This window comes from Acinetobacter haemolyticus, assembly GCF_900406815.1.
In the GTDB taxonomy this organism is placed as follows: Bacteria; Pseudomonadota; Gammaproteobacteria; order Pseudomonadales; family Moraxellaceae; genus Acinetobacter; species Acinetobacter haemolyticus_A.
Window position 1 is genome coordinate 114,595 of the sequence record NZ_OVCN01000009.1, and the last position, 41,696, is coordinate 156,290.

General features: G+C 38.3%; 41 protein-coding genes and 2 pseudogenes (1 of these 43 running past the window's edge). 32 read left to right on the forward strand and 11 right to left on the reverse strand.

Features of this window, described 5'->3' with window-relative positions; translation table 11 throughout:
- The 3 genes in view from DK207_RS08135 to DK207_RS08145 are tightly spaced (at most 20 nt apart) and all read left to right on the forward strand, a layout consistent with a single transcriptional unit that may run on beyond the window.
- Window positions 1-464, forward strand: the 3' end of a protein-coding gene (locus tag DK207_RS08135) for an insulinase family protein (protein ID WP_109440731.1). The gene continues 2,476 nt to the left of window position 1, outside the view; 464 of the gene's 2,940 nt are visible here — the last part of the coding sequence; its start codon lies off the left edge, out of view; the stop codon is at window positions 462-464.
- A 20-nt stretch (window positions 465-484) separates the two neighbouring features.
- The gene (locus tag DK207_RS08140; protein ID WP_109440732.1) at window positions 485-1,654 is read left to right on the forward strand and encodes a phospholipase A; all 1,170 of its coding nucleotides are present in this window, start codon (window positions 485-487) and stop codon (window positions 1,652-1,654) included.
- Window positions 1,655-2,164, forward strand: coding sequence for a cysteine peptidase family C39 domain-containing protein (locus DK207_RS08145; protein ID WP_109440733.1), 510 nt, complete (start codon window positions 1,655-1,657; stop codon window positions 2,162-2,164).
- A 13-nt stretch (window positions 2,165-2,177) separates the two neighbouring features.
- Here the strand turns inward: DK207_RS08145 and DK207_RS08150 are convergent, their stop codons facing one another.
- From DK207_RS08150 to ilvA, 3 genes are all read right to left on the reverse strand, one after another.
- Window positions 2,178-3,515 (reverse strand): TrkH family potassium uptake protein, encoded by a 1,338-nt coding sequence (locus DK207_RS08150; RefSeq protein ID WP_109440734.1) that lies wholly within the window; start codon window positions 3,513-3,515, stop codon window positions 2,178-2,180.
- 1 nt (window position 3,516) lies between these two features.
- Window positions 3,517-4,167, reverse strand: a complete 651-nt coding sequence (locus DK207_RS08155) for a potassium channel family protein (RefSeq protein WP_004639247.1) — start codon at window positions 4,165-4,167, stop codon at window positions 3,517-3,519.
- A gap of 151 nt (window positions 4,168-4,318) precedes the next feature.
- Window positions 4,319-5,863, reverse strand: coding sequence for a threonine ammonia-lyase, biosynthetic (ilvA, locus tag DK207_RS08160; RefSeq protein ID WP_171293648.1), 1,545 nt, complete (start codon window positions 5,861-5,863; stop codon window positions 4,319-4,321).
- 98 nt (window positions 5,864-5,961) lie between these two features.
- Here ilvA and rpiA point away from each other — a divergent pair, with 98 nt between their 5' ends.
- Complete coding sequence (gene rpiA, locus DK207_RS08165) at window positions 5,962-6,633, forward strand: ribose-5-phosphate isomerase RpiA (RefSeq protein ID WP_004639245.1); 672 nt, start codon at window positions 5,962-5,964, stop codon at window positions 6,631-6,633.
- Window positions 6,633-7,325 (forward strand): SprT family zinc-dependent metalloprotease, encoded by a 693-nt coding sequence (locus DK207_RS08170; RefSeq protein WP_109440736.1) that lies wholly within the window; start codon window positions 6,633-6,635, stop codon window positions 7,323-7,325. Before rpiA ends, DK207_RS08170 begins: the two co-directional genes overlap by 1 nt.
- Window positions 7,326-7,340: 15 nt before the next feature.
- On the opposite strand, the gene DK207_RS08175 is transcribed toward DK207_RS08170, so the two are convergent.
- From DK207_RS08175 to DK207_RS08185, 3 genes are all read right to left on the reverse strand, one after another.
- The gene (locus DK207_RS08175; protein WP_171293653.1) at window positions 7,341-7,952 is read right to left on the reverse strand and encodes a CDP-alcohol phosphatidyltransferase family protein; all 612 of its coding nucleotides are present in this window, start codon (window positions 7,950-7,952) and stop codon (window positions 7,341-7,343) included.
- A gap of 124 nt (window positions 7,953-8,076) precedes the next feature.
- A complete protein-coding gene (gene phoA, locus DK207_RS08180) occupies window positions 8,077-9,567 on the reverse strand; it encodes an alkaline phosphatase (RefSeq protein ID WP_109440738.1) in 1,491 nt (496 codons plus the stop codon).
- Window positions 9,568-9,749: 182 nt separating this feature from the next.
- Window positions 9,750-11,279: a hypothetical protein gene (locus tag DK207_RS08185; RefSeq protein WP_109440739.1), complete on the reverse strand. Its 1,530-nt coding sequence runs from the start codon at window positions 11,277-11,279 to the stop codon at window positions 9,750-9,752.
- Window positions 11,280-11,574: 295 nt separating this feature from the next.
- Between DK207_RS08185 and argC the strand changes: the two genes are divergently transcribed.
- The 7 genes and pseudogenes from argC (at window position 11,575) to DK207_RS08220 (ending at window position 18,597) form a co-directional block, all read left to right on the forward strand.
- The gene (argC, locus tag DK207_RS08190) at window positions 11,575-12,624 is read left to right on the forward strand and encodes an N-acetyl-gamma-glutamyl-phosphate reductase (protein ID WP_109440740.1); all 1,050 of its coding nucleotides are present in this window, start codon (window positions 11,575-11,577) and stop codon (window positions 12,622-12,624) included.
- Window positions 12,625-12,705: 81 nt separating this feature from the next.
- Window positions 12,706-13,455, forward strand: coding sequence for a DUF6776 family protein (locus DK207_RS08195; RefSeq protein ID WP_109440741.1), 750 nt, complete (start codon window positions 12,706-12,708; stop codon window positions 13,453-13,455).
- Between the two features lie 22 nt (window positions 13,456-13,477).
- Window positions 13,478-13,891 (forward strand): ATP-dependent Clp protease adapter ClpS, encoded by a 414-nt coding sequence (gene clpS / locus DK207_RS08200; protein ID WP_005080553.1) that lies wholly within the window; start codon window positions 13,478-13,480, stop codon window positions 13,889-13,891.
- Window positions 13,892-14,310: 419 nt separating this feature from the next.
- Window positions 14,311-14,415: pseudogene (locus tag DK207_RS08205) on the forward strand (ATP-dependent Clp protease adapter ClpS); the annotation flags it as partial.
- Window positions 14,416-14,514: 99 nt separating this feature from the next.
- Window positions 14,515-16,800 (forward strand): ATP-dependent Clp protease ATP-binding subunit ClpA, encoded by a 2,286-nt coding sequence (clpA, locus tag DK207_RS08210; RefSeq protein WP_004639236.1) that lies wholly within the window; start codon window positions 14,515-14,517, stop codon window positions 16,798-16,800.
- Window positions 16,800-17,162 (forward strand): YnfA family protein, encoded by a 363-nt coding sequence (locus tag DK207_RS08215; protein WP_109440742.1) that lies wholly within the window; start codon window positions 16,800-16,802, stop codon window positions 17,160-17,162. Before clpA ends, DK207_RS08215 begins: the two co-directional genes overlap by 1 nt.
- A gap of 391 nt (window positions 17,163-17,553) precedes the next feature.
- Window positions 17,554-18,597 carry a 3-deoxy-7-phosphoheptulonate synthase gene (locus tag DK207_RS08220; RefSeq protein WP_109440743.1) on the forward strand — a complete coding sequence of 348 codons (1,044 nt, stop codon included), beginning with the start codon at window positions 17,554-17,556 and terminating at the stop codon, window positions 18,595-18,597.
- Window positions 18,598-18,655: 58 nt separating this feature from the next.
- Here DK207_RS08220 and DK207_RS08225 read toward each other — a convergent pair whose 3' ends face one another.
- On the reverse strand, window positions 18,656-19,576 hold the full coding sequence (locus DK207_RS08225; protein ID WP_109440744.1) for an alpha/beta fold hydrolase: 921 nt from the start codon (window positions 19,574-19,576) through the stop codon (window positions 18,656-18,658).
- Complete coding sequence (locus DK207_RS08230) at window positions 19,576-20,136, reverse strand: PadR family transcriptional regulator (protein WP_109440745.1); 561 nt, start codon at window positions 20,134-20,136, stop codon at window positions 19,576-19,578. Before DK207_RS08230 ends, DK207_RS08225 begins: the two co-directional genes overlap by 1 nt.
- 123 nt (window positions 20,137-20,259) lie before the next feature.
- Between DK207_RS08230 and DK207_RS08235 the strand changes: the two genes are divergently transcribed.
- The 4 genes from DK207_RS08235 to DK207_RS08250 all read left to right on the forward strand — a co-directional run bounded on the left by DK207_RS08235 (window position 20,260) and on the right by DK207_RS08250 (window position 24,631).
- Window positions 20,260-22,284, forward strand: coding sequence for an NADPH-dependent 2,4-dienoyl-CoA reductase (locus tag DK207_RS08235; RefSeq protein WP_213066235.1), 2,025 nt, complete (start codon window positions 20,260-20,262; stop codon window positions 22,282-22,284).
- Window positions 22,285-22,359: 75 nt separating this feature from the next.
- Window positions 22,360-22,767, forward strand: coding sequence for a nuclear transport factor 2 family protein (locus DK207_RS08240; RefSeq protein ID WP_109440747.1), 408 nt, complete (start codon window positions 22,360-22,362; stop codon window positions 22,765-22,767).
- A gap of 37 nt (window positions 22,768-22,804) precedes the next feature.
- Window positions 22,805-23,521 (forward strand): SGNH/GDSL hydrolase family protein, encoded by a 717-nt coding sequence (locus DK207_RS08245; RefSeq protein ID WP_109440748.1) that lies wholly within the window; start codon window positions 22,805-22,807, stop codon window positions 23,519-23,521.
- Window positions 23,522-23,542: 21 nt separating this feature from the next.
- A complete protein-coding gene (locus DK207_RS08250; protein ID WP_109440749.1) occupies window positions 23,543-24,631 on the forward strand; it encodes a YheT family hydrolase in 1,089 nt (362 codons plus the stop codon).
- 71 nt (window positions 24,632-24,702) lie between these two features.
- Here DK207_RS08250 and DK207_RS08255 read toward each other — a convergent pair whose 3' ends face one another.
- A complete protein-coding gene (locus DK207_RS08255) occupies window positions 24,703-25,167 on the reverse strand; it encodes an internalin (protein ID WP_109440750.1) in 465 nt (154 codons plus the stop codon).
- Between the two features lie 368 nt (window positions 25,168-25,535).
- On the opposite strand from DK207_RS08255, the gene DK207_RS08260 reads away from it, so the two are divergent.
- From DK207_RS08260 to DK207_RS08285, 6 genes are all read left to right on the forward strand, one after another.
- Window positions 25,536-27,173, forward strand: a complete 1,638-nt coding sequence (locus tag DK207_RS08260) for a CTP synthase (protein WP_109440751.1) — start codon at window positions 25,536-25,538, stop codon at window positions 27,171-27,173.
- Window positions 27,174-27,203: 30 nt separating this feature from the next.
- On the forward strand, window positions 27,204-28,061 hold the full coding sequence (kdsA, locus tag DK207_RS08265) for a 3-deoxy-8-phosphooctulonate synthase (protein ID WP_004639225.1): 858 nt from the start codon (window positions 27,204-27,206) through the stop codon (window positions 28,059-28,061).
- Window positions 28,062-28,151: 90 nt separating this feature from the next.
- Window positions 28,152-29,441 carry a phosphopyruvate hydratase gene (gene eno, locus DK207_RS08270; protein WP_109440752.1) on the forward strand — a complete coding sequence of 430 codons (1,290 nt, stop codon included), beginning with the start codon at window positions 28,152-28,154 and terminating at the stop codon, window positions 29,439-29,441.
- 129 nt (window positions 29,442-29,570) lie between these two features.
- Entirely contained in the window at window positions 29,571-29,936 is a 366-nt protein-coding gene (gene ftsB, locus DK207_RS08275; RefSeq protein WP_004639223.1) for a cell division protein FtsB, read from the forward strand.
- Window positions 29,926-30,624: a 2-C-methyl-D-erythritol 4-phosphate cytidylyltransferase gene (gene ispD / locus DK207_RS08280; RefSeq protein WP_109440753.1), complete on the forward strand. Its 699-nt coding sequence runs from the start codon at window positions 29,926-29,928 to the stop codon at window positions 30,622-30,624. The genes ftsB and ispD overlap by 11 nt, the downstream gene beginning before the upstream one ends.
- Window positions 30,625-30,757: 133 nt before the next feature.
- Window positions 30,758-31,234 (forward strand): DUF6438 domain-containing protein, encoded by a 477-nt coding sequence (locus tag DK207_RS08285; RefSeq protein WP_109440754.1) that lies wholly within the window; start codon window positions 30,758-30,760, stop codon window positions 31,232-31,234.
- A 52-nt stretch (window positions 31,235-31,286) separates the two neighbouring features.
- On the opposite strand, the gene DK207_RS08290 is transcribed toward DK207_RS08285, so the two are convergent.
- Both DK207_RS08290 and DK207_RS08295 read right to left on the reverse strand, forming a co-directional pair.
- Window positions 31,287-32,051 carry an RES family NAD+ phosphorylase gene (locus tag DK207_RS08290; RefSeq protein ID WP_109440755.1) on the reverse strand — a complete coding sequence of 255 codons (765 nt, stop codon included), beginning with the start codon at window positions 32,049-32,051 and terminating at the stop codon, window positions 31,287-31,289.
- Entirely contained in the window at window positions 32,048-32,419 is a 372-nt protein-coding gene (locus tag DK207_RS08295) for an MbcA/ParS/Xre antitoxin family protein (protein ID WP_109440756.1), read from the reverse strand. Before DK207_RS08295 ends, DK207_RS08290 begins: the two co-directional genes overlap by 4 nt.
- Before the next feature lie 219 nt (window positions 32,420-32,638).
- On the opposite strand from DK207_RS08295, the gene DK207_RS08300 reads away from it, so the two are divergent.
- The 10 genes and pseudogenes from DK207_RS08300 (at window position 32,639) to DK207_RS08345 (ending at window position 41,392) form a co-directional block, all read left to right on the forward strand.
- The gene (locus DK207_RS08300; protein WP_109440757.1) at window positions 32,639-33,052 is read left to right on the forward strand and encodes a YeeE/YedE family protein; all 414 of its coding nucleotides are present in this window, start codon (window positions 32,639-32,641) and stop codon (window positions 33,050-33,052) included.
- Window position 33,053: 1 nt separating this feature from the next.
- A complete protein-coding gene (locus DK207_RS08305; protein WP_109440758.1) occupies window positions 33,054-33,464 on the forward strand; it encodes a DUF6691 family protein in 411 nt (136 codons plus the stop codon).
- A gap of 16 nt (window positions 33,465-33,480) precedes the next feature.
- Window positions 33,481-34,353 carry an MBL fold metallo-hydrolase gene (locus DK207_RS08310; protein ID WP_109440759.1) on the forward strand — a complete coding sequence of 291 codons (873 nt, stop codon included), beginning with the start codon at window positions 33,481-33,483 and terminating at the stop codon, window positions 34,351-34,353.
- 159 nt (window positions 34,354-34,512) lie between these two features.
- On the forward strand, window positions 34,513-35,211 hold the full coding sequence (locus DK207_RS08315; protein ID WP_109440760.1) for a histidine phosphatase family protein: 699 nt from the start codon (window positions 34,513-34,515) through the stop codon (window positions 35,209-35,211).
- A gap of 140 nt (window positions 35,212-35,351) precedes the next feature.
- Window positions 35,352-35,612, forward strand: coding sequence for a hypothetical protein (locus DK207_RS08320; RefSeq protein ID WP_109440761.1), 261 nt, complete (start codon window positions 35,352-35,354; stop codon window positions 35,610-35,612).
- Between the two features lie 127 nt (window positions 35,613-35,739).
- Window positions 35,740-35,856: pseudogene (locus DK207_RS08325) on the forward strand (uracil-DNA glycosylase family protein); the annotation flags it as partial.
- A 750-nt stretch (window positions 35,857-36,606) separates the two neighbouring features.
- Window positions 36,607-37,137, forward strand: coding sequence for a spore coat U domain-containing protein (locus DK207_RS08330; RefSeq protein WP_109440763.1), 531 nt, complete (start codon window positions 36,607-36,609; stop codon window positions 37,135-37,137).
- A 71-nt stretch (window positions 37,138-37,208) separates the two neighbouring features.
- Window positions 37,209-37,913: a molecular chaperone gene (locus DK207_RS08335; RefSeq protein ID WP_109440764.1), complete on the forward strand. Its 705-nt coding sequence runs from the start codon at window positions 37,209-37,211 to the stop codon at window positions 37,911-37,913.
- Between the two features lie 9 nt (window positions 37,914-37,922).
- A complete protein-coding gene (locus DK207_RS08340; RefSeq protein ID WP_109440765.1) occupies window positions 37,923-40,382 on the forward strand; it encodes a fimbria/pilus outer membrane usher protein in 2,460 nt (819 codons plus the stop codon).
- The gene (locus DK207_RS08345) at window positions 40,373-41,392 is read left to right on the forward strand and encodes a spore coat U domain-containing protein (protein ID WP_109440766.1); all 1,020 of its coding nucleotides are present in this window, start codon (window positions 40,373-40,375) and stop codon (window positions 41,390-41,392) included. The genes DK207_RS08340 and DK207_RS08345 overlap by 10 nt, the downstream gene beginning before the upstream one ends.
- The last annotated feature ends 304 nt before the right edge of the window (window positions 41,393-41,696 follow it).

Here is a 41,696-nt window from a genome sequence, read left to right on the forward strand (position 1 = left end):
TACGGAACGGTTTCTTGCATAGCGCGATTCGTGAAAAAGGTGGCGCATATGGTGGTGGAGCAAGCTATGATGGAAATGCGTGTTCATTCCGTTTTTATAGCTATAGAGATCCTCGCTTAGAAGAAACTTTTAAAGATTTTGAAGCAAGTATTCAATGGTTATTAAACAGCGAACAGTACCCGTATCAACTAGAGGAAGCGATTTTAGGTCTTGTTGCAAGCATGGATAAGCCAGGTTCGCCAGCTGGTGAGGCGATTACTGCTTGTTATGCTTATTTGCATGCACGCACACCAAAATTCCGAAAATTACTACGTGAACGCTTGTTAAATGTAACCTTGGCTGATTTGCAACGTGTTGCGAAACAATATTTACTCGAACAGAAACCAGTTAAAGCTGTTGTTGCTGCATTTGCAAAGCGTGAGGCTTTACAACAACTTGGTTTTAATATTCAACAGGTTAATTAAAATAAAAGTTGGAGACATCTATGACGTTCAAATCATTTGAACGTAGTCATCTTGGGCTGAGTGTTATTACGATACTCAGTTCACTCACTACGTCATTGGCAAATGCACAAGCGACAGCACCTGCAAGCCCAGCCACTGCTGAAGCCTGTGTCGCTTTAGCATCCAATGCAGACCGTTTAGCATGTTATGACCGTCTTTTTAAAGCACCCACCATTATCGAGTCAGTGGAGCAACCAGCACCAGAACCTGTTTTGGCTGCATCTGCGCCTGTGGTAGAGCGTAAAGAAAGTCCGCAAGCAGAGTCACTAAAAGACAAAGTTGTACAGAAAGTCAGTGATTTTCACATATTAGGACCAGCCCCAAAGTTTGATCCAAACGTGTCGTTATTAGACCGCCGCTGGGAGCTTTCAGAAGAAAGTAAATTAGGTGCTTGGAATATCCGTGCCTATCAACCAGTCTATTTGTTACCTGTATTTTGGACCAGTAATAAAAATGAATTTCCAAGCAGTCCAAATCCTGTAAATACGGTAGATGAGAAGCAAAATCTAACGTCATCTGAAGCCAAGTTTCAGCTTTCATTAAAGACCAAAGCTTGGGAAAATATCTTTGGGAATAATGGTGATCTATGGTTGGGCTATACGCAATCTTCACGCTGGCAAGTTTATAATTCAGAAGAATCACGACCATTTCGTGAGACCAATTATGAACCTGAAGCAAGTTTGATGTTTAGAACCAATTATGAAATTTTAGGTTTGAATGCGCGTTTGCTTGGTGTCACGTTGAACCACCAATCAAATGGTCGTTCAGATCCGTTATCTCGTAGTTGGAACCGTGTGATTTTTAATCTTGGTTTTGAAAAAGATAATTTCGCACTTATGCTGCGTCCTTGGTATCGGGTAGAAGAAGATGCCAAAGATGATAATAACCCTGATATTAAGGATTATATTGGTCGTGGCGATTTAACCGCATTTTACCGTAAGGGTGATAATGAATTTTCTTTAATGTTACGACATTCATTAAAAGGCGGAGATCGCTCGAATGGCGCGGTTCAGTTTGATTGGGGATTTCCTATTACAGGCAAGTTGCGTGGACACTTCCAATTGTTTGATGGTTATGGTGAAAGTTTGATTGACTATAATCACAAAGCAACTTATGTCGGTTTGGGTGTGTCGCTGATGAATTGGTATTAAATGGGCTTAAATATTCCTAAACCTTTGCTGGAGCTAGAGGCAAATTGTGGTGTATTTGCAGTTTGGTTGATTGTAAAACAATATGATACCCATATTGATATTGCTGATCTAATTCGTTTGTGTCGCCATGATCAGCAAGAAGGTACATTTACCATTGCTTTAGCTGTAGCATTAAAAAAAATAGGTTTTAAGGTCTCATTTTATACCGACCCTGATCCAAATATTGATGATAATGAAAGACAAAGTTACCTTGATGCTGAGCGTTTAAACATTCCAGTTCAAGCTGCTTTGTCTTACTTCGATATTCAGCAAGCCTTTGATCATGGGAAATTTGTCATCGTATTCTATGATACTTTTCAAGGCGTTGGAAATCAGTCCTTAATTTATTCTATTGATGAACAACAAATTAGTTTCTGTGATCATTTTGATGTAATGACCAAAAACGAATTTGAACAACAACGCCAAGCTGATGGTATTTGTAGGCAAGTCGTTGTTGTTGAACACGCTTAAATGACAATCCTCATCACCCAATCTGAATATTTGCAGTAGGGTGTTTTAAACGACTCTTTTTTGGAGTAGCGATTAAATAAGCTAGTGTGAGTGGTCCTAGCCGACCCGTAAACATCAATAGGCACAGGACAAGTAGGCTGCCATCATGTAATTCTCCAGTCGCACCTCTCGACAGTCCTACGGTACAGGCGGCTGATAACACTTCGAACATCAAGTCCAGTACATCAAGTTCAGGTTCTAATATCAATATAATAAAGCCACCAAGAAATATGAGCATTCCAGTTATGGCCGCAACAGCGAGGGCTTTATAGGTCGTTTCTTGCGAAATGGCGTGATTAAAAATGCGGATTTCGTCATTACGTCGCAGAAATGCAACCACACACAACACCAAAATGACAAAGGTTCCAACTTTGATTCCGCCTGCAGTACTCAGAGAGCCACCGCCAATAAACATGAGTAACATAGTGAGAAGTGTTGTACTGTTATTCATTGAACCTGTGTCAATTGTATTGAAACCCGAGGAACGAGGTACCGTGGCTTGAAACCATGAATTGACGGCTTGTTCACCAAGACTCATTGACCCTAATGTCATCGGATTACGTGATTCTAAGAGCCAAATCATGATGAAGGCAAATATATTGATAATAACGATGGTACTAAGAACAAGTTTGGTGTTTGGACTAAGTTTTCTCCATTTTTTATTCTGTTTAATATCCATTAAAACTAAAAAACCGATTCCACCTAAGATGTACAAAAGACTAATGGTGAGACAAATAAAGTAATTGCCATAAAAATTGCTCAGTCCATTGTCAAATAGAGAAAATCCAGCATTGTTAAAAGCGGAGATACTATAAAAAACAGAATAGTAGAGTCCTTTGGGTATCCCATAAAGAGGAATAAAGCTGGTTGATAATATGATAGCGCCAATCAACTCAAAGAAAATGGTATAAGCCACAACACCTTTAGCAATAAAAGTGACTTTCGATAAGCTTGTTTGTCCCAAGCTTTCTTGTGCCATCATCTGTTGCTTTAAGCCCACTTTTGGAGACAAACTGAGTGCTGCTAATATCGCAAAGGTCATAAAACCCAATCCACCCGACTGGATCATCAGCAGAATAATAAATTGTCCAAAATGTGTATATGACTCTCCAATATTAACCACAGACAAGCCTGTAATCGTCACGGCAGAGGTCGCAGTGAAAATGGCATCCATCCAAGAAATTTGTCCAGTATGCGAAATGGGAAGCTTAAGTAACAAAGTTCCAATTACGATAAAGCTAAGAAATCCGATGGCAAGAAGAGACGGGGGACTTAGATTAAAAATCTTTTGTGTCTGTGTTTTCGTTGTCATTTTATTGGAAACACTCAGAGAGTTTTTTAAGATTTACAAGTAATCCTTCTAAGATAAGTACATCTCCTTTATTTAATGTAAAGGTGGTGTCCGTTTCATAGAAGATATCTTTATTGCGTTTAACCAATAGAAGTTTGACGTGAGGTGCTAGCTGCATCAAGCCGGATAAATTAATACCATGTAATTTTTCTTTGATTGGAACTTTAATAATAAAGTGATCATCATCCAATGCCATATATCGACTTACCATTGGATAGTTGAGTGCCTGTGCAACGCGAACACCCATATCTTCTTCAGGATGAATAATTTTATTAATATTGAGATGAGATAAAATAGTATGGTGTGCTTTGGTTTTTGCTTTGACCCAAATTTTATCTATTCCTAGATTTTTTAAACTGAGCACGCATAAAATGCTGGCTTCGATGTCTTCACCGATTGCAACAACAACAGCATCACAGTTTTGTACATTCAACTCATCTAGTACATGTTCATCAGTAGCATCTGCGATAACCGCATGAGTAATTTTGTCTGCAAGGTTTTCGACATTACGTTTTTGGGTGTCTATGCCGATAACATCATGATTTAGCTTAGTAAGCTCAAGTGCAACAGTTGCACCAAAACTGCCTAAACCAATGACTGCAAATTGTGCCATAACGGTCCTTAACTAAATGATTAGAATGTCTTTTTATCTATTTTAAAATGGATAAAAATTCTCTTTGTAATGATTTTGTGTTGCTCGAAAACATTTGTCTAGTACACATAAAAAGAAAACCGACAACTGTCGGTTTTCTTGACTGTGATTTTTACTTTAAGAAACGCTTATATCCAATATTGTCGCTAATTTCAGCATATGGATAAGTGATTTGTTCAAGCGTCTCAATAAGCCCATCCGGATTTTGCTTCGCATCAGTGGCTTGTAAACCAACCAGTACTCGACCTTCGGCAGCGCCGTGATTACGGTAGTGGAATAACGTAATGTTATGCGTTGGGCCTAATCGCTCAAGGAAGGTTAATAGTGCACCTGGTCGTTCAGGAAATTCCACACGGAATAAACGTTCGTTTTCAATATTGGCATGACCGCCAATTAGGTATCGAATATGTAGTTTAGCAACTTCATCATCTGAAAGATCATCTACTTCATATTGCTGCTTTAACATCTCATGAATTTCGTGACGCTCAGTTTCACCGCCTTTTAGGCTAATACCAACAAACACCTGTGCTTGATTACTATTACTTGCACGATAATTAAATTCAGTAATATTGCGACCCTGTAATGAACGGCAGAAATTAAGGAATGCACCTTTTTGTTCAGGGATGGTGACAGCATAGATTGCTTCTTTACGTTCACCTAATTCAGTACGTTCAGCAATATAACGGAGGCGATCAAAGTTCATGTTTGCACCACAAACAATTGAGACCATGTTCTTATCGCTGATTTGATGTTCGGCAACGTATTTTTTTATACCTGCCAAAGCCATTGCACCAGAAGGTTCAACGATACTACGATTTTCATCATAGGTATCTTTGATTGCAGCACAGATTTCATCGGTATTTACCGTAACAATTGTTGGATCAACAATTGGACCTGAATTGTCTGATTTACGCAGTTGTACCATTTCAAAAGGAAGTTCACCAATTTGTGCAACTGCTGTGCCATCTGCAAATAATCCAACATGCGGTAAAATCACACGTTCATTGGCCGCGAGTGCGGCTTTTAAACAAGCAGACTCTTCATACTCAACACCGATCACTTTGACGTGTGGTGCAACTTCACCTAGATAGGCAGCTACACCTGCAATTAAACCGCCACCGCCGACAGCAACAAAAACATATTCGACATCACGCCACTGACGTAAGATTTCATTGGCAATGGTGCCTTGGCCAGCAATGACGAGTTCATCATCATAAGGCGGAATAAAAACTAGGCCTTCTGCTTCAGCACGTTGTTTGGCATATTTATTCGCGATATCAAAGCTGTCGCCGTGCAACACCACTTGACCACCAAGATTTTTAACAGCTTGAACTTTAATGTCAGGTGTGGTACTTGGCATGACAATGATGGCATGGATACCTAATTTTTTTCCAGATAAAGCAACACCTTGAGCATGATTTCCTGCTGAAGCACAGATTACTCCACGCTCAAGTTGGTCTTTTGGAAGCTGGCTAATACGGTTATAAGCACCGCGAAGTTTGAAGGAGAAAACAGGCTGTAAATCTTCACGTTTAAATCGAATATTATTATTAATTTTTTGACTAATTCGTGGAGCTGCTTCTAGCGGTGTTTCAATCGCAACATCATAAACCGTTGCTTGTAAAATTTGTCGTACCACACGAGACAGCATGTTCATCTTCCCTATAACAGTTTAAAATAGGGGATCATTGTAGCAAACCCCTGTGCATTTGCGCTGTTTTCTTACAGCAAATGTCAAAATAGTTGAGTGAAGTCATGAGTCTATATGCAACCCAAGATGAAAAAAAACAAGCTGCGGCTAAAGCAGCTTTAAAACATTTGCCTAAAGGCGGCATTTTGGGCGTAGGAACTGGAAGTACGGTTAACTTTTTAATTGATTTGTTACCTGAATTGCAATTAGAAGCAGCAGTTGCGAGTTCAAATGCAACAGCAGAACGCCTTAAAGAATTGGGTATCGAAGTTGTTGATATGAATTCTGTAGGCGGCCTAGATGCTTATGTAGATGGAGCTGATGAGATAGATCGTCATATGCATATGATCAAAGGTGGTGGCGCTGCGTTGACACGTGAGAAAATTGTTGCTTCTATTGCCAAAAAATTTGTTTGTATAGTTGATGATTCGAAATGGGTTGAGCAATTAGGACGTGATTTTCCGTTACCTGTTGAAGTGATCCCGATGGCACGTTCAGCTGTCGCACGTAAAATTGTCGCTTTAGGCGGTGATCCTGTATATCGTGAAGGTGTTGTGACTGATAATGGAAATGTGATTTTGGATGTTTATAATTTAAATATCCTCAATCCAATTGAGTTAGAGAAAACATTAAATAACATCCCAGGTGTTGTAACCAATGGTATTTTCGCACTCAATGCAGCAACGATCGCAATTGTTGCAACCAATAATGGAATTGAAGAGCGTGTAGCGCAGTAATGGTATCTGTTTCTGGAGAAACGCCATTACCAGAAGTCAAAGTAGTTCGACATGCAAGGGCGAGAAATTTGCGTTTGCGTGTCGAGCTAACTGGCATTCGTTTGACGGTACCGCTGTTTTGTACTAAACGTCAGATTCAACAATTTTTAAATCAATCCGAATCATGGCTTTTGGCTACATGGGCAAAGCAACAACAGCAACTGCTTCAAACATCCACTTTTCCTGAGCAATTGGTATTATTCGCCCACACTCAACCATTCTCCATTGTGAAACAAAAACAACGCCACATCTTTATATTTAATTGGGAATTACAGACGTTATTTATCCGAGAGATAGAGTCTGAAAAAGCACTACAAGCAGCGGTATTGGCTTATGCAAAACAATTTTTACCTGAATATTTAAATCAAATCAGCCGAGAAATCGACTTGCCTTACCAAGCGTGTACAGTCCGAAAACCAAAGACAAGGTGGGGAAGTTGTACCTCTAAACATGACATCATGTTAAATGCAGCTTTGGTTTTGATGCCTGAGTCGATTGTTCGCTCTGTTTGTGTGCATGAATTGGCACATACCAAACATTTTGATCATAGTGAAGCTTTTTGGGCTGAAGTTGCGAAACATGATAGAAATTACATCGAACATCGTAAACAGTTGAAGCAGGTTCAATTACCGAGTTGGTACTATCAAAAATAATAGCGTCTGATTTATTTAACCATTAAAAAAACGATTGCGTTGAATTTCTAATCCTCGTCTTAAACGAAGAGCTTGTTTGAGACTAGGTACATCATTCTGCCACTGCTTGAGTGTGAGAATGATTGCGATAATTTCAATGCGTGTCAGGATCCCTAGCCAAATAACTGCGTTAAATAAAAGTTGTGATTGTCCTGTAAGTGTGATTTGGACCAGCAACGCAAATAAAAATAAAGTCCATATTTTTGCCCCTATCGTATGAGTTGCAATTTCTTTCTTAAATTTAAAGTAGCTGATGATATAAGTGAATGCTTCAAAGATAATTAAAATAATGATTGGAAAAATATGTTGTTTAAAGAATTCTGGTTGCTGTAAGTAAATTGCACTGATCGCACAGATAAAGAAAATTTGGTCAATATTTGAGTCTAATCTACGTAGATTCTGATCCGAGACGCCCAAATGTCGAGCGATGATGCCATCAAAAATGTCACTGAGAAGTCCTAATGTCAGGAAGATTACAGTGTAAATGGGATAAAATTTGATTTGCATTAGGGTAATAATAACAATGAGTATGCCAAGGATGAGTCTTAAATAAATAAGAAGTTTAGGAGTTTTCTTTGCGATTGGCATCAAATTTAAGCTTGAATCATCATGTTGGAAAGAGTATAGCATTCACATTAGTGGTTATGTGCATGGCTCAATTTCCATAGATAAAAACGACCACAAATATTGTGGTCGCCTTAATTAGTACTGTTTATCTTGAGGCGTTTTGTTGAATACCTAACGCATCACGGATAATAAAGAATAAATCGGTTTGATCTAGTAAGCCAGATACGTTCGCAGCACGTGGTCCATAAGCCGCAATACGGACTTGTGCACCAGTATGATGTTGACTTGAACCCTCTGGAGCGGTGCCATAGTTGATTGCCATTGCAACCCCATCTTTGGTTTTCAGAGCTGCAGTTTGTCCTGGGCTATCTCCATTTATTGGTATAATTTGGCTTGTATGTGCATGATCACCCGTTACAACAATCAATGTCTCGCCGTGTTCTTTTGCAAATTTAAGAGCAACTTGAATGGCTTCATCAAGCTGTACAGTTTCACCAATTTGTCCACACGGATCGGCTGCATGATTTCGTTTATCAATAGAACCGCTTTCAACCTGTAAAAAGAAGCCTTTTTCATTGTTGCTTAATAGCTCGATCGCTTTTTCTGTCATTTGTGCCAAGCGTGGTGTTTGAATAGAAAAGGCGCTATTATCTTGGCAGCTTTCAGCACCTTTTTTATGTCCATTTAATTGTGTCACTGGACCACTCCAGATAACAGGAAGGTTACCATCGGCGAATAAGCCGAGTAAAGGCTGGTTTTGATTGGCACTATCAACTGCTTTTAACGAGTTTAGGTCTTCAACAATACGATAATTTTCTAATTTTGCGCGTTCAAGTAAGGTCTTATCTTTGAAAGGACCTGCTTTTGCAACTTCATAGAATGTTTTCTTGCCGCCACCTAAAGTAACGTCAGCACGGGTTGTTAAAAGCTGTTCTGTGATCGAACCTAATCCACCATTTTCCAATGCGCTTTCAGGACAGCGTTTAGTGGTTTCATTTGGTCCATAACACTTACGTGCGCTGATATGCGAGACTAAAGCCGCAGGGGTTGCATCTTGCAGTTCTGTGGTGGTTACATTACCTGTTGCAAATCCAGCTTTTTTTGCTAGTTCTAGTAGTGTTGCATGATGGTTTCCGCGAATATCTAGGCCTAAGGCATTGTTATAAGTTTTAATTCCAGAAGCCCATGCAGTTGCTGATGCTGCGGAGTCGGTCACGTAATCAACTTCGCCATCTTTATTTAATGAGTAAGTCGTATAGCTTCCAGTGAAAGGTAAGACGTCTAAGCCTTTAAAATAACCAGCCGCGCCTTCTGCATAGTTTCGTGCTGCGGTGATTTCAGAATCGCTCGTACCATCACCAATAAATAGAATTACATGCTTGACGGTTTTGTCACTCAGAGACTCTCTCATTGCCTGAGTACGTTCTTTTTTTAAGCGAGTTGCTCCGCCAAATTCACTAACATGACCATTTGCACCAACTTCAAGAAGTTCACCATCGAATTGAGGTGTTGTTACGGGTGGCTTAGGTTTTTCTAAAGGTTGATTTGATGATGAGTAATTATTGTCATCTCCGCCACATGCGGTAAATAACAGGGAGGTGATTAATATAGGTAAAAGTAATGGTTTTAGTTTCAATGTTTTTTCTCTAAAAATTAGTTGATAAGTAAACTAATTAATAGATATGAAATTTTGGTTAACATTTGATGACGGTTTAATGACAATAAAAATTAATATTTCTAACAATGAGTGAAAATTTGATTTCTTAATCTAAATCAGGCAATCAAAAATGATGTTTCAATTGCCTGATTTAATTATGATTAGTTGAAATTACATTGTAACTGTGTACTTTGTAATTGGTCTGGTGCTTTTCGACTATCCAAACCTGCACTGGCACTTAATACTTGATTTTCTTTAAGGTGTAATTGCACAAATTCATATTGAAGTTCGCCTTGCTTAGGCTCAGGGGAGCTGCTATTTAGTAGATACTCGTGATCAGCTTTATTCACTCTTAATAAATTATCTGTGCTGTCACCATCTAACTTGGATCGAAACTTTTGATTATCTTTTATAAGTTCAATCCAGCCATCGGCTCGAACATTAAGCTGACAATTTTGGGTACTGTCTTGGTAATGACCAATGAGATATTCAATCGTTGGCAAAGAGTGATTAATCAGATTGATGCCGATTAAACCTTGTTTACAAGGGTAGATTGAGCCATTACATGTTGCACTGGTATCTGCAAAACCGACAGCACGACGATAATCACCAGCACCATTCAAGCGAACACTTGATGGTGTGGATGGATCAGCAATTGGCATGACACCAGCATAAGTGCGTTGTTGTAAGTTGCTGTAGTTTTTGGGATTAGTGCTGCTTTGGTTAAAAGAATCAGCAAGCTCAAGCACTGCCTGCTTTAATGAAGCTGCATATTGCTCACGCGCATTTTTTTGAGTGGTTCCAATACCAATAATTGTGTTTTTGGCGGGATCAATGTTGTCAGGTGTGGTTGCGACCAGTGAAGTTAAAGGTGCTGGATCACCACGAAGCGTTTTTCCATCCAGGTAACCATCTCTTAAATCAATAGCCAGATTATGAGCAAATTCGACAAAGCTATTGTCCGGGTATGTGTTGGCCCACTGACGTAAATAACCAAAACTCAGATAGGTATTTGCGTATAAAGCAGTTTTTAAATGAGCATCTTGAGGTGAAAATACGTGAAAAAGAGTAGTTGCTTCTACATTTGGGATATCAAGATTTTTAAAGGCACTCAATAGTGCGGCATCTACATCACCTGTCGCAAGATCAAGTTGATTTGCTGTGATGAGCATAGGATATTGGTTTTCATCAGTAGGTAATTGTCCTGAACGTACCAACGCTCTTTGATATATCGCTTCAGAACTTGGATTGATGAAAATTGCTTGAGTTAGATTGCTTACATCAACCTTTACCAAAGCTCGCCAAGTAAAGTTCATGCTTTCGTATTTACTCGTGAGAAAGTTATATACAATAGAACTAGGAGTTGTAGAGATCTCAACACGATATAAGCGGTTTCTGTCTAAAATATAAGGTAGAGTCACTTTTAAATTTGTAGTGGTAATGACACTTTGCTCAAGCACTAATTTGTTATCAGAATTATCAAACACCTTTAGCACGACATTACGCATCTCAATCGGCACTTTAATGTTGAAATCTTTAGGCTTAGGAACAATAACCTCTTCTGGTTGAGATTCTTTATTCGCTTTACTTTCACCGCTACCACAACCAACTAAAGTGGTGCCGAGTAAAATGACACTCAAGCCTAAACAAATATGATGATGTAATCTTTGTTCTAACATCAAAGAAGGCATTCCAGCTCTCCAAAAAAAATTTGCATCCATGAAAATTATTATTTCTACGCGGTTTTATTCTATGCGAATCTGTCCTTGATTCAATAGTATTTCTTGACCAATGGTAAAATCTATTCGAATAAAATAAAAAAGCTTTTAATTCTTATATATGATTTTGGGGTGATATGCGAATAGATTGCTGTTAATTCTATAATTGATCATTAATTTCTTATAAGTTAGTGGCTTGTAGATTGTGTAAAACAAGGCAAACTGCCATACTATTTGCTTACCTCAATTAAAGCTAAAGGTGTGACACGTGATTTCTGTTGGTATTGTTGGTGGGACTGGATACACAGGGGTTGAGCTATTACGTCTATTATTAAGACATTCACAAGTTCAAGTCAGTATTCTTACTTCACGTACAGAAGCCGGAAAGCGTGTTGCAGATATGTTCCCAAGTTTACGTGGACATACTGATTTAGAGTTTTCAGATCTTGATTTAGATCAGTTAAAAAAATGTGATGTGATTTTCTTTGCTACACCGCATGGTGTCGCTATGCAACATGCTGAAGAGCTAATTGCAGCAGGTACTAAAGTAATTGATCTCGCGGCTGATTTTCGTTTGCAAAATCTTGAGCAGTTCGAGAAATGGTATGGTATGCAACATACTTGCCCAGAGGTTCTTCAGTCTTCAGCGTATGGTTTAACTGAACTCAATCGTGAGAAAATTAAACAAGCTGAAGTGATCGGTAATCCTGGGTGTTATCCAACAACTGTACAACTTGGACTCGCACCACTGATAAAAGATCAGTGGGGTTTGATTAACACACAAAGTATTATTGTCGATGCTAAATCAGGTGTGTCAGGTGCAGGACGTAAAGCTAGTCTTGGTATGATTTATACTGAAAATGCTGATAATTTCAAAGCTTATGGTGTTGCAGGACATCGTCATCATCCAGAAATTGTTGAGGCATTGGAAAATATATCGGGACAAAAAAGTCAGTTTGATCAACTGGTGTTTGTGCCTCATTTAGTACCTATGATTCGTGGCATGTTAAGCACGATTTATGTTGATTTAACTGAGCAAGGCCAGCAAAAAGATCTACAAGCGTTGTATGAAGATTTTTATAAGGACGAAAGATTTGTTGATGTTATGCCAGCAAATAGTTCTCCAGAGACTCGTAGCGTCCGTGGCGCAAATGAGCTTAGAATTGCATTATACCGTCCTCAACCAAGTAAACTCATTATCTTGGTTGCACAAGATAATCTAGTGAAAGGTGCTGCTGGTCAAGCTGTTCAAAATATGAACTTAATGTTTGGCTTTGATGAAGCAACTGGTTTAGAAGGCATTGGTTTATTACCATAAAAAACGCTTTTTTACTTCACACACATTTAAATTTGGATTTAAATGTGTGCTTTGATGTAGATCATAACGATAGAGATGAAGATGGAAAACGTTGAACCGACGAATTCACCAGACAGTTCCGTTGAGAAAAACAAATTCTTAAAATCAAATTTACCTTTGTTAATTGCTGCTGCAATTTTAATTGGTGGTAGTTTCATGGTTGGCTATACTGTTGGCCATCGTCAAGGATTAACCGTTGTTGGTTATGATGCAGATGCTGAGCAGCTCGTTGAAGTTGTCCAAAAGCAAAAGACGGCCTTGGACTCGATGAATAGAAGTTTGAATACAGCTATTCAAGAGCGAGATATGGCTGTAAGTAATGCTGATGACTTGTTTAAAGCGATCAATCAAGCCAATGCGGAGAAAACCCAGTTTCAAGGGATGAATGCGATTTATCGTGAAATATTGAAACAACGAGGTGGTGTCAGCTTAACGATACAGAATCTTGCTATTAAATCGTTACCTGAAAATACTTTTGAATATCAAATTGATTTGGTGCAAGTGAGCCCAAATAAACGCCGTGCTAGTGGTACTGTTGAATTACGTTTGATCAGAAATACTGAAATTCTAGATGTACCTTTAGAAGATAAAAGTTTTAACTTTGAAGACTTTGAACGTTTGACTGGACGCTGGACGATGCCAAAAGGATTTACACCTCAATTTATTGAAGTTCGTTTAAGTGGATCTGGAACACCAGTGATTAAACGGTTTAGCTGGCAACGTGGTCAACCTGTAGAATTAAATTCTGCTTTTGTATCAGAAATTCCTCAAGCTGAAGCAAATGCTCAGTAAATTTAAAGATTAAGTGTTCAATATGCGAAGATATAAACGTCAAATGAATTTAAGTGAAGTAAAAAACTCGTTTCAACAATCGGGTTATGTTGATTGGCACTTAAATCCTCGTTTAAGTGATTCGCACGAGGAGCATGAGGGTGAGGTGGTTGTACAAACTGCACCACCAGAATTAAAACGACCGCCGTTATATGCGGTTGTTCTAATGAATGATGACTACACACCAATGGACTTTGTGATAGAAGTCCTGCAAAGTTATTTCGGCATGGACTTTGATCAGGCAAGTCAGGTGATGCTGACGGTTCACTATGAAGGTAAGGGTACGGCAGGGATCTATCCTCGTGATATTGCCGAAACCAAGGCAAATCAGGTGAATAATTATGCACGATCACAAGGTCATCCATTACTGTGCCAAATCGAACCTGAGCAGCGTTAAGAAAAGCAACGCTTTTTAGCTGCGCAAGGCGAGCAACTGTGTTGCGAGTGAAAGGGTTAAGAAAAGCACCGCTCTTGCGGAATATATTCCTCATGCGCAAGGTGAGTAACTGTGTTGCGAGTGAAAGGGTTAAGAAAAGCACCGCTCTTGCGGAATATATTCCTCATGCGCAAGGCGAGCAACTGTGTTGTGAGTGAAAGGGTTAAGAACAACGCCTTTGCCTCATGCGCAGGACCTTGCGCCATGATATGGCTCATAAGTTATGAGTGATAGACTTAAAAGAAGCACAGCTTTTGTGGAGCTTGCTAACTGATAAGGATGGCGGAATGTCCAAGTGACGAGTTAAAAAGACAATTTGATAGAATCTATATTTTGATCGATTTGTCTTATTTTTGAACAATTAGATGGTTTATATTCTCTTTGTAATTGAAATTTTACAACAATACTTTGTTTTGAATCTTGACCAATATGCTCAACTAATGCTAACAGTAGATTATGAAGCGAAGAGATTCATAAACGTGTATTAGATAACGGTTATTGATACTCAAGTGGATCAGTCCATAATCGGCTTTTCAGTTTAAGATTCGTCTTTTTTTGATAGGCCCAAAATATAAGGGGGTTACATGCTCAGTCGTCAATTAGAAGTATCGCTACGTTTGGCTGTTAGCATGGCTCGTCAAAAGAGACATGAGTTTCTGACAGTAGAACATTTGTTGCTTGCATTACTTGATAACGATTCAGCCGTGAATGCTCTAAAAGCATGTGGTGCTGATATCGTTACGCTACGTAAAGAACTAGAGGAATATGTAGAGCAACATACCCCAAAGCTTGGTGACAATAGTGAACAAGCGCCTCATCCAACAGAGAGTTTTGATCGAATTTTACAACGTGCGATCTTCCATGTTCAATCGAGTGGTGGAGATCGAACAGTCGAAGGTGCAGATGTTCTCGTAGCAATGTATTCAGAAAGAGATTCTTTTGCTGTTTATTTGCTTAAACGTCATCAAATTAACCGTTTGACGCTAACTCAATACTTGTCTCATGGTACACGTAAAGATGAGATTCAGGTCGAAGAAGAAGTAGAAGATATTGAAGGTGAAAATGGTGCTTCAGCGAGTGCTGGGCCATTGGAGCAATATACGCTTAACTTAAATGTCGAAGCTCAAAAAGGTAAAACAGATCCTTTAATTGGACGCGAGAAAGAGATTGAGCGTGCGGCACAAATCCTATGTCGCCGCCGTAAGAATAATCCGCTTTTAGTCGGTGATCCTGGTGTTGGTAAAACATCGATAGCCGAAGGTCTAGCTTGGTTAATTGTCAATGGTAAGGCGCCGAAACCACTTGCAAATGCTGAAGTGTATAGTTTGGATATTGGTGCGTTAGTTGCTGGTACTAAATATCGTGGTGATTTTGAAAAGCGTTTAAAACAACTGTTGAATGCCTTGAAAAAAAATCCAAATGCCATTTTGTTCATTGATGAAATTCATATGATTATTGGTGCAGGCTCTAGTATGGGCAGTACCATGGATGCATCGAATTTAATTAAACCAGCTTTGGCGAATGGTAGTTTACGTTGTATTGGATCAACCACATTCCAAGAGTATCGTCAGGTATTCGAAAAAGATCATGCTTTATCACGTCGTTTTCAAAAGGTTGATGTAAATGAACCAAGCATTAATGAAACGATTGAAATTTTGCGCGGTTTAAAAGGAAAATTTGAAGACTTCCATCATGTTGAGTATGAAGATAAAGCGCTTGTTGCAGCGGTAGAGCTTTCTGCTAAATTCATTAATGATCGCTTTTTGCCAGATAAGGCAATTGATGTGATTGATGAAGCGGGCGCTCAACGTCGCTTAAAAGCAGAAGTGGATGGTTCAATGATTTCTGTTGAAAACATTGAAGATATTGTGTCAAAAATTGCACGTATTCCACCGAAAACTGTATCTAAAGATGATAAGACTGTACTTGAAAACTTAGAGCGTGATTTAAAGCGTGTTGTATTTGGTCAAGATGAAGCAATTACAGCACTAGCATCAGCGATTAAGCTATCCCGTGCAGGTTTAAAAGCGCCAGACAAACCGGTAGGCAGTTTTGTGTTTGCAGGTCCTACAGGTGTCGGTAAGACTGAAGTGACCAAACAGTTAGCTAAATTGTTAGGTGTCGAGTTTGTGCGTTTTGATATGTCTGAATACATGGAGCGTCATGCAGTTTCTCGTTTGATTGGTGCGCCTCCAGGTTATGTTGGTTATGATCAAGGTGGCTTGCTCACTGACGCGATCCATAAGAATCCACATTGTGTATTGTTACTTGATGAGATTGAAAAAGCACATCCTGATGTCTTCAACTTGTTATTACAAGTGATGGATCATGGTGCATTGACGGACAATAATGGACGTAAATCTGATTTTAGAAATGTGATTATTGTGCTTACAACCAATATCGGTGCAGAAAGTATTTCTCGTGCAAGTATTGGCTTTACTGAGCAAGATCATAGTGCTGACAATCAGGATGCAATGAAACGTGCATTCTCGCCTGAATTCCGTAATCGTTTGGATGGTGTGATTCAGTTCAAATCTCTTCCAACCACTGTTATCGAATCAGTTGTAGATAAATTCTTAACTGAGTTGCAAGCCCAGTTAGATGAAAAACAAGTCGTATTAGAGGTAGATCAAAGTGCACGTGACTGGTTGTCAACCAATGGTTATGACCGTCTCATGGGTGCTCGTCCTATGCAACGTTTGATTCAGGAACACTTGAAAAAACCGCTTGCTGAAATGATTCTGTTTGGTGAGCTAGCCGAGCATGGCGGCAACGTTGCGGTTTCTGTGAAAATGGAAGATGGCAAAGAGGTTGGCTTGAAGTTGGAAGTATTTGAAGATCATATCAACCCGAGTGCTGAACCTGCTTAATGTTTGAAGTCACTTACTCAATAACCCAAGTACTTAAGGTATTTGGGTTATTTTTCATTACAGCAATTGCTGAAATTTTAGGTTGCTATTTCCCTTATTTAATTTTGAATCAGGGCAAATCTCATTGGTTGTGGATACCTACAGCATTGAGTCTAGCTCTTTTTGTCTGGCTATTGACACTGCATCCAGTAGCATCTGGTCGTATTTATGCAGCCTATGGCGGTATTTATATATTTACAGCGTTAATGTGGTTGCGCTATGTCGATCAAGTCGTGCTGACCCGTTGGGATCTCTTGGGGGTAGTTGTGGTTTTATGTGGAGCATCACTTATTATCTTGCAACCAGATGGTCTTGTACGCTAGAAACTACAAAATATTTACTAAAAACACTTGTCAAATGGTGAAATAGTGCGTAATTTAGATTTAAGAGATATTTTTTGATATTTGAAATAAATATGTTAAAGCATACTTTGAACACAAACGCATACTTTTACTTTTGGCACTATTGATAGTTGCCTGATGCGTTTCGGGCAGCAAAAAGGGTTGCCCAACCAGTTAATACCTGATCGGCAACACCGATCAGGTTTTTTTATGCTTTAACAATCATTACCTTAGGAGAATCATCATGTATACATTTAACGTTTCATATTTTAGCAAGACTTCTTGGTTTTACTTTGCGAAGAAATCAACGTCGCTTAGATCACACTTGCTCAAATAAATATTCGGACTGTTTAGCAGTCCAAAGGAAATGAAAATGAATGCTTTAAATACTGCTTTGACACAACCACAAACGCATACAAAAGAATCAATGCTCAGCTTACCTACACAGCTCAAAGCGCAGTATCCCTTGTCCGCTACTTTAGCGCAGCAGATTTCAAAACATCGTCAAACGATTCAAAATATTTTATCAGGTCATGATCCTCGTTTAATGGTAATTACAGGGCCTTGTTCGATTCATGATCCTATTGCTGTATTAGAGTACGCTGATCGCTTACAACAACTACAAGAACAAGTGAAAGATCAGATATTTCTCGTGATGCGAGCATATATTGAGAAGCCTCGCACAACAGTAGGTTGGAAAGGTTTCTTATATGACCCAAATTTAGATGGATCATCAGATTTACAATTAGGTTTAGAAAAATCTCGTGAGCTTTATTTACAGCTCATTGAAAAAGGATTACCTATTGCAAGCGAAATATTAAGCCCTATGGCTACAGGTTACTTCGATGATTTATTGGCCTGGGGCGCAATTGGCGCACGTACTAGCGAATCACAAATCCACCGTGAAATTGCGAGTCATATGCCGTATAGCATTGGCTTCAAAAATGGTACGGATGGTTCGATTCAGATTGCTTTAGATGCAATTCAATCTGCTTTAAATGGTCATCAATTTTTAGGAATGACACAACAGGGATTACCTGCAATTCTTCATAGCAATGGTAATCCATTACCGCATTTAATTTTACGCGGTTCTAACCAAGGCACAAATTATGACTTAGCATCAATTCAAGCAATGCATTTTAAGCATAAGCATTTACCAGCATTGGTGATTGATTGTAGTCATGGAAATAGTGGTAAGGATCCATTACAACAACCGAATGTATTAAAGCAAATCATTGCAGAACGTGCTGAGTCCAAAGTTCGTGGTGTGATGATTGAAAGTCACTTGGTTGATGGGAATCAAAAGATTTCTTGCGATATGACATATGGACAATCGGTGACTGATGGTTGTTTAGGTTGGGATAAAACTGAACAAGCTTTATTAGATGTTGCAAAACAAATGAGATCAAAAAAGTGATGTTGAAATATTACTAGCCAATTCAAAGAGATTGGCTAGTAATTTTATTTATCATTCATTATGCCGCATGACTTGAATGTGCTGAAAGAAATAGACTTATCTCTTGAGTGAATTTTCTAGGCTCTGTAATCAAAGGGGTGTGACCTGAACGTTCAAAATATACCGTATTGGCATTCGTCAAGCTTTCAGCAATCAGAGTTTGTCCTGTTTCAGGATAAAGCGTTGAGCCGCGGCCTATAAAAAATGTAGTTGGGCAATTTAACTGAGCAATTGCTTCGCGATAATCTTCATCATGATTGAGATAATTTTCTACATACCATAGCAAGTAATCAAGTCGTTGAATTGGCAGTAAGTACTTTTGTAAGAAAGGACGATTCAGCGCCAGTTTGAAAATCTTCGGACTATAATTGTTACTGCCTTGCAGCTCGATAAATGCACTCCATAAACTCACAAGCTTATATCGGATATCATTCGGTAAATCTTCAAGCTTCTGCGCATGCTTGTATTCAAATAACAAGGTCTGAATATCGAGCAGGAGATTTTTAAATTGAGGATATTGTTTACCAAATAAGCCATATTGCCAAGAATCGTCGACAGAAATTTTTGGCGTTTGATCAATGTGCAAATAGGCTTTTAATTTTTGCGCCAAATCTCCATGCTTCATGCCATGCATGGCTGTTGTTGCACCCATTGAATAGCCCATCAAAATGAATTGATCTAATTTTAATAGTTTAATCAGCGTATCAATATCATTCCAATGACTTGAAATGGCATCTAAGTGAGGAATTGCACAATCCTTAGAGCCGCCAAAACCACGCCAATCAGGAATAATAAATTCATATTGTTTACGACTAGCAAATAAAAAAGGAAGCCATTGCCAACTTTGCATGCCGAGTCCCGATAAGACGAGTACAGGTTGGCCTTCGCCTACACGTCGAACAAATAATTTTTCTTGATCAGGCATGTTATAAAACGGCATTATTTTTCTCCAATTTGACTTTGTTCTTCAAACTTTTTCAGTTGAGGAATCATTTGTTCTAACCATTTTATCCATTCATTTTCTTTAATGATACCGAGTTCTAGGATCATTTTATGAATAAACAGAACACGATTAGTAGGTTCATTGTTTTTAAAATCTTTATCATGAATTGCTTGATAAAGGTTTAATTTTTCCTTATGTAATATTAAATGTCGTTCCAATTCTGGCAAAATTTTATTACCACCGAGTTGAGCTTCGGCTCTTAATCTGACCATAAGGTCATCACGAAGCTGGGCTGGTTCACTTTGCTCTTCTATCCACGAGGCAAGTTGTATCCGTCCAGACTGTTCGATTTGATAGGTTTTTTTTCGGCTATTTGCCGCTTGTTCTTCTATTGTAGATATCCATCCTTTTTTCAGCATACCATTGAGTTCTCTATAGATTTGCTGATGCGTCGCATTCCAAAAGAAGCCCATTGAGCGATCAAAACGACGAGCTAACTCGAAACCTGTACTTGGTTTTTCTAGTAGGCTCGTCAATAAAACGTGGGCGAGTGACATGTTGATCCAATATAAAAATGACTCATCAGAATTATGCAATATGTTGCATAAAAATCAAATCTTGTTTATAAATCTATGCAACAAGTTGCATTAGCTAGCAGATTGCTCGCCAGAGGAGAACACATGTCGGCTTATCCACATTTATTAGAGCCATTAGATTTAGGTTTTACCACTTTAAAAAACCGTGTGCTTATGGGGTCTATGCACATTGGTTTAGAAGAAGCACCGCAAGGTTACGAGCGCATGGCGGCTTTTTATGCAGAGCGTGCTAGAGGTGACGTTGGTTTAATCGTTACTGGAGGTGTTTCTCCTAATGATGATGGTGTTGTTTTTGCACATGGCACTAAATTGGATAGTATCGAAGAGGCAGAAAAGCATAAAGTTGTTACTCAAGCAGTGCATGATGCTGGTGGTAAGATTGCAATGCAGATTCTTCATACGGGTCGTTATTCGTATCAAGCAAATAATGTTGCACCATCAGCAATTCAAGCGCCTATCAATCCAGTTAAGCCAAAAGCGTTAAGTTCTGCTGAAGTCCAGCAGACTATCGATGATTTTGCTAATTGTGCAAAACTGGCCCAATATGCTGGGTACGATGGTGTTGAAATTATGGGCTCAGAAGGTTACTTGATCAATGAGTTCATTGCAGCACGTACCAATCATCGTGATGATGAATGGGGTGGTAGCTACGAAAATCGTATTCGTTTTCCAATTGAGATTGTGAAGCGTACGCGAGATTTGGTCGGGGAAAATTTTATTATCATTTATCGTCTTTCAATGTTGGATTTAGTTGAGGGCGGTTCAAGTCTAGAAGAAGTGATACAGCTTGCGAAAGCAATAGAACAAGCTGGTGCAACAATTATTAATACAGGCATAGGCTGGCATGAAGCTCGTATTCCAACGATCGCAACTAAAGTGCCACGCGCAGCATTTACATGGGTCACAGAAAAATTAAAAGGTTCTGTTTCTATTCCATTAATTACATCGAATCGGATTAATACGCCTGAAATGGCAGAATACGTATTGGCTTCTGGTCATGCAGATATGATTTCTATGGCACGTCCGATGTTGGCAGATGCAGAGTTTGTTCTTAAAGCGAGTCAGGGTCGTAGTGATGAGATTAATACTTGTATTGGGTGTAACCAAGCGTGTTTAGATCATATTTTTTCTATGACAGTGGCGACTTGTCTGGTTAATCCACGTGCATGCTATGAAACAGAGCTTATATTTAAAGAAGCGAATATTGAAAAAAATATCGCAGTAATTGGTGCGGGACCAGCTGGATTGAGTTTTGCAGTTTATGCTGCGAGTCGTGGTCATAAAGTAAAGGTTTTTGATTCAGGTGATCAAATTGGTGGACAATTTAATATTGCCAAAACCATTCCTGGGAAAGAAGAGTTTTATGAAACCTTGCGTTATTTTAAACGCCAAATCGAGTTGCAGCCAAATATCGAACTAGTCCTCAATCACACCGTGACCTATGAGGAATTGAGTCAAGCTGATTATGATGAGATCGTCGTGGCTACGGGTGTCACGCCTCGTCAACTACAGTTTGAAGGGATCAACCATCCAAAAGTCTTAAGTTATTTGCAAGTATTGAAAGAGCGTGTACCTGTGGGTAAGCGTGTAGCAATCATTGGCGCAGGGGGTATTGGATTTGATACGGCTGAATATTTAAGTCATGAAGGTGAAAGTGGAAGCTTAAATCCAGAAAAATTTTATGCAGAGTGGGGAATTGATACCTCATATGAAAATGTTGGTGGTTTAAAGCAACCCGAATTAGAGAAATCTGAACGTGAGATTTATCTATTGCAGCGTAAAACAGCTGCTGTTGGTTCAGGATTGGGTAAAACCACAGGTTGGATTCATAGAACAGGTCTAAAACATCGTGACGTCAAAATGGTAGCAGGGGCGAGCTATGACAAAGTGGATGATCAAGGTTTGCATATAACTGTGAATGATCATCAAATCGTACTTGAAGTCGATAATGTCGTGATTTGTGCTGGTCAGGAATCGTATACAGCGATGTACGATCAACTCAAAGCTGATGGTAAAAATGTGCATTTGATTGGTGGGGCAAAAGAAGCAGGTGAGTTGGATGCCAAACGTGCAATTCGCCAAGGTGCAGAACTTGCAGCAGTGCTATAAATAAAAAAACAAGGCATTTCTTCTTAGAAGAAATGCCTTTAATTTTTATAGATTAATTTAAAAAGGAATAAAAAAATGATCTTTGAAACTACAAAAAAATCGTTAGAAAACTGGCATCAAATGATTCAGGTAGGTGATTTATCTAACTTAAATGAGTTGTTGGCTGAAGATGTAGTATTTCGTTCGCCCGTCGCCTATAAACCTTATGAAGGCAAACATGTCGTTTATTTCATTTTAAGTAATGTCATACAAGTTTTTGAAAATTTTACTTATCACCGTGAATTTTATACGGAAGGTGGTGAGAGTGTTGTGTTGGAATTCAGTGCAAATGTGAATGGTAAGGCATTAAAAGGAATCGACATGATACGTTTTAATGCAGAAGGGAAAATCATTGATTTCGAAGTAATGATTCGCCCAATGAGTGGACTAACTGCTTTAGCTGAACAAATGGGCGCTCGATTTGCCCAGTATCAGCCGCATTAACTTATAAAATAGCCTAAGTAATATTGAGATTATTCTAATGTGGTTAAAATTCTCAACTATCGCCTTACTGCCTGTATTGGTTATTCAAGGCATGATTGTACGCAAACGTACCCCACTATTACCAGAACCGCTAGGTGATAGAGATGGGCTTGTTGGTGAAGGAAAACCACTTTCTTTACTTATATTGGGTGATTCAGCGGCGGCAGGTGTTGGCGTGGAGAGGCAGGAAGAAGCATTATCAGGTGCGATTATTTCTGAGCTCAAAAATGACTATACATTGAAATGGAAATTACATGCTAGAACAGGACATACAACCCAACAAGTAAGTGAGGCAATAGCTGAGATTAGTCAGGGGAATTATGATGTAATTGTAACGTCAATAGGTGTTAATGATATCACCAAATTGACCTCTATAGGAACTTGGATAAAACAACAAAAACAATTATTTACTCAAATACAAAACCGTTTTCAACCAAAATTGGTTATTGTATCAGGAGTACCACCGATGCAGCATTTTCCATCATTACCTCAACCATTAGCATGGTTATTTGGGAGATATGCCGAGCACATGAATAACACCTTACAACAATGGTTAGTTTCACAACAACAATATAGATTTATTTCATATGATATTGAGGTTTTTCAAGCATTAAATATATCCATGGCAGCGGATGGCTTTCATCCAAGTCGTGAAATTTATGCAATTTGGGGTAAACAGGTCGCAGATTTAGTGCGGCAATCGTTTAACCCCTAATATAGAGGGAGGAATGAAATTATGGGCATATCCACTCTAAATAAACTTAAAGTTCTAGGTTCAGAATTATTTGATTTTGCAGTAGGTGCAGAACTACCAAAAATGTATTATCACCCGCAAGGGAAAATTAAAGATGTTTTAGAAAAACTGCCTCAATTAAAACGAAAATATCGACCAACACCATGGTTAAGCAATACACATGTTCATCTTTTATATTTTGATATAATTAGAAAGAAAACAATCAAGCTTATATATGATCGAATTGATCAACTAACTATGCAAGATGGCGGTGTTACTGCCATTGCTTGGTATGGATTGGATCTGCCAAAAGATACCCCAACAGTTGTGATGATGCATACCATTACGGGTACGCCTGAGAGTATGCGTGAGTTGGTCAAAGATTTGCATGAATATACCGGTTGGCGAATCGCGTTATGTTTGCGTCGTGGTCATGCGGGTCTACCAATGCCTGTCCCACAGATTTCTTTATTTGGTTCAACCAGTGACCTTAAAGAACAATTGGATCATATTCAAAAGTTATTTCCAAAATCTGATTTGTATGCAGTCGGTTCATCTGCTGGAACAGGTTTGTTGGTACGTTATCTTGGTGAGCAGGCGGAAAATACGCCTTTTAAGGCAGCTTTTGCAATGTGCCCAGGCTATGACACCGAAATTGGATTTAAAAATGTGCATCCTTTTTATAGCAAAGTGATGACGAAAAAACTATTCAAGCATTTTATCGAGCCATATCAGAATATTTGGAGTCGAATTCCATCACTTGAGAAGGTATTAGCGACCACAAGTTTAGAAGAGTTTGAAAAAGCTTATTTTGAAATGGCTGGGTTTCAGGATTATCAAAGTTATTGTAAGGCGATTAACCCGATTTATGTGTTTCAAAATATCAAAATTCCATTGATGATTCTCAATGCTGAAGATGATCCAGTATGTTCAATTAAAAACTTGGAGCCTTATAAAGATAAAATAAAACAAATGGAAAATATTGTAGTAATCACAACGAAGAAAGGAAGTCACTGTGGTTTTTATGAAAGTCTAAGTGTTAAATCATGGGCTTCACGTTTGATGGCAGATTTCTTCAAAAACTATTCATAAATACTTAATCCAAAAAACATGCGCCGCAATAAAGCGGCGCATGATATTTGGTTTTAATGATAACCAATAGATTAATTGTTGAGTGCTGGTGTTGCAGCAGCAATTGCAGCAGCGACTGCATCTTCTTCAGATTGGCTAGAGCCGCTAGGTTTTGGTGCTTTTGGCTGTTCAGTTCTCGGTGTGCTTGGTTCAGTTTGAGTAGGTCTAGCTGATTCCGTACGTGAGGTTTCAGTTGGCGTACTATTACTTTGTGATTGAGCTGGACGAGTTTCACGACGAATTTCGGTCGTTGTGTTTTCAGTTTCTTCTCGCATCGTCTCAACTGAAGGTGCAGGAGTTTCCTCACGTTCCACACTTTCTAGCCTTTCAAACTGTTGAGTTGTTTCTACAGACTCAGGTTGTTGTTCAACGACTTGTGTTTCAGTTGATTGCTCAGACTGCTGCTCTTCATTTTTAGGTTCTTCTTTTTTCACACAAGCTGTCAATAAAAGACCAGTGGCGATTGCTGCACAAATTAAAAGTTTTTTATTTGCCATTGCTAAAACAACATATTAAATAAAGACGGGGCAATTATAACAGCAAAATTATCCGAAAATATCACTGGTGCCACTCAAGTTTGTTGATATTTTATAAATGTTTGCATTGAAAAGACCATTTGTAAGGGAGTTGGAACCCAATGGCAGCATAGTTTTTTAATTCATTAACTCCATTTGGAGATAACAAAAGCAATTTATCTATTAAATCTCCACAAATCCCATAAATTTTTATCGAAAATGCTGATAGAATAGTCAGTTGTTTATAGTTCTTTGAATTGATGCGGTTTGACTTTGCTTTATAGGGGCAGAGTACAGTAAAATTGCCCAACATTGTAGGCCGATTTCGGCTCGATTGTACGAGAAACTCAATGACCCATTTTATTTTTGTCACTGGTGGTGTGGTTTCATCACTAGGTAAAGGTATTTCTGCTGCTTCTGTTGCTGCACTTTTGGAAGCTCGTGGCTTGAAAGTCACTATGGTAAAAATGGATCCATATATCAATGTCGATCCAGGTACCATGAGCCCATTTCAGCATGGTGAAGTTTTTGTCACAGAGGATGGTGCTGAAACTGACTTAGATTTGGGATATTACGAACGTTTCCTACGTCGTGCAAAAATGACCAAGTTGAATAACTTTACAAGTGGTCGTGTTTATCAGGACGTTTTGAATAAAGAGCGTCGTGGTGATTATTTAGGTGGTACGGTTCAAGTTATTCCACACATCACAGACAATATTAAAGAACGTGTATTACGCGCGGGCGAAGGCTATGATGTTGCGATTGTAGAGATTGGCGGTACAGTTGGTGATATCGAATCCCTTCCTTTCATGGAATCAGTACGTCAGTTAATGGTTGAGCTTGGTCATAAGCGCACTATGCTTATGCACTTGACCTTATTGCCATATATCAAATCTGCTGCTGAGCTTAAAACTAAGCCAACTCAGCATTCTGTAAAAGAACTTCTTTCGATCGGTATTCAACCAGATATTCTTATCTGCCGTACTGAATACGATGTCGATGTTGATACTAAACGTAAAATTGCATTGTTTACGAATGTCGAAGCGCGTGCCGTGGTGGTATGTAAAGATGCGAAAACCATCTATCAAATTCCGCGTACTTTCTATGAGCAAAACGTTGACGATTTGATCTGTGAGCGTTTTGGTTTCAATGATCTTCCTGAAGCAAACCTTGAAGATTGGGATAATGTAGTAGAAGCATTACTAAACCCTGAATACACAGTCCGTGTTGCGATGGTTGGTAAGTATGTTGAGTTACCAGATGCATATAAATCTGTAAATGAAGCACTTTTACATGCAGGTATCCAGAACCGTGTCAAAGTCCAGATTGATTATGTGAATGCCGAAGATCTTGAACAACAAGATATTAGTGTTCTAAATGCTGCTGACGCGATTTTAGTTCCTGGTGGTTTTGGTGAACGTGGTACTGAAGGCAAAATGAAAGCGATTCAATATGCACGTGAGAACAATATTCCATTCTTGGGAATCTGTTTAGGAATGCAGTTGGCAGTCATCGAGTTTGCTCGTCATGTTGCTGCTATGCCAGAGGCTAGTTCAACAGAGTTTAATCGTTCAACCAAATATCCACTCATTGGTTTAATCACTGAATGGTTAGATGAGCGTGGCGAATTACAGCAACGTAGTCTGGAATCTGATTTAGGCGGTACGATGCGTCTAGGTGCTCAAAAATCTGAATTGGTTGAAGGCACAAAGACTCGCGAAGTATATGGTAAAGCTGAAATCACTGAACGTCATCGTCATCGTTATGAAATGAATAACCGTTTCATTGAGGCGATTGAAGAAGCAGGCATGAAGATTTCTGGTTATTCTTCAGCGCAACATTTGGTTGAAACTGTAGAAATTCCTGAACATCCTTGGTTTATTGCTGTACAATTCCATCCAGAATTTACAAGTTCACCACGTGATGGACACCCATTATTTGCTAGCTTTATCGATGCTGCAAAAAAACAGCACCAAAACAGTAAATAATGTAGGCTTAAATAAACTGGGAAAGTTTAAATGTCACAATTAAAAGCACAAGAAGTTGTACGTTTAGGCGATATACAAATGGCAAATCATTTGCCATTTGTATTATTTGGCGGAATGAACGTACTTGAGTCAAAAGATTTAGCATTTGAAATTGCTGAAACTTATATTGATATTTGCAAACGCCTAGATATTCCATATGTGTTCAAAGCCAGCTTTGATAAAGCTAATCGTTCTAGCCTAAACTCTTTCCGTGGTCCTGGTTTAGAAAAAGGGATTGAGTGGCTTGCAGACATTAAAAAGCAATTTAATGTTCCGATTATCACTGATGTTCATGAGCCATATCAGGCTGCGCCAGTGGCTGAAGTTGCAGATATCATTCAGCTTCCAGCATTTTTAAGTCGTCAGACTGATCTTGTTGAAGCGATGGCAAAAACTCAAGCCATTATCAATATCAAGAAAGCACAGTTCCTTGCACCTCATGAAATGCGTCATATTTTGCATAAGTGTTTAGAAGCTGGAAATGACAAACTGATTCTTTGTGAACGTGGTTCGGCATTCGGCTATAACAATTTAGTTGTAGATATGCTTGGCTTTGACATCATGAAAGAAATGAATGTTCCTGTATTTTTTGATGTGACACATGCATTGCAAACACCAGGCGGTCGAGCTGATTCTGCTGGTGGTCGTCGTGCGCAAATTACGACTTTAGCACGTGCAGGTATGGCGACAGGCTTAGCTGGTTTGTTTTTAGAAGCACATCCAGATCCTGAAAAAGCGAAATGTGATGGACCATGTGCTTTGCGTCTATCACAACTTGAGCCATTTTTGGCGCAATTAAAAGAATTGGATACTTTGGTTAAAGGATTCAAAAAGTTAGATACACATTAAGCCGATTTTCCCCTTTGAGTTCCTCTAGCAAGGGGAATCTCAACGTAAATCAAGGTTTAATTTAATATTCATTCAACAGAGGAATTGTTCATGAGCCAAATCGTTGATATTCGTGCACGCGAAATTTTGGACTCTCGTGGTAACCCAACCATCGAAGCAGACGTAATTTTAGAATCTGGGGTTGTTGGTCGTGCATGTGCACCATCTGGTGCTTCAACTGGTTCTCGTGAAGCTTTAGAACTTCGTGACGGTGATAAATCACGTTACTTAGGTAAAGGCGTGCGTACAGCAGTTAACAACGTTAACACATTGATTCGTGATGCTTTGTTGGGTAAATCAGTTTTTGAGCAAAAAGACATTGATAACACAATGATCGCGCTTGATGGTACTGAAAACAAAGAGAAATTAGGTGCGAATGCAACTTTGGCTGTGTCATTGGCTACTGCACGTGCCGCTGCTGAAGAAAAGAAACTTCCTCTTTTCCAATATATCGCAGATCTTCGTGGTCAAACTATTTTGACAATGCCTGTTCCAATGATGAACATCTTAAATGGTGGTGAGCATGCGGACAACACTGTTGATATTCAAGAGTTCATGATCGAGCCTGTGGGTTTTACTTCATTCTCTGAAGCGTTACGTGCTGGTGCTGAAGTATTCCATTCTTTAAAATCAGTTTTAAAGAAACAAGGTTTAAATACTGCAGTTGGTGATGAAGGTGGTTTTGCACCTAACTTACGTTCTAACGAAGAAGCGATTACCGTAATTCTTCAAGCAATTGAACAAACAGGCTACAAAGCTGGTTCAGACATGATGCTTGCATTGGACTGTGCATCTTCAGAATTCTACAAAAACGGTCAATACGTTTTAGAAGGCGAAGGCAATCGTGCATTTACAAGCAACCAGTTTGCGGATTATCTTGCAGGTCTTGTAAACCAGTATCCAATTATCTCAATTGAAGATGGTTTAGATGAATCTGACTGGGAAGGTTGGAGCTACTTAACATCAATCCTTGGTGATAAGATCCAATTGGTTGGTGATGATTTATTCGTTACAAACCCTAAGATTTTACAACGTGGTATTGATGAGAAAGTAGGTAACTCTATTTTGATCAAATACAACCAAATCGGTACGTTGACTGAAACTTTAGATGCAATCTATCTTGCAAAAGCAAATGGTTACTCGACAGTAATTTCTCACCGTTCTGGTGAAACTGAAGATTCAACAATTGCTGACTTGGCAGTGGGTACTGCAGCTGGTCAAATCAAGACGGGTTCACTTTGTCGTTCTGACCGTGTAGCAAAATATAACCAATTGCTTCGTATTGAAGAATTAACCAAAGCGGCTTACCGTGGTAAGGCTGAATTTAAAGGTCTAAACTAAGGTAACGTGTATCTATGTTGAATTCTCCTGATGAACTTTCTTTACAAAAGAGAGAAACTTCACGAATTAATAATCCGATAAAATTCGTGACAGATCTTCCTTTAAAAAGAAGGATGTAGGGAGTTTTCAATGTTAGATGTTTTTCAATCTACTTCAAGTAAGTTGATTTTATTACTGGCGGTTGTTTTGATCGCAAGTTTACAGTATCGCTTTTGGCTAGGTGAGGGAGGCTATGTCCCTCATCAAGCATTAACTCAACAGATCCAACAACAAGCAGAGATTAATACTGAGTTAAAAGAGCGCAATCGTATTCTAGCGGCTGAAGTTTTTGATTTAAAAAATGGAAGTGAAGCGATTGAAGAACATGCACGTTTAGATTTGGGTTTGATCAAACCTAACGAAACATTTGTGCAAATGAGTACGATTAGTACCCAATATAAACCAATATATATCGATCCAAATGCGAAAGTAGATACAGCAACCAATGAGAACTAAGCTATGGGCGGTTGTACCAGCAGCAGGTTCTGGCAGTCGTTTTTCAAAAACTGAATTAAAACAGTACCAGTATATACAAAACCAAACTGTGCTTGAGCATACGGTTAATCGTCTTCATACATTAGATTTAGCGGGTTGTGTACTTGCCATCAGTGAGCAAGATACTTTTGCTAAGACATTATCTTTTCATCATCAGAACAAAATGCATTTTTGTTTAGGGGGTACAGAACGGGTTCATTCTGTACTAAATGCTCTAATATATTTATCTGATATTGCTGATGAGAATGATTGGATCCTTGTACATGATGCTGCGCGGCCATGTGTTGCATCATCTAGTTTGCAAGAATTGGTACGTTTAGCAATCGAAGCTGATAAAAACTCAATTTTGGCGATCCCAGTTCGAGATACGTTGAAACAAGTTCAAACTGAAAACAAAATAACAAAAACTGTAAGCCGTGAGTTTTTGTGGCAAGCACAAACACCACAAATGGCAAAATTGAAAGATTTAAAACATGCAATAGAAGTAGCACTGGCAAATGATGTTGTTATTACTGATGAAGCCAGTGCTTTAGAATATATCAAGCAGCCTGTACAAGTTGTACAAGGGCGATCTGACAATATTAAGATTACTTATAAAGATGATTTAGAACTTGCACGTCTCATTTTACAATCACAAACAGACAACTAGGATTTAGGAAATTTCTTGGCTTAGAAATAGCCTAAGTAAATTATGTGAATTTTATTATTTATACTTACAGACAAATGACAATTAGTTCACAATTTGTTAAATTTAAACAACATTCTTTATAATGGGTCTATAAATGAAAAAATTATTAATTGCTGGGCTTTTTACCTTCTCTTTGGTGGGTTGTGCATCTACTTCTCAACAACCTCAGAATACAGCACAAGAAACCATTCGCTATTCATCTAGTCCATGTTTTGGTACTTGTCCAATTTATTCTGTTGAAGTTTCTCCCAATGGTTCAGTACATTTTGATGGTAAGCAATATACGAAAGTAACAGGAACTCAAGATCTTTCAGTTGATCCTTCTGTTTATAAAAAACTACAACAAGAGTTAAAAACTTATCGTCCTGAAACTGGCGCGAGTGTCAAAACGACAGGCTGTGAAGAAACTGCAACAGATCAACCGAATGCATATTTTTCTTGGAAAAGCCCAGATGGTACCGTTACGAACTTAAGTCACTATATGGGGTGTATTTCGCCAGCAAATGCTGAGTTAAATAAACTTATTGAGAAATTACCTAAACTAATTGGAATTGAAGATTTAGTAAGTTAATCAATTCTGGAAATGCCCCGATGTATCGGGGCATTTTTTATGCCCTATGCTTTTATGCTGGCATAGGGAAAATGCCTTGTTGTAAAAACTGTGATAATTCAAAACGAACAATATTAGATCCTTCTACTGCTTTAAATATCACCTCATCAGCAGCAATATCACAGAACCATTGCTCTCGGTCTAACGGGCTGTTCTGGCTAAAGTGTTCTGCAGTGAATAGTCCAACACAGGCTGCATGATCAATTGCTCGCGCAGACGGATATTCGAAGATTTCAATTCCTTCATTTCGCATCGCTGTGCCTAATTGTTGTGCATAGCTATAGTTTGTAGGGTGAGCAATTAGATCAAGATATTGATCAAAAGGAGGGGATTGTAAACGAATGCCTCTATGACAGTGATAACCGACTGAAAATAAAGTATGTTCAGTACGTATCTTTTCTTTCTTTGGTGTACCATCCATTGAGTGCCAGAATACAAAACGATAATAAGCTGATTCAGCCAATGTCACATTTACACTACATCCACCATAAAAAATACTGGATTCAAAAATACGACCAAAACGTGATCCCCATTTTAACGGTGGATAACGAAAAGGTGTCTTGAGTAGATAATGTAAGTGTTCTGAGTGGGGAGGATATGGTGGTTTAACTAACTCTAACATATCCTCTAATAATGCTTGTTCTTCTAAAGTATCAACTAATTGTCTTGTTGCGATTTGTTCTTGGCTTTCGACTAAACGATATAAAGTACCTGATAAAGGTGATATTTGTTTGTTTCCTTCACAACATTGCCATATATTTTGTTCAATGGCGGTCATACTTTACCTCGAATTGCATCGACAAATTGAAGTACAGAAACTAATCCACTCACACTTTCAATTTGTTCAACAGGTATACCGCCTGTAACACGATTTGGTGTATTCATAAAATGACGCATCCAATCGGTATCACCACCAGTTAATGCATATAGGGCTCGTGACAAACGAATAAGCAGTAAAGCCAGTTCACCTTGCTTCGAAGCTGGATCTAGTTCAAGATTGTTTTTTAATCGACTGATGGCGGTACGATGTACACCCAAAATAGCTGCAAGTTGTACTTGTTTTAAGTCAAGTTGTTCGGCAGCGTTGAGGACTGCTTTAGCAAGAACTACTTTTTTGTCTGCGGGTTGTTTTAATAATGCACTCATGATTAAACCCTTATGTTGTATATGCACTTATTATAATGAAATTGTGCAAATTGCACAACATGCTGAATTTGGTAGTGGTTAAATCGTATCAAGTAAATTTTTTAATGATTGAGATGTAATGGCCGTGATTAGACACAATAATTACATTAAATTTTAAAAAAACCACCAAATAATATTTATATTAATATATTATAAAAACATATATTGTTAGGGTGGAATATGCATAGTATTTTAATGGCTTTAATAGGTGGAGTAATCCTCGGAGTTGCTGTCGTGGGTTATTTGTATATCAATGGTCGCATTGCTGGAGTCAGCGGATTACTGTCACAGCTATTACAGCCTAAAGTTTTTCTTCATAGTTCAGCATTATGGTTTTTATTGGGACTACTGATCACACCATTCATTTATCAACTATTTAATGAACCTGAAATTATCATCAAATCATCTCCATTGGGCTTAATTATAGCTGGTCTTTTGGTTGGCTTTGGTACGCGTTTAGGTTCAGGTTGTACGAGTGGTCATGGGATTTGTGGAATCAGCCAATTGTCAATGAGGTCAATCATTGCAACAGTTACATTTATGTTTGCAGGCATGGTGACTGTATATGTCATTCGGCATTTGATAGGGCTGTAATATGAAAAATTTATTCGCTTTTATATTTGGCAGTTTATTTGCTATCGGTTTAATGGTTTCTGGAATGTCAAATCCTGAAAAAGTATTAGGATTTCTAGATCTATTTGGAGACTGGGATATTAGCCTAATGTTTGTAATAGTTGGGGCTATTTTAGTTGCATTCATTCCATTTCAAAGAGCAATTCGAAATCCTAAAACATTATTCGGTGAAAAAATTAATTTACCAACAAGCTTCCAGATTGATAAAAACTTAATCATAGGCGCATTATTATTTGGTGTAGGTTGGGGCATTGCTGGAATTTGTCCTGCACCAGCAATTACCTTAATTGGTTTAGGGTATTTAGAAGCTTGGTATTTTATCGGATCAATGCTGTTAGGCATATATTTTCATTATATTTGGGCTAAACGATAAAAAAAGGAGAGATGGAATGCAACATGCTCAAGTTAAAGCTTTTTTTGATGAGAACACGAATACGTTTAGCTATGTGGTAAGTGATAAAGTAACAAAAGCATGTGCTGTGATCGATAGCGTATTGGATTACGATCCTGCTTCTGCCTCGACAAAAACAACACATGCTGATGAAATTATTGAGTATATTCACAAAAATCATTTCAGCGTGGAGTGGATATTAGAAACCCATGTACATGCAGACCACTTAACAGCTTCTCAATATCTAAAATCAAAATTAGGTGGCAAAGTCGCCATGAGTGAAAAGATTGCGATTGTGCAAGAAACGTTTAGTGCGATCTATCATATAGATATAAAGAATTTTAATTCAAATCAAGCCTTTGATTATCTTTTTAAAGATCATGAACATTTTCGGATTGGCGGATTAGATGCTTATAATATCCCCACACCAGGACATACGCCTGCATGTTTGAGTTATGTGATAGGCGACAGTGTATTTATCGGTGATACGCTTTTTATGCCAGATTACGGATCGGCGCGTTGTGATTTTCCGAAAGGCAGTGCAGATCTTTTATTTGATTCAGTTCAACGACTATATCAACTGCCAGACGATACGAGAGTTTTTTTGTGTCATGATTATAAGCCTGAAGGACGAAATGAATATAGTTGTGAAACAAATATTTATGCACAGAAACAGACCAATATTCATATCAATCAATTCACCAAGAAGCAAGATTTTGTTCAAATGAGGCAGGCGCGTGATGCAACTTTGTCTATGCCAAAACTTATATTACCTTCTATACAAATCAATATGGATGCAGGTCGATTTCCAGCACCAGAAGCGAATGGTGTACGTTACTTAAAATTGCCATTTAATTATTTTAGTTCTTAAATTCGATGCTTAGGTCAGTATATGTTTATTTTAGACATAAAATAGCCTAAGCAAATTTAGAATTTATTTGAATTTAAAAACCTAAAACTTTGTAATTTATTAAATAGCTATGATAAAAATACATTTCTTTTTAAGTTGTATACAAATTAAGGTAGTTTGATGACCACCATCTATTTAGTCAGACATGGTCAAGCTTCATTCGGTAAAAGTAATTATGATGAACTTTCTGAAAATGGAGAAGCTCAGGCCCAACTGTTAGGGCGGTATTTCAAGAATCTTTTTACTGAACAGCCGTATATTGTTTCAGGCAGCATGAAGCGTCATCAACAAACGACACAAATTTCTTTAAGTCAATGTTTCCCTCAGGCAAGTTATAAAGTTGATGGGCTATGGAATGAGTTCAATCATCAACAAGTATTTTCTTTATATGAGCCAAGATTTGCCAAACCTGAATTGTTAAAGCAAGACATTATTGGAGAAGTCGATCCAAGGGCATATTTAGCACAGATTTTTGATGAAGCGATTGCACGATGGATAAATGAAGAATTTCATCATGAATATGATGAATCTTGGCCAACCTTTAAAACTCGAGTAGACATGGCGCTTAAAAACTTATGTATTGAACTCACAAATAATCCAACTCAAGAGGCAGTTGTTTTTACCTCTGGAGGGGTCATTTCTGTCATTATTGGTAAGCTATTAGAATTAAGTGTACAGCGAACTTTTGCATTAAGTTGGTCTATCGCAAATACAAGTGTAACTACTTTAAAACTCGTAAAGGGTGAACTTCAACTAGTGAGTATGAATGAACACCAATTTATCAAATCCCAAAATCCTGATTTGTTGACATGGTTATAAATATGAGTGCATGAAGGTTCATAGATTGTGTGTTCTTCATTCGTAGGGCAAAAAATATACAGACGAAAAGTTTTTTGGCTAGGAATCTGTTTTTTTTATGGTATAAAAATATCTCAACTATTTAAACTTGAGAATAAGAAATGTCTGAACAAAAATATCATTGGTATTTAATCGGTTATACATTTAATGATAAAAACAGCGGTAGCAATACACGGAATTTTAGTATTCAACTCCCTTTGGAGAAGCTTCTACCACCAGTTTCTAAGTCAAAATTAAACGAGTTGGGGGTGATTGGTCTGGAATGGTTAAAGAAAAATGATCCTTCATCTGAACCAGAAAATTTATTCGCTATTTCAATTGGTTATTTGGGTGAAATGACCATGCAAGAGTTTAATACTTAAACTCAATTAATAGATGAAGAAGCCCTCATATAGGGCTTTTTCTTTTAAGCTGAGCTGTAGAATTAGCTCAAATTAAATTCATCAGCGAAGACAAAGTTGTCTCATTCAAATCTTGGTTTTTGCATTCATGATCGAAATAGAAACACATCCCTTACAACCTTTTCTCCCTTCTAATGCAAAGCTGTTAATGTTGGGAAGTTTTCCACCGCCACCAAGCCGCTGGAAGATGGATTTTTATTATCCAATCTGTTAGACGGCGTAATTAAATGAGCTGGCAAATAAAGATGATATCAACTCAATCACACCCGTATTAATGGCCATGACAATGGGTTGAATGATCTTAAGACAAAGTTAAAAAGTATGAAAAATATGCTGCAGAAATAATGCGGCACTACTGTACATACTCTGCATTATCGCGTGCATTAAATCTTACAGTCTTAAATCTTTATAATAGTGCAAGTAGTGTATATTATTTTTTAAAATGTAAATAATTATTCTAAACAATCAGTGTGAGCATTTAGTCATTTGTTTTCTTGTGGCTAAAACAATAACTATTTAATTGTATGAATACAATATTCTTTTTTTCAAAAAAAAATTTAACTTATCATCAATATCTTATACTAAAAATTTATTTTTAATAAAATACTTTAAAATAGAAGTGATACAGATAATTTTGAATTATTTTATTGAAAATTAAAGAAAAAATTATTTAAGGAAATTATTTTTCAATATGTGTAAAACCATTAAAATCAATAATTTAAATTTATTGTTTTTTTTGTTGTAAGCTATTAGTTAATTTGGGTAAAAATAGTATTGTTATAGAAACTTTAAATGAAAATAGGTGCTTTAATATAAACTATTTATGTAATATTAAAAAATAGGGTAAAAAATATAAGCTCTAAAAGAGCAGTCAAATTAAAAATGATTGTAATGTTAAGGGTTAATTTTTTTACATCTATTCATTCCAACAATTTAATGTAAAAAGGTTTAAACCATGAAAAAGACTTTTTATTATTTATCAGCAATTGCTGTAGGATTATTTTCTCTCAATACAGCAAATGCCGCTACAGCAACGGGTACATTGACTGTGAGAGCGACAGTAACAAATAGCTGTGTTCTAAATACCTCAGCCACCGGTACGACTACAAATGCGGTCTTAGACTTTGGAACATTAAGTTCACTTGCGAGCAACGTAGATGCAGATACCACAACCACAGGTGGTACCCCAATCACAGTACTTTGTAATAACACCGTGCCATGGACTTTGTCATTTGATGGTGGTCAAAATGTTTTATCAACCCAACGTCGTATGATTGGTGGCGCAACCACTACAGAATATATTCCTTACGACCTTTACTCGGACACGGGACGTGCAACAGCAATTGGTATTGCAACAACTGCATACAGTGGAACAGGAACGGGTAATCTTCAAACTGTTAATGTCTATGGCCGTATTCCAGCAGGGACGACTTTACCAAGCGCTGGTAGTTATTTAGATACAGTGACAGTGACCGTAACTTATTAATTTTTATAAATAAGAAATACTGTTAGCCCTTTAAAAGGGCTAATGCTTTAAAAGATTTATTTGAGCAAGTCATGAAAAAAAATATCTTTATTATTACGAGTTTATTTTTATCTCTATCGAGCGCTTTGAGTGCAGCTACAATCCGAATTTCACCTGTGAATGTAGAGCTATTCAGTAACCAAACTGCTTCTTCGATTAGTTTATTTAACCAGTCCAGTGAAAGTACGGATTTGCAAATTCGCGTGTTTGAATGGTCGCAGAAGGATGGACAAGATCAATTAATTCCTACAGATGAGATCGCGATTAGCCCACCATTTTTAAAATTAAAGCCTAATGATTCTTATAACTTACGTGTAGTCAGAATTAATCCGACAGCTATTTCTGGTGAAAAAACTTATCGTATTATTATTGATGAGTTACCAAAACCAGTTGATAGCCGCAAAGCGGCTCAAGGAATAAATGTATTACTTCGCTCATCATTACCTGTTTTTGTAGTGGATAAAGAAGCGATGACTAAACTGAATTGGAAAATTGATCCTAGTCAGAAGGCACCTTCTTTAAATATTAGCAATATTGGAAATCGACATGCACTTTTAAATGATTTAACGCTTGTTGATATGACCGCAGGAAAAAGTTATCCCATAAAAGTAAACACCGTAAATGGTTATATTCTTGGACAGCAGAGCCGAAGTTACCCGATAGATAATTTTACATATCAGCCAAATCATAAATACAGTGTGTCTCTGACAATGAATGGTAAGAAAACAACACTTTAAGAGGCTTATATGAAATACATTATAGGTGTCTTATGTGTTGCATATCTTCCTGCATATTGTTTTGCTGAGCAACTTCAAGATCATACCAATACCGCAACTCCTCATGTGCCAGATGCGATTAATCGCAATAATCAGTTTGCGCAAACAAAGGATGCCGGACCGGAACAAGATCTTAACTTTACTCAGCTTTTTTTAAATATTTCTATGAACGCCAATGCGTCCGAAGACTTGGTTGCTGTGAAACAATCTAAGCAGGGCAAGTTGTATATCCGTGCCCGAGACTTAAAAGCGTTAAGACTGAAAATAGATGAACAGACGCCTGAAAACCAATGGGTGTGTATTAATGATCTACATGGCATCCAGTTTCAATACCAAGAGAATGAGCAGGCTCTAAAGTTAATGGTTCCTTCAAGCATGTTGACAGGGTATGCAGTGGACCTCAATGGCCAACAGATCACCAGTCCGGATTTGCTCAAGATGAAACCCTTAAACGCGGCTATTCTCAACTATAGTCTGTATAACAGCACAACCAATGATGAAAATACGTTTTCCGGCTCGGCTGAGGGGATTTTTAACAGTGCCATCGGTAATTTTTTTTCAGGTGTTTTATATAGCGGAAGTAATGAGAATAGTTATAATCATGAAAAATGGGTGCGATTGGAAAGTAAGTGGCAATACGTTGATCCTGAAAAAATCAGGTTATATACCTTAGGGGATTTTATTTCCAATAGCCCTGATTGGGGCAGTAGTGTCCGCCTTGCTGGTTTCCAATGGTCCAGTGCCTACACCCAACGCGGTGATATTGTGACCTCGGCACTCCCGCAATTTTCTGGCTCGGCTGCACTACCTTCAACACTAGATTTATATGTCAACCAACAAAAGATTTATTCAGGGTTAGTACCATCAGGCCCATTTGATATTAAACAGCTCCCATTTATTTCAGGAAATGAAGTCACGCTGGTGACAACTGATGCGACAGGACAGCAGAGCATTACCAAAAAGCCATATTATTTTTCCTCCAAGATTTTGGCAAAGGGCATTAATGAATTTTCTGTAGACGTTGGTGTTCCCCGTTATAACTATGGGCTGTACTCAAACGATTATGATGATGCCACCTTTGCATCAGGTGCAATCCGATATGGCTATAGTAACTCACTGACATTTAGTGGCGGTGTGGAAACTTCAACAGATGGCCTGTCGAATCTCGGTACAGGATTCGCGAAGAATGTTTTTGGCGTTGGGGTGATTAATGCAGACCTTGCAGCAAGCCAGTATAAAGATGAAAACGGCTATTCGGCCTTACTTGGCTTAGAAGGACGTATTAGTAAAAATATTTCATTTAACAGCAGTTACCGCAAAGTATTTGATAATTATTTTGACCTGGCCCGTGTGTCTCAAGTCAGATATTTAAAAGATAACCAGATCAATGACGAGTCACAAAACTATCTGAGCTACAGTGCACTGGCAGATGAAATTTTTAGGGCTGGGATTAACTATAATTTTTATGCAGGCTACGGGGCTTATGTAGGGTATAACCAGATCAAATATAGCGACAACTCCTATAAATTACTGTCTGCCAACTTAAGCGGAAGTATTAATAAAAACTGGGGATTTTATACTTCTGCCTACAAAGATTATGAAAATAACAAGGATTACGGCATTTACTTTGCGTTGCGGTATACACCATCTAACAAACTCAATGCGATCACAAGTGTTTCTAGTGACAGCGGCAGGTTGAGTTACCGCCAAGAAATATTTGGTTTATCAGAACCACGAATCGGTTCATTTGGATGGGGTGGCTATGTTGAGCGAGATCAGGATGCAAAAGAAAATAACGCTTCGCTCTATGCCTCTTATCGAGCTCGTGCGGCTTACCTGACAGGACGCTATAACCGATTTGGAGATAACGACCAAGTAGCACTTTCGGCAACGGGTTCATTAGTTGCGGCAGCGGGGCGCATCTTTGCAGCCAATGAAATTGGAGAAGGTTACGCAGTTGTGATCAATGCCGGTCCGCAAAGCCAGATTCTAAACGGTGGGGTTAATTTAGGTTTTACCGATAAGGCCGGTCGGTTTCTCATTCCTAGCCTCATGCCATATCAAGAGAATCACATTTATTTAGATCCGTCCTATCTTCCTTTAAATTGGAGTGTTAAAGCGACAGACAAAAAAACTGTGGTCGGCTATCGCCAGGGAACCTTGGTTGACTTTGGTGCGCATCAGGTTATTTCCGGATTAGTCAGACTTGTGGATCAAAACAACTCACCGTTATTGCCGGGCTATACAGTTCGAATTAATGGACAGCAGCAGGGCGTAGTTGGTTATGACGGTGAAGTATTTATTCAAAACCTATTAAAGCAAAACAAACTTGAAGTCAATCTTCTGGATCATGGCTCGTGCCAAGCTGACTTCACCTATAACAGTAATCAGTACTCAACTCAGAAATTGGGACCTTATGTATGTCGATAAGTATTTTTGATAAGACTCAAATAGAGAGTTACAAGAAATTTTCATTGTTTTTGAAACAGTTAATCGGTGTTTGCTTACTTTATCTTGTTTATGCATTTTTTAGTCCTGCGCAGGCTGCCTGTACGGTAAGTGGAACGACCAATAATACTTTTACCTATACCGCAGCAAATATTAATAGTGATGCCACCGTAAATCTATCAGGAACAATTAGATGCACGACTTTAGGGATTCCCCAGACTTCTGCTTATATGTGCATGAAAACCGTTTTTACCGGCACAACCAATAGCCTTAATAATGTTTCACTCCCTTATACGGTAGCCGCTACAGTAGGTGGGGCAGGGTCTACTACCACTAACCAAACCTCTAATGTCTGGTATGGGCCCGTAAGAACCGTGGCTTCAAACAATATCATTAATTACTCAGTGAACGTGAAAGTGCCTGCCCGAACAGGATCACTTGTCGTCTATCCTCCAGGAACATATACGGCTACGGTTCGGCTCTATTGGGATATGGATGCTCTGGGCTTAGTATGCGGTGATTTAATTGGAGGCTGGGATTCAGGTGATACACTACTAACAGCCAACTTTGTCGTCCCAAGTATGTGCCAATTAAACTCAACTTCAAATGTTGATTTTGGCAATATTAACGATATTCGTACTACAAAAAGAGACTACACAACTCAAGGAGCTGTGAATACGACTTGTAATTTTGGAACGCCATACAGTATTTATTTAGGCGATGGTAATAACCGTATAACTGGTGGGTTTAGACGTATGACCAACGGTAATAATGAATTTATACCCTATCAGCTCTATAAAGATTCTAACTATAGTACGGTATGGGATGCGACAGGAGGCGTAACCAATGTTGGGGGAACAGGAGGAGTCTCAAAAACTGGTACAGGTAGCGCTCAAAGTACACCTGTTTACGGAAAAATTCCGCAAGGCACAACGATTTCAAGTACTCCGGGAAACTACTCAGATAGCGTGGTTGTTACTGTCACCTATTAAATCATTTCAAAAGGTGGAGTCTCAAACCTGCATCCGTAAAAGCCGCTTATTTAAGCGGTTTTTTATATTTTGGGAGCAGGTTTTCACCCGATTTGTCACCGGTCAGAACGACAGATTTACATCTCAAACAGTAAAAGGGTATTGCTAAAATTTTATTAAGGTGAAATTTTACCAACAAAAGAACCGAGCAAAAAACTGGAAAATTCGATAAAATGGTTAAAAATATTCACTCAAGTTAAAAATTTGGCTATTGATATAAATGACTGATATAGAAATAGAAACACATCCCTTACAACCTTTTCTC

Coding starts and splice junctions, on each gene's coding strand:
- DK207_RS08140 (WP_109440732.1), top strand. CDS start 485: ATGACGTTCAAATCATTTGAACGTAGTCATCTTGGGCTGAGTGTTATT.
- DK207_RS08145 (WP_109440733.1), top strand. CDS start 1,655: ATGGGCTTAAATATTCCTAAACCTTTGCTGGAGCTAGAGGCAAATTGT.
- DK207_RS08150 (WP_109440734.1), bottom strand. CDS start 3,515: ATGACAACGAAAACACAGACACAAAAGATTTTTAATCTAAGTCCCCCG.
- DK207_RS08155 (WP_004639247.1), bottom strand. CDS start 4,167: ATGGCACAATTTGCAGTCATTGGTTTAGGCAGTTTTGGTGCAACTGTT.
- ilvA (WP_171293648.1), bottom strand. CDS start 5,863: ATGAACATGCTGTCTCGTGTGGTACGACAAATTTTACAAGCAACGGTT.
- rpiA (WP_004639245.1), top strand. CDS start 5,962: ATGAGTCTATATGCAACCCAAGATGAAAAAAAACAAGCTGCGGCTAAA.
- DK207_RS08170 (WP_109440736.1), top strand. CDS start 6,633: ATGGTATCTGTTTCTGGAGAAACGCCATTACCAGAAGTCAAAGTAGTT.
- DK207_RS08175 (WP_171293653.1), bottom strand. CDS start 7,952: ATGCCAATCGCAAAGAAAACTCCTAAACTTCTTATTTATTTAAGACTC.
- DK207_RS08185 (WP_109440739.1), bottom strand. CDS start 11,279: ATGCCTTCTTTGATGTTAGAACAAAGATTACATCATCATATTTGTTTA.
- DK207_RS08195 (WP_109440741.1), top strand. CDS start 12,706: ATGGAAAACGTTGAACCGACGAATTCACCAGACAGTTCCGTTGAGAAA.
- clpS (WP_005080553.1), top strand. CDS start 13,478: ATGCGAAGATATAAACGTCAAATGAATTTAAGTGAAGTAAAAAACTCG.
- clpA (WP_004639236.1), top strand. CDS start 14,515: ATGCTCAGTCGTCAATTAGAAGTATCGCTACGTTTGGCTGTTAGCATG.
- DK207_RS08215 (WP_109440742.1), top strand. CDS start 16,800: ATGTTTGAAGTCACTTACTCAATAACCCAAGTACTTAAGGTATTTGGG.
- DK207_RS08220 (WP_109440743.1), top strand. CDS start 17,554: ATGAATGCTTTAAATACTGCTTTGACACAACCACAAACGCATACAAAA.
- DK207_RS08225 (WP_109440744.1), bottom strand. CDS start 19,576: ATGCCGTTTTATAACATGCCTGATCAAGAAAAATTATTTGTTCGACGT.
- DK207_RS08230 (WP_109440745.1), bottom strand. CDS start 20,136: ATGTCACTCGCCCACGTTTTATTGACGAGCCTACTAGAAAAACCAAGT.
- DK207_RS08235 (WP_213066235.1), top strand. CDS start 20,260: ATGTCGGCTTATCCACATTTATTAGAGCCATTAGATTTAGGTTTTACC.
- DK207_RS08240 (WP_109440747.1), top strand. CDS start 22,360: ATGATCTTTGAAACTACAAAAAAATCGTTAGAAAACTGGCATCAAATG.
- DK207_RS08245 (WP_109440748.1), top strand. CDS start 22,805: ATGTGGTTAAAATTCTCAACTATCGCCTTACTGCCTGTATTGGTTATT.
- DK207_RS08250 (WP_109440749.1), top strand. CDS start 23,543: ATGGGCATATCCACTCTAAATAAACTTAAAGTTCTAGGTTCAGAATTA.
- DK207_RS08255 (WP_109440750.1), bottom strand. CDS start 25,167: ATGGCAAATAAAAAACTTTTAATTTGTGCAGCAATCGCCACTGGTCTT.
- DK207_RS08260 (WP_109440751.1), top strand. CDS start 25,536: ATGACCCATTTTATTTTTGTCACTGGTGGTGTGGTTTCATCACTAGGT.
- kdsA (WP_004639225.1), top strand. CDS start 27,204: ATGTCACAATTAAAAGCACAAGAAGTTGTACGTTTAGGCGATATACAA.
- eno (WP_109440752.1), top strand. CDS start 28,152: ATGAGCCAAATCGTTGATATTCGTGCACGCGAAATTTTGGACTCTCGT.
- ftsB (WP_004639223.1), top strand. CDS start 29,571: ATGTTAGATGTTTTTCAATCTACTTCAAGTAAGTTGATTTTATTACTG.
- ispD (WP_109440753.1), top strand. CDS start 29,926: ATGAGAACTAAGCTATGGGCGGTTGTACCAGCAGCAGGTTCTGGCAGT.
- DK207_RS08285 (WP_109440754.1), top strand. CDS start 30,758: ATGAAAAAATTATTAATTGCTGGGCTTTTTACCTTCTCTTTGGTGGGT.
- DK207_RS08290 (WP_109440755.1), bottom strand. CDS start 32,051: ATGACCGCCATTGAACAAAATATATGGCAATGTTGTGAAGGAAACAAA.
- DK207_RS08295 (WP_109440756.1), bottom strand. CDS start 32,419: ATGAGTGCATTATTAAAACAACCCGCAGACAAAAAAGTAGTTCTTGCT.
- DK207_RS08300 (WP_109440757.1), top strand. CDS start 32,639: ATGCATAGTATTTTAATGGCTTTAATAGGTGGAGTAATCCTCGGAGTT.
- DK207_RS08305 (WP_109440758.1), top strand. CDS start 33,054: ATGAAAAATTTATTCGCTTTTATATTTGGCAGTTTATTTGCTATCGGT.
- DK207_RS08310 (WP_109440759.1), top strand. CDS start 33,481: ATGCAACATGCTCAAGTTAAAGCTTTTTTTGATGAGAACACGAATACG.
- DK207_RS08315 (WP_109440760.1), top strand. CDS start 34,513: ATGACCACCATCTATTTAGTCAGACATGGTCAAGCTTCATTCGGTAAA.
- DK207_RS08320 (WP_109440761.1), top strand. CDS start 35,352: ATGTCTGAACAAAAATATCATTGGTATTTAATCGGTTATACATTTAAT.
- DK207_RS08330 (WP_109440763.1), top strand. CDS start 36,607: ATGAAAAAGACTTTTTATTATTTATCAGCAATTGCTGTAGGATTATTT.
- DK207_RS08335 (WP_109440764.1), top strand. CDS start 37,209: ATGAAAAAAAATATCTTTATTATTACGAGTTTATTTTTATCTCTATCG.
- DK207_RS08340 (WP_109440765.1), top strand. CDS start 37,923: ATGAAATACATTATAGGTGTCTTATGTGTTGCATATCTTCCTGCATAT.
- DK207_RS08345 (WP_109440766.1), top strand. CDS start 40,373: ATGTCGATAAGTATTTTTGATAAGACTCAAATAGAGAGTTACAAGAAA.